Source organism: Halomonas sp. CSM-2, assembly GCF_002119345.1.
Classification (GTDB): Bacteria; Pseudomonadota; Gammaproteobacteria; order Pseudomonadales; family Halomonadaceae; genus Vreelandella; species Vreelandella janggokensis.
Genome location: NZ_NBYR01000007.1, coordinates 56,070 through 113,740 on the forward strand (window position 1 = coordinate 56,070; position 57,671 = coordinate 113,740).

The 57,671-nt window shown below is 59.3% G+C and carries 51 protein-coding genes (2 of these 51 cut by a window edge); 30 read left to right on the forward strand and 21 right to left on the reverse strand.

Features of this window, described 5'->3' with window-relative positions; genetic code table 11:
* From dapD to map, 5 genes are all read right to left on the reverse strand, one after another.
* Positions 1-449: the 5' end (the start) of a 2,3,4,5-tetrahydropyridine-2,6-dicarboxylate N-succinyltransferase gene (dapD, locus tag B7L15_RS07295; RefSeq protein WP_085918333.1), read on the reverse strand. 577 nt of this gene lie to the left of the window's left edge; the window shows 449 of its 1,026 coding nt (coding positions 1-449); the start codon lies at positions 447-449; its stop codon lies off the left edge, out of view.
* A gap of 30 nt (positions 450-479) precedes the next feature.
* A complete protein-coding gene (locus B7L15_RS07300; protein WP_085918334.1) occupies positions 480-818 on the reverse strand; it encodes a Spx/MgsR family RNA polymerase-binding regulatory protein in 339 nt (112 codons plus the stop codon).
* Positions 819-859: 41 nt separating this feature from the next.
* Positions 860-2,056, reverse strand: a complete 1,197-nt coding sequence (gene dapC / locus B7L15_RS07305; RefSeq protein WP_085918335.1) for a succinyldiaminopimelate transaminase — start codon at positions 2,054-2,056, stop codon at positions 860-862.
* 112 nt (positions 2,057-2,168) lie between these two features.
* Positions 2,169-4,844 (reverse strand): [protein-PII] uridylyltransferase, encoded by a 2,676-nt coding sequence (locus B7L15_RS07310; protein ID WP_085918336.1) that lies wholly within the window; start codon positions 4,842-4,844, stop codon positions 2,169-2,171.
* Positions 4,844-5,635 (reverse strand): type I methionyl aminopeptidase, encoded by a 792-nt coding sequence (gene map, locus B7L15_RS07315; RefSeq protein ID WP_085918337.1) that lies wholly within the window; start codon positions 5,633-5,635, stop codon positions 4,844-4,846. The genes B7L15_RS07310 and map overlap by 1 nt, the downstream gene beginning before the upstream one ends.
* 351 nt (positions 5,636-5,986) lie before the next feature.
* Here map and rpsB point away from each other — a divergent pair, with 351 nt between their 5' ends.
* From rpsB to tilS, 18 genes are all read left to right on the forward strand, one after another.
* Positions 5,987-6,742: a 30S ribosomal protein S2 gene (gene rpsB / locus B7L15_RS07320; RefSeq protein ID WP_085918338.1), complete on the forward strand. Its 756-nt coding sequence runs from the start codon at positions 5,987-5,989 to the stop codon at positions 6,740-6,742.
* Positions 6,743-6,965: 223 nt separating this feature from the next.
* Positions 6,966-7,835 (forward strand): translation elongation factor Ts, encoded by an 870-nt coding sequence (gene tsf / locus B7L15_RS07325; protein WP_085918339.1) that lies wholly within the window; start codon positions 6,966-6,968, stop codon positions 7,833-7,835.
* A 123-nt stretch (positions 7,836-7,958) separates the two neighbouring features.
* Positions 7,959-8,747, forward strand: a complete 789-nt coding sequence (gene pyrH, locus B7L15_RS07330; RefSeq protein ID WP_085918340.1) for a UMP kinase — start codon at positions 7,959-7,961, stop codon at positions 8,745-8,747.
* The gene (frr, locus tag B7L15_RS07335) at positions 8,740-9,297 is read left to right on the forward strand and encodes a ribosome recycling factor (protein WP_085918341.1); all 558 of its coding nucleotides are present in this window, start codon (positions 8,740-8,742) and stop codon (positions 9,295-9,297) included. The genes pyrH and frr overlap by 8 nt, the downstream gene beginning before the upstream one ends.
* A 90-nt stretch (positions 9,298-9,387) precedes the next feature.
* Positions 9,388-10,179, forward strand: coding sequence for a polyprenyl diphosphate synthase (gene uppS / locus B7L15_RS07340; protein ID WP_085918342.1), 792 nt, complete (start codon positions 9,388-9,390; stop codon positions 10,177-10,179).
* Entirely contained in the window at positions 10,172-10,978 is an 807-nt protein-coding gene (locus tag B7L15_RS07345; RefSeq protein ID WP_085918343.1) for a phosphatidate cytidylyltransferase, read from the forward strand. Before uppS ends, B7L15_RS07345 begins: the two co-directional genes overlap by 8 nt.
* Positions 10,975-12,171 carry a 1-deoxy-D-xylulose-5-phosphate reductoisomerase gene (ispC, locus tag B7L15_RS07350; protein ID WP_085918344.1) on the forward strand — a complete coding sequence of 399 codons (1,197 nt, stop codon included), beginning with the start codon at positions 10,975-10,977 and terminating at the stop codon, positions 12,169-12,171. The genes B7L15_RS07345 and ispC overlap by 4 nt, the downstream gene beginning before the upstream one ends.
* 37 nt (positions 12,172-12,208) lie before the next feature.
* The gene (gene rseP, locus B7L15_RS07355) at positions 12,209-13,567 is read left to right on the forward strand and encodes a sigma E protease regulator RseP (RefSeq protein ID WP_085918345.1); all 1,359 of its coding nucleotides are present in this window, start codon (positions 12,209-12,211) and stop codon (positions 13,565-13,567) included.
* A 100-nt stretch (positions 13,568-13,667) separates the two neighbouring features.
* Positions 13,668-16,010, forward strand: coding sequence for an outer membrane protein assembly factor BamA (bamA, locus tag B7L15_RS07360; RefSeq protein ID WP_369596851.1), 2,343 nt, complete (start codon positions 13,668-13,670; stop codon positions 16,008-16,010).
* Between the two features lie 53 nt (positions 16,011-16,063).
* Complete coding sequence (locus B7L15_RS07365) at positions 16,064-16,570, forward strand: OmpH family outer membrane protein (protein WP_085918346.1); 507 nt, start codon at positions 16,064-16,066, stop codon at positions 16,568-16,570.
* 54 nt (positions 16,571-16,624) lie between these two features.
* Complete coding sequence (gene lpxD / locus B7L15_RS07370) at positions 16,625-17,665, forward strand: UDP-3-O-(3-hydroxymyristoyl)glucosamine N-acyltransferase (protein ID WP_085918347.1); 1,041 nt, start codon at positions 16,625-16,627, stop codon at positions 17,663-17,665.
* A gap of 130 nt (positions 17,666-17,795) precedes the next feature.
* Positions 17,796-18,239 carry a 3-hydroxyacyl-ACP dehydratase FabZ gene (gene fabZ / locus B7L15_RS07375; protein ID WP_085918348.1) on the forward strand — a complete coding sequence of 148 codons (444 nt, stop codon included), beginning with the start codon at positions 17,796-17,798 and terminating at the stop codon, positions 18,237-18,239.
* On the forward strand, positions 18,236-19,003 hold the full coding sequence (lpxA, locus tag B7L15_RS07380; RefSeq protein WP_085918349.1) for an acyl-ACP--UDP-N-acetylglucosamine O-acyltransferase: 768 nt from the start codon (positions 18,236-18,238) through the stop codon (positions 19,001-19,003). Before fabZ ends, lpxA begins: the two co-directional genes overlap by 4 nt.
* Before the next feature lie 12 nt (positions 19,004-19,015).
* Positions 19,016-20,200, forward strand: a complete 1,185-nt coding sequence (lpxB, locus tag B7L15_RS07385) for a lipid-A-disaccharide synthase (RefSeq protein ID WP_085918350.1) — start codon at positions 19,016-19,018, stop codon at positions 20,198-20,200.
* Complete coding sequence (rnhB, locus tag B7L15_RS07390) at positions 20,190-20,807, forward strand: ribonuclease HII (protein WP_085918351.1); 618 nt, start codon at positions 20,190-20,192, stop codon at positions 20,805-20,807. The genes lpxB and rnhB overlap by 11 nt, the downstream gene beginning before the upstream one ends.
* A 36-nt stretch (positions 20,808-20,843) precedes the next feature.
* Entirely contained in the window at positions 20,844-24,347 is a 3,504-nt protein-coding gene (gene dnaE, locus B7L15_RS07395; RefSeq protein WP_085918352.1) for a DNA polymerase III subunit alpha, read from the forward strand.
* 99 nt (positions 24,348-24,446) lie between these two features.
* The gene (gene accA, locus B7L15_RS07400; RefSeq protein WP_085918353.1) at positions 24,447-25,403 is read left to right on the forward strand and encodes an acetyl-CoA carboxylase carboxyl transferase subunit alpha; all 957 of its coding nucleotides are present in this window, start codon (positions 24,447-24,449) and stop codon (positions 25,401-25,403) included.
* Positions 25,384-26,649 carry a tRNA lysidine(34) synthetase TilS gene (gene tilS / locus B7L15_RS07405; protein WP_085918354.1) on the forward strand — a complete coding sequence of 422 codons (1,266 nt, stop codon included), beginning with the start codon at positions 25,384-25,386 and terminating at the stop codon, positions 26,647-26,649. Before accA ends, tilS begins: the two co-directional genes overlap by 20 nt.
* Here tilS and ppx read toward each other — a convergent pair.
* On the reverse strand, positions 26,636-28,192 hold the full coding sequence (ppx, locus tag B7L15_RS07410; RefSeq protein ID WP_085918355.1) for an exopolyphosphatase: 1,557 nt from the start codon (positions 28,190-28,192) through the stop codon (positions 26,636-26,638). The two genes, tilS and ppx, sit on opposite strands and share 14 nt — an antisense overlap.
* A 483-nt stretch (positions 28,193-28,675) precedes the next feature.
* Between ppx and rho the strand changes: the two genes are divergently transcribed.
* From rho to B7L15_RS07440, 8 genes are all read left to right on the forward strand, one after another.
* The gene (rho, locus tag B7L15_RS07415; protein WP_066322024.1) at positions 28,676-29,935 is read left to right on the forward strand and encodes a transcription termination factor Rho; all 1,260 of its coding nucleotides are present in this window, start codon (positions 28,676-28,678) and stop codon (positions 29,933-29,935) included.
* Positions 29,936-29,985: 50 nt separating this feature from the next.
* Complete coding sequence (gene ubiD / locus B7L15_RS07420; protein WP_085918356.1) at positions 29,986-31,488, forward strand: 4-hydroxy-3-polyprenylbenzoate decarboxylase; 1,503 nt, start codon at positions 29,986-29,988, stop codon at positions 31,486-31,488.
* A gap of 37 nt (positions 31,489-31,525) precedes the next feature.
* Entirely contained in the window at positions 31,526-32,266 is a 741-nt protein-coding gene (locus B7L15_RS07425) for an NAD(P)H-flavin reductase (RefSeq protein WP_085918357.1), read from the forward strand.
* A 102-nt stretch (positions 32,267-32,368) separates the two neighbouring features.
* A complete protein-coding gene (locus B7L15_RS19750) occupies positions 32,369-32,494 on the forward strand; it encodes a hypothetical protein (RefSeq protein ID WP_254902877.1) in 126 nt (41 codons plus the stop codon).
* 132 nt (positions 32,495-32,626) lie between these two features.
* The gene (locus tag B7L15_RS19540; protein ID WP_176243656.1) at positions 32,627-32,800 is read left to right on the forward strand and encodes a hypothetical protein; all 174 of its coding nucleotides are present in this window, start codon (positions 32,627-32,629) and stop codon (positions 32,798-32,800) included.
* 4 nt (positions 32,801-32,804) lie between these two features.
* Positions 32,805-33,872: a 3-deoxy-7-phosphoheptulonate synthase gene (locus tag B7L15_RS07430; RefSeq protein WP_085918358.1), complete on the forward strand. Its 1,068-nt coding sequence runs from the start codon at positions 32,805-32,807 to the stop codon at positions 33,870-33,872.
* A gap of 83 nt (positions 33,873-33,955) precedes the next feature.
* Entirely contained in the window at positions 33,956-34,456 is a 501-nt protein-coding gene (locus B7L15_RS07435; protein WP_085918359.1) for a DUF3087 family protein, read from the forward strand.
* Between the two features lie 33 nt (positions 34,457-34,489).
* Entirely contained in the window at positions 34,490-35,224 is a 735-nt protein-coding gene (locus tag B7L15_RS07440; protein WP_085918360.1) for an MliC family protein, read from the forward strand.
* Here B7L15_RS07440 and B7L15_RS07445 read toward each other — a convergent pair.
* On the reverse strand, positions 35,221-36,309 hold the full coding sequence (locus B7L15_RS07445; protein ID WP_085918361.1) for a metal-dependent hydrolase: 1,089 nt from the start codon (positions 36,307-36,309) through the stop codon (positions 35,221-35,223). The two genes, B7L15_RS07440 and B7L15_RS07445, sit on opposite strands and share 4 nt — an antisense overlap.
* A 195-nt stretch (positions 36,310-36,504) precedes the next feature.
* On the opposite strand from B7L15_RS07445, the gene gloA reads away from it, so the two are divergent.
* Positions 36,505-36,945: a lactoylglutathione lyase gene (gene gloA, locus B7L15_RS07450; RefSeq protein ID WP_085918362.1), complete on the forward strand. Its 441-nt coding sequence runs from the start codon at positions 36,505-36,507 to the stop codon at positions 36,943-36,945.
* Positions 36,946-36,968: 23 nt separating this feature from the next.
* On the forward strand, positions 36,969-37,430 hold the full coding sequence (locus B7L15_RS07455) for an META domain-containing protein (RefSeq protein WP_085918363.1): 462 nt from the start codon (positions 36,969-36,971) through the stop codon (positions 37,428-37,430).
* A 5-nt stretch (positions 37,431-37,435) separates the two neighbouring features.
* Here B7L15_RS07455 and B7L15_RS07460 read toward each other — a convergent pair whose 3' ends face one another.
* Entirely contained in the window at positions 37,436-38,569 is a 1,134-nt protein-coding gene (locus B7L15_RS07460; RefSeq protein ID WP_085918364.1) for an FAD-dependent oxidoreductase, read from the reverse strand.
* A 45-nt stretch (positions 38,570-38,614) separates the two neighbouring features.
* A complete protein-coding gene (locus B7L15_RS07465; RefSeq protein WP_254902878.1) occupies positions 38,615-39,793 on the reverse strand; it encodes a GGDEF domain-containing protein in 1,179 nt (392 codons plus the stop codon).
* Positions 39,794-40,163: 370 nt separating this feature from the next.
* Between B7L15_RS07465 and B7L15_RS07470 the strand changes: the two genes are divergently transcribed.
* A complete protein-coding gene (locus tag B7L15_RS07470; RefSeq protein WP_085918366.1) occupies positions 40,164-40,574 on the forward strand; it encodes a transcriptional regulator in 411 nt (136 codons plus the stop codon).
* A gap of 23 nt (positions 40,575-40,597) precedes the next feature.
* Here B7L15_RS07470 and B7L15_RS07475 read toward each other — a convergent pair whose 3' ends face one another.
* The 12 genes from B7L15_RS07475 to B7L15_RS07530 form a co-directional block, all read right to left on the reverse strand.
* Positions 40,598-42,739 carry an FAD-dependent oxidoreductase gene (locus B7L15_RS07475; RefSeq protein WP_085918461.1) on the reverse strand — a complete coding sequence of 714 codons (2,142 nt, stop codon included), beginning with the start codon at positions 42,737-42,739 and terminating at the stop codon, positions 40,598-40,600.
* A gap of 57 nt (positions 42,740-42,796) precedes the next feature.
* Positions 42,797-43,411, reverse strand: a complete 615-nt coding sequence (locus tag B7L15_RS07480) for a TIGR04282 family arsenosugar biosynthesis glycosyltransferase (protein ID WP_085918367.1) — start codon at positions 43,409-43,411, stop codon at positions 42,797-42,799.
* Entirely contained in the window at positions 43,401-44,099 is a 699-nt protein-coding gene (locus tag B7L15_RS07485; protein WP_254902879.1) for a TIGR04283 family arsenosugar biosynthesis glycosyltransferase, read from the reverse strand. The genes B7L15_RS07480 and B7L15_RS07485 overlap by 11 nt, the downstream gene beginning before the upstream one ends.
* Positions 44,086-44,718 (reverse strand): ATP-binding cassette domain-containing protein, encoded by a 633-nt coding sequence (locus B7L15_RS07490; protein WP_085918369.1) that lies wholly within the window; start codon positions 44,716-44,718, stop codon positions 44,086-44,088. Before B7L15_RS07490 ends, B7L15_RS07485 begins: the two co-directional genes overlap by 14 nt.
* Positions 44,715-46,394: an ABC transporter permease gene (locus tag B7L15_RS07495; protein WP_085918370.1), complete on the reverse strand. Its 1,680-nt coding sequence runs from the start codon at positions 46,392-46,394 to the stop codon at positions 44,715-44,717. The genes B7L15_RS07490 and B7L15_RS07495 overlap by 4 nt, the downstream gene beginning before the upstream one ends.
* 3 nt (positions 46,395-46,397) lie before the next feature.
* Positions 46,398-47,606 carry an ABC transporter substrate-binding protein gene (locus tag B7L15_RS07500; protein WP_085918371.1) on the reverse strand — a complete coding sequence of 403 codons (1,209 nt, stop codon included), beginning with the start codon at positions 47,604-47,606 and terminating at the stop codon, positions 46,398-46,400.
* A 46-nt stretch (positions 47,607-47,652) separates the two neighbouring features.
* Positions 47,653-48,687, reverse strand: a complete 1,035-nt coding sequence (locus tag B7L15_RS07505) for a phosphotransferase family protein (RefSeq protein ID WP_085918372.1) — start codon at positions 48,685-48,687, stop codon at positions 47,653-47,655.
* Between the two features lie 138 nt (positions 48,688-48,825).
* Positions 48,826-49,902: a TauD/TfdA dioxygenase family protein gene (locus tag B7L15_RS07510; protein WP_085918373.1), complete on the reverse strand. Its 1,077-nt coding sequence runs from the start codon at positions 49,900-49,902 to the stop codon at positions 48,826-48,828.
* Positions 49,903-50,126: 224 nt separating this feature from the next.
* A complete protein-coding gene (locus B7L15_RS07515) occupies positions 50,127-51,230 on the reverse strand; it encodes an extracellular solute-binding protein (RefSeq protein WP_233337335.1) in 1,104 nt (367 codons plus the stop codon).
* The gene (locus tag B7L15_RS07520; RefSeq protein WP_085918375.1) at positions 51,220-52,971 is read right to left on the reverse strand and encodes a chloride channel protein; all 1,752 of its coding nucleotides are present in this window, start codon (positions 52,969-52,971) and stop codon (positions 51,220-51,222) included. Before B7L15_RS07520 ends, B7L15_RS07515 begins: the two co-directional genes overlap by 11 nt.
* Positions 52,972-53,052: 81 nt before the next feature.
* Complete coding sequence (locus B7L15_RS07525; protein WP_085918376.1) at positions 53,053-55,914, reverse strand: valine--tRNA ligase; 2,862 nt, start codon at positions 55,912-55,914, stop codon at positions 53,053-53,055.
* 100 nt (positions 55,915-56,014) lie between these two features.
* Entirely contained in the window at positions 56,015-57,190 is a 1,176-nt protein-coding gene (locus tag B7L15_RS07530; RefSeq protein WP_254902880.1) for an MFS transporter, read from the reverse strand.
* Between the two features lie 171 nt (positions 57,191-57,361).
* Here B7L15_RS07530 and B7L15_RS07535 point away from each other — a divergent pair, with 171 nt between their 5' ends.
* A protein-coding gene (locus B7L15_RS07535) for a Spy/CpxP family protein refolding chaperone (protein ID WP_085918378.1) crosses the window boundary here: on the forward strand, positions 57,362-57,671 show its 5' portion. 146 nt of this gene lie beyond the right edge of the window; only the first 310 of its 456 coding nucleotides appear in the window; its start codon is at positions 57,362-57,364; its stop codon lies off the right edge, out of view.

The window sequence follows — 57,671 nt, forward strand, 5'->3', positions numbered from 1 at the left end:
AGGCGGCGGGCGGCAAGCTCTTCAATGTCGATCGGGCCTTCGTTGGTCCAGGCAATGTTGCGCAGCAGACCGAACATGCCGGTCAGATCCAGTCCGTGGGGTTTTACCAGGCGATGGGAGAGCAGGTGCAGCTTGAGGTAGACCTCAGGTGCGGTTTGCGGCGGCTGGTCGGTTTCCAGGAACATGGCGACCAGGGGGCGCTGGCTGGACGCGAAAGATTCAGCAAGCTCCGCCTGTTCGGGATGGCCCGCTTCCTGAAGGGCCTTGGCCAGGCGCGTGCAGTCTTCCGGCAGGAAGCTGATGGCCGCATTACCCTGGGGCGCGTCGACAACGTCCTTGGCAGCACTCACCAGGCTTTCCGGTGGGTTGATCAGCGGTGCCGGGTAGTAGATTTCCAGCCAGTCGCCCTGGGTATTTTGGGTGCCGATTCCAAGCGCAAAGCTCAGCATAACTGCGTTCCTTTAGGTCAGTGTTTCGTCTTAAAGTTTGTCGTAGTCGCCATCTTTGTAGCCGACCAGGATGGTTTCGTCGTCGACTTCCAGTAGAGGGCGCTTTAACAATGTGGGGTGTTTCAAGAGCAGCTCGCGGCCCGAGTTGGCATCAAAATCTTTTTCTTCATCCGATAGCTCGCGCCAGGTTTTGCTTTGCTTGTTGATCGCCTTGACCAACGGGACGCGGTGCAGAATATGCTCCAGCAGTGGTGCTGACAGACCGTCCTTGCGCAGGTCGTAGGTTTTAAAGGGAATGCCCTTTTCGTCCAGTGCCTTGGCCGCTTTGCGGCAGGTGTCGCAGTTGCTGATGATATAAAGCGTTAGCATGTATGACCTCCTACAATGTCGTCATGCCGTCAACGTTTGCGTTAGCCGCGCTCGATAAGTTGGCGTAGCCGCTCGGCGGCTTCAAGCGTGGGGGCAAGCTCTGCCACCAATGCCAAGCGTAGTCGACCACTTCCTGGGTTACGGCCTTCGCGCCCGGGACGGCCCATCAAACTACCGGGCAGCACGCTGACATGCTGCTCGACAAATAGCCGCTGGGTAAAAGCGATATCGTCGCCACCAGGCACGGCGGGCCACAGGTAAAAACTCGCCTCGGGCGTGGGGAAATCCATTACCGGGGCGAGTAGCTCTGTCACGGCGCCAAACTTTTTACGATAAGCCTCGCGATTGGCGAAGACGTGGTTTTCATCCTGCCAGGCGGCAATGGAAGCGTGCTGCATGGGCAGTGACATGGCGCAGCCGTGGTAGGTGCGATAGCGCTTGAAGGGCATTATCAGGTCAGCATCGCCTGCGATAAACCCTGAACGTAGCCCTGGCAAATTGGAGCGCTTGGAGAGCGAGTGAAACACCACGCAGCGCCGATAATCATCGCGGCCCAGCTCGGCGCAGGCTTGCAGGAGCCCAGGCGGCGGTGCAGCTTCGTCGAGGTAGAGCTCCGAGTAACACTCATCGGAGGCAATGATGAAATCGTGTTCATCAGCGAGCGCAATCAGTTGCTTGAAGTCGGCGAGGGGCGTGACCGCGCCGGTGGGGTTACCCGGCGAGCAGATAAAGACGATTTGCACATCACGCCAGGTGTCGGCGCTTACGGCGGAGAAATCCGGACGAAAGCCGTTGTCGGCGGTGCAGTCGAGATACAGTGGTTCCCCGCCGGCAAGCAGAGCGGCGCCTTCATAGATCTGGTAGAAGGGATTGGGCACCGCCACTTTGGACGGGCGGCTCCGGTCAAGGGCGGCTTGAACGAAGGCAAAAATGGCTTCGCGCGTGCCGTTGACCGGCAGGACCTGACGCTCGATATCGAGGCCTGCTAGCGCGAAACGCTGGCAGGCCCAGGCGGCAATAGTCTCGCGCAGGGCGGGCAGCCCGTTGGTGGCTGGGTAACGGGCCATCTCAGCCTGATGCGCCACCAGTGCGGCCAGTGCCCCAGGGTAGGGCGCATGCTGGGGTTCGCCGATAGTCAGCGGGATGTGCGCAAGCGATTCGGGCGGGGTCAGGTCCGCCTTGAGCGCCGCGAGCTTTTCGAACGGATACGGATGCAGGGCGTCGAGATCAGGGTTCATGAGTATCCAGAACGCCGTGCTGGCGTCGTTGTAGGCGTCGTGTCGCGAAAAGTAGCCGACGATTATAGGCAAGCCCCGCTGTCGGCTCAAATCCACCGGGGCGATAAGACAATTAAACCCCCAGCACCTCAATCAGGCGTTCACGCAGCTGTTGTTGGCGGTCCGGATCGGTCAGCGGCTCGCCAGCCTTGGTGGTGATAAAGAACACGTCTTCAACGCGTTCACCCAGGGTGGCGATTTTCGCCGCGGAGAGCGCAATGTCCTGCTCCATGAAGATGCGCCCGACGCGGGCCAGAAGCCCCGGCCGGTCAGGGGCGCTGAGCTCCAGCAGTGTGCGGTCGTTGGCGGGATCCTGTTCGATCAGCACCTCGGTGGCGACCCGGAAGTGCTTGAGCTGGCGCGGCGTGTGCCGCGTGACGATGTCGGGATAGTCGTCGGGATCGTCGAGTTCTTCCACCAGGTGCTGGCGCATTTCTTCGATACGCGCTGAGTCGCGGATTGGCTGGCCCTGATTGTCCAGCACGATGAAGGTATTGAGTGTCCAGTCGTTGTTGGACGTCGCGATACGTGCGTCGTGGATCGACAGTCCCAGCTGTTCCATGGCGGCGGCAGTGGCGGCGAACAGGTCGTCCACCGAGCGGGTGTGGATGAACACCTTGGTGCCCCCTTCGGCCATGTCAGCCGTGGGCGCGCTGATTAATACCAGCGGCAACGGCGATGGTTGATGGGCAAGAATTCCCTGGGTCTGCCAGACGATTTCGCTGGGCGCGTACTGCAGGAAATAGTCTTCGCCCAGCGATTCCCATAACCGGTCGATATCGGTTTCATCAACGCCAATCGTTTGCAGTAGTGAACGGGCTTCGGTGCGCGTTTCGCGTACCCAGTCGTCGCGGTCGGGCGGGTTGTTCAGCCCGCGCCGCAGGGCGCGCTTGGTTTCGGCATGCAACTGGCGCAACAGCGACGCCCGCCAGCCGTTCCATAGCGTCGGATTGGTCGCATTGATGTCCGCAACGGTCAGCACATAAAGATAGTCCAGCCGCGTCTCGTTGCGCACTTCCATGGCAAAATCGCGAATCACATCCGGGTCGCTGATGTCGCGCTTTTGCGCGGTCATGGACATCAGTAGATGGTGCTCGACCAACCAGCTGACCAGGTTGGTGTCGTGTTGTGGCACATGATGGCGCTGGCAGAACTGTTCGACGTCCCGGGCGCCGATTTCCGAGTGATCACCACCGCGTCCCTTGCCGATATCGTGAAACAGGCCAGCGATCCAGAGCAGGTCCAGCTTGGGTAACTGCTGCATCAGGGTGGCGGCGACCGGGAAATCGTCCTTGGCCTCCGGCTTGCGGAAGCCGTGCAGGAACTTGAGTAGCCGCAGCGTGTGAGCATCCACGGTATAAATATGAAACAGGTCATGCTGCATCAGACCCACCGCGCGGCCAAATTCGGGCAGGTACTTGCCCAGAATGCCGTAGCGGTTCATGCGCCGCAGTTGGCGTGGAACATTGCCAGGCGCGCGCATGATGGCCATGAAAAGCCGTTGGTGGCGAGGGTCTTCGCGGTAGTGATCGTCGATCTGGTGGCGATGGTCGCGGATCAGGCGGATGGTGTCGGCGCGGACGCCTTCTATTTCAGGGTGCTTGGCCATCAGCAAAAACAGCTCCAGCATGGCCGAAGGCTGTTCCCGGAACAGGTTGCGCGAACGCACCTGAATATAACCGCCCTTGGTTTCAAAACGTTCGTTGAGCTTGACCGTCTCCAGTGCTTCCTTGCCGCGCAGGATGACTTCATCGAAGTGCTGCAGCAGCATGTCGTTAAGCCCGGCCAGGGCGGTTACGTGCCGATAATAGCGTTTCATGAACTGCTCGACCGCCAGGCCTTCGGGGGTGTCGCGAAAGCCGAACATCTCGGCAATGGTGCGCTGATGGTCAAACAGCAGGCGGTCTTCGGCACGGTCGGTGAGCATGTGCAAGGCGTAGCGGACCTGCCACAGAAACGCCTGCCCCTGGCTCAAGATGCGCAGTTCGGCATCGTTCATGAAGCCGTTGGCGACGATATCAGCGTACTGCTCGGTTCCGAAATGGCGCTTGGCGACCCAGCCGATCATCTGGATATCGCGCAGCCCACCGGGCGAGCTTTTGAGGTTCGGTTCGAGATGGTACTCGGAGTTGTTGTAACGGTAGTGACGGGCAATCTGCTCCTGCCACTTGGCTTCGAAAAAGCGGTCGGCCGGCCATACATGCTCGGCGCTGAGCCGTTCGCGCATCTTGTGGCGTAGCGACTCAGGGCCGGCAACCAGGCGGGACTCAAGCAGGTTGGTGATCACCGTGACATCGGCGGCCGCTTCGCGCTCGCAGTCGTTGAGCGAGCGCACGCTATGGCCGATTTCCAGACCGATGTCCCACAAGAAAGTGATGAAGGCGGTCAGCGGCTCCCGGTAGGGGCTGTCGTCGTCGTGTTCCAGCAACAACAGCAGGTCGATGTCCGAATGCGGGTGCAGTTCACCGCGCCCGTAGCCGCCCACGGCCACAAGGGCAACGCCGTCGTCGGGCCAGGCATGCTGTTCCCAGGCGATAGCCAGCAGTTGATCCAGATACCACGCGCGGCCCCGGACCAGATCGCGGATATCGGCGCCGGCTCGAAAGCGTTCGTCCAGGCGCGTCTGGATTTCACCAAGCGCTGCCTTGAACGGCGCGATGGGGGAGCGTGACCCCGCAAGCTCGGTGCGGAACAACTCAAGATCGAACAGCGTGGTGTCGGGTTCGAACCGGTAGTGGTGTAAAAGCATCAATGATTCAAGAAGCTGAAGTCTTCGTCGCCGCGTGCGGTCAGCACGTCAACGCCGGTGTCGGTGACCAGCAGGGTGTGCTCCCATTGCGCCGACAGGCTGCGGTCCTTGGTGATTGCCGTCCAGCCGTCGCGTAACACCTTGGTTTTGTAGCCCCCGACATTGATCATGGGCTCGATGGTGAAACACATGCCCGCTTCCAGGCTGATGTCAGCGCTGGGTGCATAGCCATCGTAATGCAGGAACTGGGGGTCTTCGTGAAATTCAGCGCCGATGCCGTGACCGCAAAAGTCGCGAACAACCGAGTAGCCATTGGCTTCAGCGTGTTTCTGAATCACGCGGGCGAGTTCAGAAAGGCGCACACCGGGTTTGACCTGCTCAATACTTTTATACAGGCATTCCTGGGTAATGCGGCACAGGCGCTCGCCCTGGATGGTCTCGCCGACCACGAACATCACGCTGGAATCGCCGTGGTAGCCAGCGGCTGTGCGCACGGTGATATCCAGGTTCATGATGTCGCCGTTCTTGAGCTTTTTGGCGTCGTCGGGAATCCCGTGGCAGACCACATGGTTGATCGAGGTGCAGGTCGCCTTGGGGAAGCCGTGGTAATTGAGTGGCGCAGGCGTCGACCCCAGCTCGTTGACGATGTACTCGTGGCACAGGCGGTCGATTTCACCGGTGCTGATGCCCGCCTGGACGTGAGGGGTGATCATCTCGATGACGCTGGCTGCCTGGCGTCCAGCTTCGCGCATGTTGTCGATTTCAGAAGGCGTTTTAATGGGAACGTTCATGGATTCTCGATGTTGACTCAGAATGGCAAGTTGAGCGGCAATAAAAGGCCCGCTGAACGGATGACGGCTTCATCTTAACGATGATCTATGGTATAAAGCCGCGCGCTTTCCTGCAATCGTCATCCGCTGCAAACTTTCTGCTGTCGGGGACAATGGAGCATCAAAGCGTTATCACGGCATCGCAGGTTTCGTCGCTTACGGGCGGTTGAACGATGCGGTATTGAACAGCAAGCCTTGAAAACACACATGCACCGGCACATGGTCCCGGGTGCCGCTGGCAGCGTCTGACGATGCCAATGGTCGGATCCATGGGGTGCGTGGAGGCCTAACCCGAGTTTCAGGAGTTTTACCATGTCTCACGTCAATATGCGTGACCTGCTTAAAGCAGGCGCTCACTTCGGTCACCAGACCAAGTACTGGAATCCGAAGATGAGCAAATTCATCTTCGGCGCGCGCAACAAGATTCACATCATCAACCTCGAGCATACACTGCCGGCGCTGAACGAAGCGATCGACGTGGTCGAGAAGATGGCGGCATCCAACAACAAGATTTTGTTTGTTGGCACCAAGCGCAGCGCCAGCAAGATCATTAAGGAAGAAGCCAACCGCGTAAGCCAGCCGTTCGTCAACCATCGCTGGTTGGGCGGCATGCTGACCAACTTCAAGACCATTCGCGTGTCCATCAAGCGTCTGCGCGAACTTGAAGCGATGCACGAAGACGGCACGTTCGAGAAGTTGACCAAGAAAGAAGTTCTGATGGCGACCCGCGAGCAGGACAAGCTCGAGCGCTCCGTAGGCGGTATCAAGAACATGGGCGGCCTTCCGGACGCACTGTTCGTGATTGACGTTGACCACGAGCGTATCGCGATCAATGAAGCCAATAAGCTGGGCATCCCGGTCATCGGTGTGGTGGATACCAACTCCAACCCTGATGGCGTGGACTACGTGATTCCGGGCAACGATGATTCCATCCGCGCTATCCAGATTTACGTAAAAGCGATTGCCGATGCTTGCGCGCGTTCCAAGGAAGGTCGCCCCGACGAGTTCGTCGAAGTGACTGACACCGAAGAAGCCGCTGACGCCGACAGCAGCGCTGCCGCCGAGTAAACCGGTGGTCGATGCGGCGTCGTCACGGGTGCCGCATCATGTTAAGAGGGGGCCTGAGCCCCCTTTTTCCCGCTTTGGGTTAAGGCTTGGAGTGGGCAGTCTTGAGCCGACATCAATGTTGGCAGCGCCATGCAGAGTGAGATCATTCGGTCATGAACCGTTGCGACACTCGGCAAGGCGTTTAACTAACTCTCAGCTAGAACCATTTCAGAGGTGAAATCTCATGGCCGCTATCAGCGCCTCTCAGGTTAAAGATCTTCGCGAACGCACCGGCTTGGGCATGATGGAGTGTAAAAAAGCACTCACCGAAGCGGGTGGCGACATCGACGTTGCCATCGAGAACCTGCGTAAAAGCTCCGGCTTGAAAGCCGCGAAAAAAGCCGGCCGCACCGCTGCGGAAGGCGCCGTTGTAACCCGCGTTGCCGACGATGGCAGCTATGGCGTTATGGTGGAAATCAACTCCGAAACCGATTTTGTGGCTCGCGATGACAACTTCATCGACTTCACCAACAAAATTGCTGACGCCTTCTTTGCCGCGAAAAGCGAAGACGTTGCCGCCGTGATGGACGGTGAGCTGGAAACCGCTCGTGAGCAGTTGGTGCAGAAAATCGGCGAAAACATTGGCGTGCGCCGTGCCGTTGTTGTCGACGCTGTTGACGGTGGCGTGGTCGGTGAATACGTTCACGGTGGCCGTATTGGTGTGCTGACCGTCCTTAAAGGCGGCAATGCCCAGGTGGCGAAAGACGTGGCGATGCACGTTGCCGCCATCAACCCGTCGGTTGCGCATCCGGAGAACATGCCTCAGGAAGAGCTGGACGCCGAAAAAGCGATTATCCTTGCTCAGCCTGATATGGCCGGTAAACCGGAACAGATCGCTGAAAAAATGGTGCAAGGTCGCTTGAAGAAGTACCTGGCAGAAAACAGCCTGACCGAGCAGCCGTTTGTGAAAGACCAGAACCAGACGGTGGCTGAGTATGTCAAAGCGGCAGGCGGTGAAGTGATTGGCTTTACCCGCTTTGGCGTAGGCGAAGGCATCGAGAAAGAAGAAGTCGACTTCGCGAAAGAAGTTATGGAACAGGCTGGCCGTCGCTAAGGTCTGATGTTCCAGCTGTAGGTTGGCGTGCGCGCGAGCGCACGCCTTCGCGTATCCGGCCCCTGCATAATACAAGGGGTGATGCCGCTTGTCGGCGCCAAGGTCTGCCCTAGGAGAATTGCCATGTCGCGTGATGTTCAAGAACCGCTTACCTCCCTGTCTAGCAAATCGAAAACCGACGGTTCCAAGTCGAAATACAAACGTATTTTGCTCAAGCTGTCGGGTGAAGCGCTGATGGGAGAGCATGATTTTGGCATTGACCCGAAGGTGCTGGATCGAATGGCACTGGAAATTGGCCAGCTAGTGGGTATTGGCGTTCAAGTGGGTATCGTCATCGGTGGTGGCAATTTGTTTCGCGGTGCGGCGCTGAATGAAGCCGGTATGGATCGCGTCACCGGTGATCATATGGGCATGCTGGCAACGGTTATGAATGCCCTGGCGATGCGTGATGCGCTGGAACGTTCCAATATTCGCTCGCGAGTGATGTCGGCGATCCCCATGAGCGGGGTGGTCGAGCACTATGATCGGCGTACGGCGATTCGCTATTTGACGTCCGGTGACGTGGTGTTGTTTTCAGCCGGGACCGGCAACCCTTTCTTTACCACTGACTCGGCTGCTTGCCTGCGGGGTATTGAGGTCGATGTCGATGTGGTGATCAAAGCGACCAAGGTCGACGGTGTCTACGATAAAGACCCGGTGAAGCACCCCGATGCCGTCAAATATGAACAACTCACCTACGATGATGCGCTTGATCAAAAGCTCGGCGTCATGGATTTGACCGCTATCTGCCTGGTACGTGACCATGACATGCCAGTGCGGGTGTTTGATATGAACAAGCCTGGTGCCCTGCTAAATTTAGTAGTTGGGGGCAGGGAAGGTACGCTGATAGACAGAGGTTATCCACGTGATTAATGACATTCAGAAAGATGCCGCGGCGCGCATGAAAAAAAGTGTCGAGGCACTGCACAGCAACTTTAACAAGATTCGTACCGGGCGTGCCCATCCGAGCATTCTGGATGCGGTGACCGTGGAATACTACGGTAGTCAGGTGCCGCTGAACCAAGTGGCCTCGGTCAACGTTGAAGACGCGCGTACACTGACGATCTCCCCCTGGGAGCAGAGCATGGTGCAGAAAATCGAGAAGGCCATCATGACCGCCGATCTGGGTCTCAACCCGGCCAGTGCGGGCAACGTGATTCGCGTGCCGATGCCGATGCTCACCGAAGAGACGCGCAAGGGCTATATCAAGCAGGCTCGCAGCGAGGCGGAGCATGCCCGTGTTGCGGTGCGCAACGTACGCCGCGATGCCAACGGTGATTTCAAGTCATTGCTAAAAGATAAAGAAATTACCGAAGACGATCAACGTGAAGGCGAAGATGCGATTCAAAAGCTGACCGACAAGTATATCGCTGAGATCGACCAGGCACTTGCTGCGAAAGAGCACGACCTGATGCAGGTGTAAGAAGCGGATGTTCACGCCGCGGGCAGCAGGGCTGCCCGCTCAGCCATCTTTGAGTGGCTTTTCTATGATTGATCTTTGGTGCAAGCATTCATGACGTCACCGCAGCTCCCCGGACAACGACCGGACGATGCCAACGCGATGGAGGTGGAGCAGGATTCGTTGCCGTCCCATGTGGCGATTATTATGGACGGTAATAATCGCTGGGCGCGTGCGCGAGGTCTGTCAGGCGCGCGCGGGCATCGCGCAGGCGTAGAGGCCGTCAGGGCGGTTATTCAGCGTGCCGCCGAGCGTGGGGTGCAAACGCTTAGCCTGTTCGCTTTCTCGAGCGAGAACTGGAAGCGGCCAGCAACGGAAGTCAATGCGCTGATGGAGCTTTTTCTGATGGCCCTCAAGCGAGAGGTCAAGAAGCTGCATGAGCGTAATATCCGCCTGTCGATTATCGGCGAGCAGCGTGGTTTTTCCCATGCGATTCAGAAGCATATTCAGCGTGCCGAATCGTTGACCGCCAACAATACCGGTATGCATCTGGTGATTGCCGCGAATTATGGCGGCCAATGGGATATTGCTCAGGCGGCCCGCCGACTGGCTGAACAGGCGGTTGCAGGGGAGATTTCCCCATCCGCTATCGACGAAGTCCAGGTGGACCAGGCGATGGGTGAGGGTGCTTATGTTCCACCTATCGACTTGTGTATTCGAACCAGCGGTGAACAACGGCTTTCGAATTTCATGCTCTGGCAACTGGCTTACGCCGAGCTGCACTTTTCGCCGTTACTCTGGCCCGATTTCCATGCCCAGGCCTTTGATGATGCCCTGGCTGATTTCTGTCGCCGGCAGCGTCGCTTCGGCATGACCGACGAGCAGTTAGAGGCCCAGGGTGCTTAAGCAACGAGTGATAACCGCGGTCTGGCTAGCACCTGTGGTGCTGGTCGGCCTGTTCGGTCTGCAGGGTGAAAGCTATGCCCTTTTCACGGCCTTCGTCATGCTGCTGGGTGCATGGGAGTGGACCAATCTCGCCGGCGTGATTCAACCGTTGAGGCGTGCCGCACTGGTCGCCGGTTGTGCCGTCCTGATGCTGGTGATGTGGACCAGTGGCGCCACCCATGCCCAATGGCCGCTATGGCTTGCCGCGGCAGGCTGGCTTCTCAATCTGGTATGGGTCACCCGCTACCCAGGCCTGGCGGCACAGTGGCATTCTACTCCAGGCCGTTTATTGATGGGGCTTTGGGTGCTGTTGCCGTGTTGGGTAGGGTTCAATATTCTGCGCGAGACCGGGGCCGTGTGGCTGCTGTTCGTACTGCTGCTTGTCTGGTCGGCGGATATTGGCGCTTACTTCGCGGGGCGCCGATGGGGAAAGCGCAAGCTGGCACCCCGGGTCAGCCCCGGTAAATCGTGGGAAGGCGTGATGGGCGGTATGGCGGCCACGGCCCTTTTGGCGATTGGATTCGCGTTCACGCTGTCGCTGGGATTGGCCGAAGGTGTGGCCCTGGTGGCGGTTACGCTGCTGGTCACGTTAATCTCTGTGTTGGGCGATTTACTGGAGAGCATGCTCAAGCGCTACCGCGACGTGAAAGATTCAAGCCAGCTGCTGCCGGGACATGGCGGCGTGCTGGACCGCATTGACAGCCTGACGGCGGCGATTCCGCTGTTTGCGCTGCTCTATCTACAGGTGCTGGGCCTATGACCTCGATAACCACACGGCGTGTAACGGTGCTGGGCTCCACCGGCTCCATCGGTACCAGTACGCTCGATGTCATCGCCCGTCACCCTGATCGTTATCAGGTGCATGCGTTAACCGCACATACCTCAAAAGAAACGCTGCTCAGCCAGTGCCTTCGCTTTCGCCCTGCCGTTGCGGTACTTGCCAATGAGGCGGATGCTCGTTGGCTGCGCGCTGAGTTGCGCCGGGCAAGCCAATCCACCGAGGTCATGGTGGGGCCGGAAGCGCTATGCGATGTGGCTCGTGATGCCAGTGTCGATATTGTCATGGCAGCGATTGTTGGTGCGGCAGGCTTGTTGCCCTCGCTTGCGGCGGCAGAAGCGGGTAAGCGGGTGCTACTGGCCAATAAGGAAGCGTTGGTGATGAGTGGAGCGCTCTTCATGAAGGCGGTCGCTCGCTCCGGGGCCACGCTATTACCCATTGATTCCGAACATAATGCGATCTATCAGTGTCTACCTCCAGAGCATCGTGGAGGCCTTTCGCGCCACGGTGTATCGCAATTGCTGCTGACGGCCTCAGGTGGGCCTTTCCGGACCTGGAGTGAGGCGGCAATTGCTCAGGTCACGCCCGAACAGGCCTGTGCGCATCCCAACTGGTCGATGGGGCGTAAGATATCGGTGGACAGCGCCACCTTGATGAATAAAGGGCTGGAGCTGATTGAGGCCTGCTGGCTGTTTGATGCCCGCCCTGACCAAATTCAGGTTGTCGTGCACCCGCAAAGTGTCATTCATTCGATGGCGGCTTATCAGGACGGCTCCGTGCTTGCGCAGTTGGGCAATCCCGATATGCGTACCCCCATCGCGTATGGACTGGCGTGGCCAGACAGAATCGAGGCGGGCGTTGAAGCGCTGGACCTTTTTCAGGTGGCGCGGCTCGATTTTGAAACAGCGGATGAAGCGCGCTTTCCGTGCCTGCCACTGGCCCGCGAAGCGATGCGCAGTGGTGGTTTGGCGCCTGTCGTGCTTAATGCCGCCAATGAAGTGGCGGTCGAAGCTTTCTTGAATCACCGATTGGGTTTTCTGGGCATCGGTCAGCTGGTCGAAGAGGCGTTGTCCTCGCCTATCGATGGGTCTGCCGATTGCCTTGAGAGTATTTTATGGGCCGATCAACGCGCACGTCAGCGTGCAGCTGGATGGTTGGCGCGTTGGTCCGCCTAGTCTTAGCCCGGCTGAGGCGCATATCGAGGAGTACCCTGTGGGCCTGATACAAAACATTTTAGCGGTGATCGTGGTATTGGGGCTGCTGGTGACCTTCCACGAATTTGGTCACTTTTGGGTGGCGCGTCGCTGCGGGGTCAAAGTACTGCGCTTTTCGGTTGGGTTTGGCAAGCCTCTGTGGTCGCGGGTTGACCGCCACGGTACCGAGTTTGCGATTGCCGCCATCCCGCTTGGCGGGTACGTCAAGATGCTCGACGAACGCGAGGCACCGGTACCTGACGAACAGCTCGATCAGGCATTTAACCGTAAAAGTGTCTGGCAGCGTATTGCAGTAGTGGCGGCGGGGCCTGTTGCCAACTTCCTGCTGGCGATTGTCGCCTATTGGGCGTTGTTTGTGGCGGGCACAACCGCCGTTGCGCCGATGGTCGGGGAAACCGTGCCGAACTCCCCTGCCGCCGAAGCGGGGCTGGCCCACGGGGACGAGATTACCGCGATTCAGGGTGAAGCCGTCAGCAACTGGGAGGCGGTCAACCTGAAACTGGTGTCGATGATCGGCTTCACTGGAGAGCTAACCATTGAAGCTCGGCCTCAGGGTGAGAGCAACGCGGTGGCTTACCAACTTTCGCTACGCGATTACATGACCCGTCAGGATCCGCCGCAACCACTGGAAACACTGGGTTTGACCCCCTGGCAGCCCGATGTCCCGGCCACGCTTGGCCAGGTAATTGAGGGCGAGGCGGCCGCCGAGGCGGGTTTACAGGTGGGTGACCGCATTATCGCGGTGGATGAACAGCCCATTGCGGACTGGATGGATTTCGTCAACGTCATCCGTGGTAGCCCCGATGAGGCATTGACGGTTGCCGTTGAACGAGACGGCCAACGGCTAACCACCACTTTGACCCCCAGTCGCAACAGTCTGGAGACCGGCGTTGAAATTGGGTACATTGGTGCGGGTGCCGAGCCTGTCGAATGGCCTGAAGAGTATCAGCGCGAGATACGCTATGGCCCATTGGAAGCTGTAGGGCAGTCACTGTCGCGCACAGCAGACATGACATTGTTGACCGTTGATGCCATTCGCAAGATGCTGGTAGGGCTGATATCGCCGTCCAATCTGTCTGGTCCTGTGACAATTGCCCAGATTTCAGGGGATTCCGCACGGGCGGGGCTGGAAGCATTTGTCAGCTTTCTGGCGTATCTTTCCATCAGCCTCGGGGTATTGAACTTGCTGCCTATCCCTGTGCTGGATGGGGGGCATCTGCTTTATTATTTTCTGGAGATCGTGCGCGGGCGGCCGGTCTCCGAGCAAACCCAAGCCATCGGCTTACGTATCGGGCTTGCCATGGTGGGCACCCTGATGCTGATGGCTCTGTACTTTGATCTGATGCGCCTTTGGTAACGACGCGTGTAGTGCCTAGGATGCCTTGTCATCTGCCTGCACAAATGTATATGGTGCCTGTTTGAATGCATAGGCAGACCAACGCGAGCGAAATGACTGCATGAAAATCAAGACCTTTGGAATGGCGGTACTCTTGCTGGCGGGCGCCAGCGGTGCCCAGGCACAATCCTTTGATGTTTCGGACATTCGTGTGGAAGGACTGCAGCGGGTTTCCGCCGCCTCGGTCTTTAATGCGTTTCCTGTCAGCGCCAATGACCAGGTGAGCGAAAGCGAACTGGCAGCGGCGGCGCGGCAACTTTTCGAAACCGGGTTGTTTGAAGACGTATCGCTCGCCCGGGAAGGCGATGTGCTCGTGATACAGGTTGTCGAGCGCCCCACCATTACCCAGTTGAACATCAGCGGTAACGAGCAAATCTCGGAAGATGACCTGCGGCGTGGGCTGACGGAAGCAGGTCTGGCGGAAGGCGAGGTGCTTCAACTCTCGACGCTCGAGGAAATGGAGCGTGAGCTGGAAGGTGTTTACCAATCCCAGGGCCGTTATAGTGCAGGTATCGACACTGAGGTCGAGGAAATCGATGAAGGGCGCGTGCGTGTCAATATCAATATCAACGAAGGCGAAGTCGCCAAGATCCGCCAGATAAACATCGTCGGCAACGAGGCTTTCGACGATGAAACGCTGCTGGATCTTTTCGAGCTCGAAGATCGCCCTGGCTTCTGGTTTGGCTGGTTTTCCAGCGATGAGTACTCCCGTGAAGCGTTGTCAGGCGATATCGAACGTCTGCGGTCTTATTACCTGGATCGCGGCTATGTCAACTTCGACGTGACCTCTACGCAAGTATCGATCGGGGCCGACAAGTCAGAGATATTCATAACGCTCAATGTCAACGAAGGCCAACAGTACCGCGTCGGCGATGTGCGTTTCAGAGGTGACCTGGAAATCAGTGAGCAGGAGGCCCGGGACCTGCTCACCATTGAGCGTGGCGAGATATTCTCGCGTCAGGACCTCAATGCCTCGACCGAGGCGCTACGTCAACGCCTTGGCGCAGAAGGTTTTGCCTTTGCTGATGTTCAGGGCGTGCCTGAGGTGGCCGGTGACGGTGAGACGGTCGATCTGGTGATTAACGTCGATCCGGGGCAGCGTGCCTATGTACGACGTATCGAGTTTGTCGGTAATACGACCACCGATGATGAAGTGTTGCGCCGGGAAATGATCCAGATGGAAGGCGCTCCTGCTTCCACGGAGTCGATTACCCAGTCACGTCAACGCCTCGAGCGATTAGGCTTTTTCAGTCAGGTTGAAGTCGATACCGAGCGGGTCCCGGGCGAGCCCGACAAGCTGGACGTCACCTACAACGTTGAAGAGCAACCGTCGGGCTCTGTGTCAGCCAGCGTCGGCTTTTCGCAAAGCGCTGGGGTGATATACGGGGCGTCGCTGTCGCAGAATAATTTCCTGGGTACCGGTAACCGAGTCAACATTGGCGCTCAGCGGAGTGACACCTTCACCAGCGTGAACTTCGGTTTCACCGACCCTTACTGGACGCTTGACGGTATTTCACGAGGCTATAACGTCTTCTACCGTGAAACCGACTACGAAGATTCCGATATCTCGACCTACTCCACGGATGCGTATGGTGCCGGTATCAACTTCGGCTATCCGGTCAGTGAGCTATCGCGGCTGAACTTTGGCGCCAGCGCCGAAGACTTAACGGTAAAAACCTACTTTGATACCGCCTCTGAAATTCGTCGTTATGTTCAGGATGAGGGAAAGGATGCGCAAACCCTGAAGCTGAACGCCAACTGGACGCGCAATAACCTTAATCGCGGTATCATGCCCACGGCGGGAAGCTACCAGCGTGTCGCCATCGAAACCGGTGCACCTGGCAGCGACACGCAATACTACAAAGCCAGTGCCCGAGCACAGCAGTTATTCGCGCTCAACGATGCATGGTCGTTGAAATTTACCGGTGATCTTGGCTACGCCGATACGATAGGCGATGACCCGTATCCGTTCTACGAAAACTTCTACGCCGGGGGTCTGGGGTCCGTGCGCGGGTTTACCTCCAACACCCTCGGGCAGCGGACGACGCCGGCGCGAGAAGGTGGGCGAGATCGTACCCTGGGCGGTAACGTGCTCGTCGAAGGTAGCGCCGAAATTATTTTCCCGCTTCCGTTTGTGGAAAATCAGAACTCTTTGCAGACATCGCTGTTCTTAGATGCGGGTAATACGTTTCTGTCATCCTGCTATGACGTGCTCGATGAAGATGCCAGCCGCCAACGCTGTAATTCAGGGGTTGATCTTGGCGATCTACGCTACAGCGCCGGGGTGGGGCTATCCTGGCTGACGCCGGTAGGTCCGTTGACCTTTGCGGTGGCTGAGCCTCTCAATGAAGAGAGTGGCGATGACACCCAGTTCTTCCAGTTCTCGTTAGGCCAGTCATTCTAACGTGTTGAGATGCGCCGTCAGGCGCATCCGTTTTACAAAAAGGAGTTATGACCATGCTTAAGCTCACTAGGGTCGTTTGTCTATTGGGTGCCATGGTGTTATCTGCTCAGGCTCAGGCAGACGAAGTGGCTGTTCTTGACTGGCGTGCGGCATTGATGAACAGCGATTCCGCTCAATCATCGATCAGCCGACTGGAAAGCGAGATTGGTAACCAGCAGCGTGAAGCTGAAAGCCTGGGCAGCGAATTGCAGGGCTTACAGGAACGCTTGCAGACCGAGGGCGAGACGATGTCCGAGGCACAACGCGAGTCGCTGATTGCTGAATTGCAGGAAAAAGGTCGTCGATTTGAGCAGTTACGCCAGCAAATTGGTCAGGCGCAGCAACGCTCAGAGCAACAGTTTCTTGAGGGCGCCGAAGCCAAACTGGAACAGGCGGTTGAACAAGTGATTGATCGACATGGTATTGAAGTCTTGGTTGAGCCCCAAGGCGTGCTGCATTCATCCAGAGATTTACCCAACGTGACGGATGAAGTCACGCAGATTTTTAACTCGCTCAACTAAAATACCCATAATGCTCGGTGCGGCTCAGCCGCACCAAAGGTTCCTTGGCCGCCCATGACCCACGCTTCTCACGACCTGACCCTTGCGGATATTGCCCGCCATTTGAATGTTACCTTCGAGGGTGACGGGAGCCAGCCCATCAGAGGCTTGGCGACGCTTAAAGACGCCCAGGCAGATCAGGTGGCTTTTCTGGCTAATCGCGCCTACCTGAAAGATCTGGCCATGACGCAGGCAGGGGCGGTTCTGCTCCACCCTGAGCATGGCAAAAGCTGCCCGGTGCCACGCCTGGAAATCGATAATCCATATTTGGGTTATGCCACACTCTCCCAGCTTTTTGACCCGTTACCTGCCCGTGATGTGCCGGGAATACACCCAAGTGCGGTTGTTGCTGAAAGCGTTTCGCTCGGGGATGGCGTCAGTGTGCAGGCCAATGCGGTCATCGAGGAAGGGGTGGTGCTGGGTGACGACGTGGTCATTGGCGCGGGCAGTCTAGTGGGCGCCGACAGTATTATCGGCGAGGGGACGCGTTTACATGCCAACGTCACCGTGTGTCATGGCGTCGTGATAGGCAAGCGTGTCATCCTGCAGAGCGGCTGTGTGATTGGCGGAGATGGGTTTGGCTTTGCCCACGATGGCGGCAAGTGGCACAAGATTGCTCAATTGGGCGGTGTGGTGCTCGGCGATGACGTCGAGGTCGGTAGTTGCTCAAGCATTGACCGGGGGGCGCTGGGCAATACCGTGATCGGTAATGATGTGAAGATCGACAGCCAAGTGCAGATTGCCCATAACGTCACGGTCGGCGATCACAGCGCACTAGCTGGCTGCGTGGGTATCGCCGGTTCAACCCATGTGGGGCGGCACTGCATGCTGGGTGGAGGCGTTGGCCTTTCAGGCCACCTGACGATCTGCGATGGTGTCCAGGTGACCGGAATGAGTCTGGTGACCAACTCTATCCACGAACCCGGCGTTTATTCTTCCGGCACCGGCGCCATGGGCAATGCCCAATGGCGAAAAAATGCCGTCCGTTTCAAACAGCTTGATGAGATTGCCAAGCGTTTGTCTCGTTTGGAAAAAAATCATCGCGGCCAATCGTGACTGTGTGAATATGGCAGTGGGCCGGTTGAGGCTCATCCGCAGCGCGTTATAATCCACTGCCTTTTGATCGGCCTGTGTGCCGATGTTTGCCTGATGTACCAGGTGTTTTGTCTTTTTAGAGGTCGCTACGATGGTTATGGATATTAACGAAATTCGCGAGTACTTGCCGCACCGCTACCCGTTTTTGCTGGTTGACCGGGTAACGCAGTTGACCAAGGGCGAATCCATCGTTGCGTATAAAAACGTCAGCATTAACGAGCCGTTTTTTAACGGTCATTTTCCCCACCATCCCATCATGCCGGGTGTCCTGGTGATAGAAGCGTTGGCTCAGGCCTGCGGTATTCTAGGGTTTAAAACGGTTAACAAACTTCCCGCCGATGGCTATGTGTATTACCTGGTGGGTAGTGATAAAGTACGTTTCAAGCGCCCGGTAATGCCTGGCGACCAGATGATGCTCGAAGCCGATGTTATCCGTGGCAAACGGGGCATCTGGAAATTCGCCTGCCGTGCAACGGTGGATGGTGAACTGGCCTGCGAAGCAGAGATTATTTGTGCTGAGAGGAAAGTAGCTTGATACATCCTACCGCCCTTGTTGATCCCGCCGCGCAGCTTGCTGACGACGTTGAGGTTGGCCCTTTTAGTGTGATTGGCCCGGATGTCACCATTGGTGCGGGGTCGGTTGTCGGTCCCCATGTGGTGATCAAGGGACCGACTAGCCTCGGTGAGCGCACGCGCATTTTCCAGTTTGCCTCTGTGGGCGAGGATTGTCAGGATAAAAAGTACGCAGGCGAGCCAACGCGCCTGGTGATGGGTGATGATAACGTCATTCGCGAAGGTGCCACGCTGCACCGCGGCACGGTTCAGGACCGTGGTGAAACTACCATCGGGTCGCGCAACCTGATCATGGCGTATGTGCATGTGGGCCACGATTGCGTGATTGGCGATGACTGTATTCTGGCCAACCAGGTCACATTGGCCGGTCACGTGACAGTCGGCAATTTTGCCATTCTGGGCGGATTGGCGGCGATCCATCAGTTTTGCTATTTCGGCGACCATGCCATGGCAGGCGGGGGCTCAATCATCACCAAGGATACGCCCGCGTATGTGATGATCAACGGCAATCCTGCTGAAGCCCGCGGTCTCAACCTTGTGGGTTTGAAACGACGTGGTTTCAGCAGCGAAGCCATCAACGCCCTGAGTGCTTCCTACAAATTGGTGTACCGGCAAGGCTTGACCGTTGAGCAGGCACTTGCCGAAATGCGTAGCCGCTTCCCAATTCCTGAAGTGTCCCACTTCGCTGATTCCATTGAGCGTTCAACACGCGGCATTACCCGCTAACCGGCGGTTTTCATGCAACCACAGCGCATTTACCTGGTAGCAGGCGAGCTTTCCGGCGATATCCTCGGCGCGGGGCTGATGCGCGAACTCAATGCACGCCACCCGGGTGTTGAGTTTCGCGGCATCGGCGGCCCGCGCATGGAGGCTCAGGGACTCACTAGTCGCTTCCCCCTCGAAACCCTGTCAGTGATGGGGCTGGTGGAAGTCATCAAGCACTTGCCTGAGCTTCTTCGCGTACGCCGGACGCTACGTGAAGAAGCCATCGCCTGGCAGCCCGATATCATGATCGGCATCGACGCCCCCGACTTCAATATCGGCCTTGAGAAGCAGCTTCGCGAAACGGGCATAACGACGGCGCATTATGTCAGTCCGTCGGTATGGGCGTGGCGGCAACGCCGGGTAAAAAAGATTGCCAGAGCCGTGGACGGCATGCTGACGCTGTTGCCCTTTGAAGCGGCTTTCTATCGCCGTCATCAGGTGCCGGTTGCTTTCGTGGGTCACCCGCTAGCCGATGAACTGCCGCTCGAGAACGATCGGTCAAGCATCCGTCAATCACTTGGTCTGGACGAGCAGGCGCCGGTACTGGCGCTGCTACCCGGGTCAAGGGGCAATGAGATACGCTTTTTAGGCGCGACCTTCTTGCAAGCGGCCGAGACGCTCTGCCAACAGCATCGCACACTCCAGGTGGTGATTCCGGCGGCCAGCGCACAGCGACGTGACGAAATTGATCAGCTCTTGGACGTCTATCCAGCGCTTGGCGAACGCGTGGTGTTACTCGATGGTCAGGCCCGCGAGGCGATGGTAGCAAGTGATGCCGTACTGTTGGCGTCAGGCACCGCTGCGCTGGAGGCCATGCTGTGCCACCGCGCCATGGTGGTGGCCTACAAAATGGCTCCGGTGACGCACTGGCTGGCCAAGCGGCTGGTCAAGACATCCTGGGTGTCATTACCCAACCTGATTGCTCAGCAGTCGATTGTGCCTGAACTGATACAGGACGATGCCTCACCCGAGGCGATTGCCGAGCAGCTCAGCGCGTTATTGACCGACGATGCGGGTCGGCACGCATTGGAAGCCCGCTTTGCCTCAATGCACCAGGCGCTTCAGCGGAATGCCAGCCGCCGAGCGGCAGATGCCATCGACGCGCTGGTCGCCGGTCAGCCATTAGCCGTACAGGATGACAGCATCGATGGGTGTTAAAGCAATCGATTTTCCACCACTGCAGATTGACTATGCCGGTGAGCGCCTGGCGGGGGTCGATGAAGTGGGCAGGGGGCCGCTGGTAGGCAGTGTGGTAGCCGCCGCCGTGATCCTTGATCCTGCCAGGCCCATCGATGGTCTGACCGACTCCAAAAAGCTGACGGCGCGCAGGCGGGAAGCACTGGATAACTTGATTCGCGAGCATGCACTGGCGTTTACGGTGGCCGAGGCCAGCGCCGCCGAGGTGGACCAGCTCAATATTTATCATGCCACGCACCTGGCCATGCGACGAGCCATCGATGGTCTCGCTCCGGCGGCTGAGTACTTGCTGGTGGACGGAAATCGGCTGCCGGGTCATGTGCTACCCGGTCAGGCGGTCGTCAAAGGCGATGCCCGGCATCCGGCAATAGCGGCGGCGTCTATTTTGGCCAAGGTTGCCCGGGATGCCCAGATGGTTGCCCTGGATATGCGCTATCCTGAGTATGGGTTTGCGCGCCACAAGGGCTATCCAACCCGAGAGCATCTATCAGCGCTTGCGGTTCATGGACCATTAGCCGACCATCGACGAAGCTTTGCGCCGGTGCAGCGCCAGTTAGCACTGCTGTAGCCTTTCTATTTACTCAGCGTTTTTACCGAGAGTCTCATGACGGTTCCGTTCGTTCATCTACGTTTGCACAGTGAATATTCCCTGGTCGATGGCTTGGTCAAGCTCAAGTCCCTGGTCAGCACGACCGCTGAGCGCGAGATGCCAGCGCTGGCGCTGACCGACGAAGCCAACCTGTTTGGTCTGGTAAAGTTTTATAAGGCTGCCCAGGGCGCTGGTCTGAAGCCTATTATCGGCAGCGACTTGTGGCTGCATAATCCCCACGACGAGGCGCACCCCTACCGGCTGACGCTGCTGGCGATGAACGATATCGGTTATCGCAATTTGACCGAACTGATTTCCAGAGGCTGGACCGACGGCCAGCGGCAGGGCCGCGCCATTCTGGATAAACAGTGGGTGCTTTCACAAAGTGAAGGACTGATTGCGCTGTCTGGGGCGCGCGATGGTGAAATAGGCCGCCACCTGCTTTCCGACCACGAGCGCGAAGCACGTGGGTTGCTGGAGGAGTGGCAGCAGGCGTTCCCCGACCGTTTCTACCTTGAGCTCATCCGCACCGGGCGGCCCCTGGAAGAAGACTGTGTGCATGCCAGCGTGAAACTGGCGATTGACACCCAGACACCGGTGGTGGCGACCAACGATGTGCGTTTCCTGGAGCGCGATGACTATTGGGCCCATGAAACACGCGTGGCGATCGGTGAAGGCAAGGCGCTTGATGACCCGCGGCGCGAGCGTCGCTATACCGAAGAGCAGTATCTCAAAAGCCCTGCCGAGATGGCCGAGCTGTTTGCCGACATTCCCGAGGCGCTGGAAAACAGCGTGATGATCGCCGAGCGCTGCAGCGTCGACGTGCGGCTCGGTGAGATATTCCTGCCCGAGTTCGAAATTCCCGAGGGCATGACCCAGGACGAGTTTTTCCGCAAGATTTCCCACGATGGTCTCACGGACCGGCTGGATTTTTTGTACCCCGCCGAGCGTTACCCGCGCGACGGTGATGAGTACAAGGCAATCGACCAGCGCTATCGTGAGCGGCTCGATTTCGAGTTGAACATCATCATCCAGATGGGCTTTCCCGGTTACTTCCTGATCGTGATGGACTTTATCCAGTGGGCCAAGGACAACAATGTTCCGGTAGGGCCCGGTCGCGGTTCCGGTGCGGGTTCACTGGTGGCCTACGCGCAGAAGATCACCGACCTTGATCCCATCGGTTACGATCTGCTTTTCGAGCGGTTCCTGAACCCCGAGCGGGTTTCCATGCCCGACTTTGACGTCGACTTCTGCATGGAGAAGCGCGACCGCGTCATCGAGTACGTGGCCGACCGCTATGGGCGTGATGCGGTATCGCAGATTGTCACCTTTGGCACCATGGCCGCCAAGGCGGTGGTGCGCGACGTCGCTCGCGCCCAGGGCAAGCCCTATTCGCTGGGCGACAAACTCTCCAAGCTGATTCCCTTTGAAGTGGGCATGACGCTCGATAAGGCGATCGAGCAGGAAGCGGCGCTGAAAGAATTTATCGACAGCGATGAAGAAGCTGAAGAAATCTGGGAAATGGCCCTCAAGCTGGAGGGCACCACCCGGGGCACCGGCAAGCACGCCGGGGGCGTGGTGATCGCGCCTACCAAGCTCACCGACTTTTCGCCGTTGCTCTGCGATGAGGACGGTTCGGGCCTGATGGTGCAGTTCGATAAAAACGATATCGAAGACGCCGGGCTGGTGAAGTTCGACTTTCTGGGGCTGCGCACGCTGACCATTATCGACTGGGCGCTGGAAATGGTCGACAAGGTGCGCGAAGCCAACGACCAGGGGCCGCTCAATATCGACGCCATTCCCCTGGACGATGGCAAGACCTTCGAGATGCTCAAGCGTGCCGAGACCACGGCGGTGTTCCAGCTGGAATCCCGCGGCATGAAGGAACTGATCAAGCGCCTGTTGCCCGATTCACTCGACGACATGATCGCCCTGGTGGCGCTGTTCCGCCCCGGCCCGCTGCAGTCGGGCATGGTGGACGACTTTATCAACCGCAAGCACGGCCGCGCGGAAGTATCTTATCCACACCCTGATTACCAGCACGAGCTGTTGAAAACGGTGCTGGCTCCCACCTATGGCATCATCCTGTACCAGGAACAGGTCATGCAGATCGCCCAGGTGATGGCGGGCTACACGCTCGGCCAGGCCGACATGCTGCGCCGGGCGATGGGCAAGAAAAAGCCCGAGGAAATGGCCAAGCAGCGCGCCGGCTTCATGGAAGGCTGCGCCGCCAACGGCATTGATAAAGACCTGGCGGGCAATATCTTTGATCTGGTAGAGAAGTTTGCTGGTTACGGCTTCAACAAGTCGCACTCGGCCGCCTACGCACTGGTCTCGTACCAGACCGCCTGGCTCAAGGCGCACTACCCGGGGCCCTTCATGGCGGCGGTGATGTCCACGGAAATGGACAATCTGGATAAGGTTGTGCCGCTGATTGAAGAGTGCCGAAACCTCAAGCTGACAGTGACCCCACCGGACGTCAATGTGGGCGGCTACAAGTTCACCGTCGACATTGAGGGCCGCGTGGTATACGGACTGGGGGCGATTCGTGGCGTTGGTGAGGGTCCGATTGGCGCCATCGTTGACGCTCGTGAGGCAGGCGGCGCATTCAGCGACCTCTTCGATTTCTGCAAGCGTATTGACCCCAAACGCATGAACAAGCGCACGCTGGAAGCGCTGATCCGCTCCGGCGCGCTGGATAATCTGGGGCCGAATCGCGCCGTGCTAGCCGCTGCCATGGAAGACGCTCTCAAGGCCGCCGCGCAAAATCACACCAACCAGAATCTGGGTATGCTGGATATGTTCGGCGAGGCGTTTGCCGCTGAAGAAGAGGCGGTAGATGTCTACGCTGAATACCGCCACGTCCGTGAATGGACCGACCGCGAACGGCTGTCCGGTGAGAAAGATACCCTCGGCCTTTATCTGACAGGCCACCCGATTGACGAGTACGAGCGTGAATTAAAGCGCTTTGTATCGACGCGGATCAGCGATTTAAAAGCGTCCTGGGAGCCCCAGCGTATCGCTGGTTTGGTGGTGGCCATGCGCACCATGAAATCAAAGCGCGGCGATACCATGGCGTTTATCACCCTGGATGACCGCACCGGGCGCATCGAGGCCTCGCTATTTGGCGAGCTGTTCGAACAATTGCGTGGGCAAATCGCCGCCGATGAAGTGGTGATTATCGAAGGTGAGGTGTCCAACGATGACTTCTCCGGTGGGCTCAAGCTGCGCGGCAAGGATGTCACGCCCATGGTGGCGGCTCGCGCCCGCTTTGGTCAGGCAGTGGAGTTGGCACTGGATGCCCAGCAGCTCAACGGCCGTCTGGTCGAGAGCTTGCGCGCCAGCCTGTCACCATTTCGCGACGAGGCCGGGTTGCCTGTCCGCCTGCAGTATCGACACCCCGATGCCGTGGGCTGGCTGGAACTGGCGGATGAATGGAAGGTCGCCCCCAGCGATGATTTGCTGCTCACCCTGCGCGATGTCCAGGGGCAGGTGGGTGTCCAGCTACGGTACAAGTAATGCGCGTTCTTCGTGGTGCCTTGCGTGATAGGGTCAGGGTGCGATAATGGCGTCATACATGCGCGTTTCGACAAGGCTTATTTTTAACAGGCAGAGCCGATGAATCCTAATTATCTCGATTTTGAACAGCCCATTGCCGAGCTTCAGGCAAAAATTGAAGAGCTGCGTCTGGTCAGTTCCGATAGCCAGGTCAATCTTTCCGACGAAATCGCCCGGCTGGAAGAGAAAAGCCGCAAGCTGACGGAGTCGATTTTCAAGGATTTGACCCCTTGGCAGGTGTCCCAGCTGTCGCGCCACCCCCAGCGCCCCTACACGCTTGATTACCTTGAGCATATCTTCAGCGACTTTGACGAGCTGCACGGCGATCGCAATTTCGGCGATGATGCCGCCCTCGTCGGCGGTGTGGCGCGCCTGGATGATAAGCCTGTCATGGTGATCGGCCACCAGAAGGGCCGCGACGTGAAGGAAAAGGTGCGGCGCAATTTTGGTATGCCGCGTCCCGAAGGCTACCGCAAGGCCTGCCGACTGATGGAAATGGCCGAGCGCTTCAAGATGCCGGTGCTGACCTTTATCGACACGCCGGGGGCCTACCCGGGGATCGACGCCGAAGAGCGCGGTCAGTCCGAGGCGATTGCCTACAACCTGGCGGTCATGTCGCGCCTGAAGACGCCAATTATCTCCACGGTGGTCGGTGAGGGCGGTTCCGGCGGCGCACTGGCGATTGGTGTGTGCGATGAACTGCAGATGCTGCAGTACTCGACCTATTCGGTGATCTCGCCGGAAGGCTGCGCGTCGATTCTGTGGAAGAGCGCCGACAAGGCTTCAGACGCTGCTCAGGCGATGGGCATTACCGCCGAGCGCTTGAAAGAGCTGGGTTTTGTCGACTCGCTGATCAAGGAGCCGTTGGGTGGCGCGCACCGGCATCCGGTGACGACGTCCGAACGCATCAAGGAAGCATTGACGGCGAGCATCGACCGGCTGCAACAGATGGATACCGAGGCGCTACTGGCGCGTCGCTATGACCGCCTGATGAGTTATGGCGCCCCAGCCGCCTGAATCGCTGGCTGGCCTGCTCAATGACGCCCTGGTGGAAACCCCACCGGGGCGATCTATTTGGGTGGCCGTCTCCGGCGGACTGGATTCGTCGCTACTTTTGACACTGGCCGCGGACGCCTGCCGAAAGGTCCGACGTCGCCTACGAGCGCTGCACGTCAATCATGCGTTGCAACCCGCCGCCGACGCGTTTGAAGCGCACTGCCAGGCGTTGTGTGCCAGGCTCGGCGTGCCCCTCACGGTGGCCAGGGTAACGGTCGAACGCCAGGGCGAAGGGCTTGAAGGTGCTGCTCGCCGGGCGCGCCTGGCCGCCTTTCGACAGCATATCCCGCCTGGCGATACACTCTGGCTGGCCCAGCATCAGGACGATCAGGCTGAAACGCTGCTGCTGGCCGCGATGCGTGGTAGCGGGGTTCGCGGACTCGCCGCTATGCCCTATCGCCGTGACTGGCAGGGCATCACCCTGTTGCGTCCCTGGCTTGATATAGGTCGTGATCAGCTCGCCGAAACGGCCAGGGCCATGCAGCTAGCCTGGTGCGACGACCCGACCAACGACGACGTTGCCCTGGACCGCAACCTGCTGCGCCACCAGGTAGTGCCGCGACTTGAAGCGCGCTGGCCTGCAGCACGCCGGGCGCTATCGCAAAGCGCCCGCCTCGCGGGAGAAGCCGACGCCTTGTTGGCCGCCTACGCCGGTGAAGAACTGCAAACCCTGCAAGAGGGTGATGGCCTGAACGTGACCGCGTTGCGCTCACGCGACCGCCCTCGCCAGCGCCTGCTGGTGCGCACATTGTGTCAGCAGGCGGGCTTGCCCACGCCGCCGCGAGAGCGTCTGGAAACCCTGCTTGATCAACTGATGGCCGGGCGCGACGCTCAGGTGCGCGTCACTTGGCCGGGGGCCGATGCCCGGGTGTGGCGAGAGAGATTGTTTGTGATGCCGCCGTTAGAGAGCCCGCTACCCTGGCAAATCACCTGGAACGGTCAGCCGGGCATCGACACGCCGCTGGGTCCGCTTGCGCTGACGCTCGATACCGACCAGCCGGTGACGCTGCGCTGGCGCCAGGGAGGCGAGGTGATTCGACTGCCAAAGCGAGGCCGCCGGGCGGTAAAGCGGCTGTTGCAAGAAGCCCACTTGCCGCCCTGGCAGCGCGAGTGGATAGTCATGGTGATGCAAGAAGATGAATGTCTGGGCGTGATTCAGCCGCCCGCCACCATCTTGTGGCGGGCGGACGGCGTCAGGTTGGGCTAATGGGTTGCTCAACAAGATGCAGGCTGAACCCCGCCGTCTCCATGTAGCCTTGTTCCTGTTCCAGATCTGTGCTCAACAGTGTTGGCTCGTCGCTTTCAGGCAGCGTGATCGTCAATTGATCACCGTTGGCGCTTACCTCGGGGAGCGGCGGGGCGTGTTCAGGCCGTGAATGGTTGAACAACACCGCCAGCCGCAGTAGGCGCGCCAGCTTGGCGCTTTGTGCCTGCTGGCTTTTAGGCATCGCCTGCCACTCTTTTAGGGGGAATTTGCGCCGGTGGGCGCGGACTAAAAACGCCAGCAGTTGCTGTTCCGGGCGGGAAAAGCCGGCCAGATCCGAATGTTCAATCAGGTAAGCGCCGTGGCGGTGAAACTGGCTGTGGGAAATGGCCAGGCCAATTTCGTGTACGTGACTCGCCCAGCGTAAATAACGCCTGAGTGAGTTGTTCAGCGACCAGTCACCTTGGAGGGCATCAAATAATCGACTGGCGGTATCCGCCACGTTGTCTGCCTGCCGGTTATCCACGTCATAGGTGCGCTTTAGCACGTCGAGGCTTTTCGAACGGGTATCTTCGGCGCTATTACGCCCCGCCATGTCATACAGCACTCCCTCGCGCAGGGCGCCGTCGGCAAAGCGCATCTGCTCAAGGTCGAAGGCTTCGAAAATAGCGCTCAATATGGCGATCCCGGCAGGAAACACCTTGGCGCGGTCAGACTTCAAACCGTCGAGCTCGACCTTATCGAGCCGTTTGCACTTGATAAGCCGTTCGCGCAGCTTTTTCAGGCCGCTGCGGGTAATCAGGCCCTCCTGGGTCGTGTCGCCATAGGCGAAGAGCACGCTGGCCGCTGCCTTGATCGTGCCGCTGGAGCCCACCGGGTCGTCCCAGCCCAGGCGCTGATAAGGTCGCTGAATATTGGCCAGCTCCGAAAGTGCCGCCAGCTCGGCACGGCGCATGCGCTTTTCGCTGAGCTCGCCTTCGGGGAAAAAGCGCCGCGAAAAGGTCACGCAGCCCATGCGCAGACTCTCCAGCGCTCTGGGCTCAAAGGCCTCGCCGATGATGAACTCGGTGGACCCACCGCCGATATCGACAATCAAGCGACGACCGTTTTCCGCCAGGGCATGGGCAGCACCCAGGTAGATCAGGCGGGCTTCTTCGCGGCCGGCAATTATCTCGATGTGGTGACCAAGCTGGGCCTCGGCGCGTTCGATAAAGGCCTGGCTGTTATGCGCATCGCGCAGCGCATTGGTTCCCACAATACGCAAATGTTGCTGGGTAATACCGGTAAGGAACGGTGCAAACCGTCCCAAACAATCCAACGCTCGTTGAATGGCGGCCTCACTGAGCTGGCCCTCCTCATCCAAACCGGCGGCAAGCTGGACCTTTTCGCCGAGGCGTGCCACGACTTGAAGGCGCTCATTCTGGTAGTTGGCCACCAGCAGATGAAAGCTGTTCGACCCCATGTCGATGGCCGCTAAACGTTGTGGTGCCCCGTTGTCGGCCGCTGCGTCAGCGGCATCAGTGGGGAGCGAAATGTCCTTGGGCATGAGCTATCCTTCGTGTTGACTGACCCAAGGTTGCGGTGGGCTTTATTTATTGTCAATTGCCAAAAGCTTGCGTTTGACGCGGGGGTTGACTAACATCGAGCTACTGGCTTGATACGACCGGATTTACCCATATATTACCCAGGTCGCCCCAGGCATCATTTAGCGCTGTAACTGGCGCAATTGCGCGGTGAAGCTTTTGACTATCGCGTCCAATGATGTCGGCCAGATGTCCAAGTCGTCAGATAGCCCGCTGGCCCAGCCGTTCCTGTGCTGACCAGACTTATCAGCACTAGCACCCTCGAACTGAGCCACCATTGATCATGTGGTTAACAAGTCTCAGTCTAGCCCCTTTATTCGAGTGAGTGCCTTCTTCGGGGTCTGAACGCATCACACGGCGCCTAGCCATATAATCAAGAGCTACGCCTCCTGTCCTATTTAGGCGCTTAGCGCCCAGCTTTCATGAGCAACTTTCTAATCACACCGATGAATCTCACTGAACTCAAGCAAAAAACCGTTCCCGAGCTGCTCGATATCGCCCGTGAAATGGGTATCGATAACTTGGCCCGTTCGCGCAAGCAGGACATCATCTTCGCCATCCTCAAGAAGCACGCCAAAAGCGGCGAGGATATCTACGGCGATGGGGTGCTGGAAATTCTTCAGGATGGCTTTGGCTTTTTGCGCAGCGCCGACAGCTCTTATCTCGCCGGGCCGGACGATATCTATGTCTCGCCCTCGCAAATCCGTCGCTTTAATCTGCGTAAAGGCGACTCCATCTCGGGCAAGATCCGGCCGCCCAAAGAGGGCGAGCGTTATTTTGCGCTGCTCAAGGTCAGCCAGATCAACTTTGACCGCCCGGAAAACGCCAAGCACAAGATTCTCTTCGAGAACCTGACGCCGCTGTTTCCGGACGATCGCCTGCGCATGGAAATCGGTAATGGTTCCACCGAGGATCTGACCTCGCGGATCATCGACCTGACAGCGCCGATCGGCAAAGGTCAGCGTGGCCTGCTGGTGTCACCCCCCAAAGCGGGTAAGACACTGATGTTGCAGAACATCGCCACCTCGATCACGCGCAATAACCCCGAATGTCATTTGATCGTCCTGTTGATCGATGAGCGCCCCGAGGAAGTGACCGAGATGTCGCGCACCGTGCGTGGCGAAGTGGTCGCCTCAACCTTCGATGAGCCGCCCGCCCGACATGTGCAGGTGGCCGAGATGGTCATCGAGAAAGCCAAGCGGCTGGTCGAGCACAAAAAGGACGTGGTGATTCTGCTTGATTCCATCACCCGCCTGGCGCGTGCTTACAACACCGTGGTGCCAAGCTCGGGTAAAGTGCTGACCGGCGGTGTGGATGCTCACGCGCTCGAGAAGCCCAAACGCTTCTTCGGTGCGGCGCGTAATATCGAAGAGGGCGGCAGCCTGACGATTATTGCCACGGCCCTGGTAGATACCGGTTCGAAAATGGACGAAGTCATTTTCGAGGAATTCAAGGGCACCGGTAACATGGAAGCGCACCTGGACCGTAAACTGGCTGAAAAACGCGTCTTCCCGGCGATCAATATCCGTCGCAGCGGCACGCGTCGTGAAGACCTGCTGGCCTCCGAAGAAGAGATGCAGCGCATGTGGATATTGCGCAAGCTGTTGAATCCTATGGAGGACACCGCTGCCACCGAGTTCCTGATTGACCGCTTGAAAGATACCAAGACCAATCTGGAGTTTTTTGACGCGATGAAGCGCCGCTAAGGTTTCCTCAAACAGGCCTAGCGGCATGATGGCCAGCCAGGGAGTGTGCATTGAAGTACCATGATTTGCGCGAGTTCATCACGGCTCTTGAGGCCCAAGGCGAACTGAAGCGAATTACCGCTGAAGTTGATCCCTATCTGGAAATTACCGAAATCTGCGACCGCACGCTGCGTGCCGGTGGCCCGGCGCTGCTGTTCGAAAACGTCAAGGGTCACGACATGCCGCTGCTGGGCAACTTGTTCGGCACGCCCAAACGGGTAGCGCTGGGCATGGGGCAGGAGTCGGTCGAGGCGCTGCGCGAAGTTGGCAAGCTGCTGGCCTTTTTGAAAGAGCCCGACCCACCCAAGGGACTTAAAGACGCCTGGAGCAAGCTGCCCATCTTCAAGCAGGTGCTCAGCATGGGCCCCAAGCAGGTCAAGCGCGCGCCGGTGCAGGAGATTGTGTTCGAGGGAGATGAGGTCGACCTGGGTCGTCTGCCCATCCAGCACTGCTGGCCTGGCGACGCAGCGCCGCTGGTGACCTGGCCGTTGGTGATCACCCAGGGGCCGCATAAAAAGCGCCAGAACCTGGGGATCTACCGCCAGCAGAAGATCGCCAAAAATCGCCTGATCATGCGCTGGCTATCCCATCGCGGCGGAGCGCTGGATTTTCAGGAATTTCAAAAGGCGCACCCGGGCGAGCCGTTCCCTGTGGCGGTCGCCCTCGGCGCCGACCCGGCGACCATCCTGGGCGCAGTGACCCCGGTACCCGATACACTGTCCGAGTATGCCTTTGCCGGGTTGTTGCGTGGTTCGCGCACCGAGCTGGTGAAATGTGGTCACGCCGAACTGGACGTGCCTGCCTCGGCGGAAATTATCCTCGAAGGCTTCATCTATCCCGACGATATGGCGCCTGAAGGCCCCTACGGGGATCACACCGGGTATTATAACGAGGTCGACCACTTCCCGGTGTTTACCGTGACGCGCATGACCATGCGCCGTGACGCAATCTATCATTCGACCTACACCGGCAGGCCACCGGACGAGCCCGCCATCCTGGGCGTGGCGCTCAACGAAGTGTTTGTGCCCATTCTGCACAAGCAATTCCCTGAAATTATCGACTTCTACCTGCCCCCTGAAGGCTGTTCCTATCGCATGGCGGTGGTCACCATGAAGAAACAGTACCCCGGCCACGCCAAGCGCGTGATGATGGGGGTATGGAGTTTTTTACGCCAGTTCATGTACACCAAGTTTGTTATCGTGCTGGATGATGATGTGGACGCGCGTAATTGGGAAGATGTCATGTGGGCCATCACCACGCGTATGGATCCGGCCCGTGATACCGTCATGGTGGAAAACACCCCGATCGATTATCTCGATTTTGCGTCTCCCGTGTCGGGGCTGGGGTCGAAAATGGGCCTGGACGCCACCAACAAGTGGCCGGGGGAAACCGATCGTGAGTGGGGCACGCCCATCGTGATGGATGAAGATATCAAGGCCCGGGTCGATGCGCGTTGGGAAAGCCTGGGTATCGATATTCCCTTGCCGTCACCGCGCAAAGGCAGCGGCGCTTAGCCAGTATCCCGACTGATTTTTAACCAAAGAGGCTTTCATGAGTGCAAGGATGTTGACTTGCCAGGTCACGGCCGTCGAGGACCTCAATCCCGACGTATTCGGTGTCACCCTTGAAGGGCGCGCCGAGGCCATGCAGCACGCGCCAGGACAATATTTAGAGCTCAAGCTCGATGAGTCGACCTGGGTACCCTTTTCGATCGCCAGCGCCGAGCGTGGCGACGGTATCCTGGAGTTGCACATTCAGCACTGGCCTGAGCGAGAAAACTCGGCGCGTCTGCGGGAGCTTTTGCAGGTCGCCAATCAACTGACCGTGCGGCTCCCCGGTGGGGATTGCGTTCTGGATGCCCAAAGCACGCGCCCGCTATGGTTGATTGCGGCAGGTACCGGCTTCGCGCAAATGAAGGCAATCATTGAAGCATCGCTGAAAACCCAGCCTGAGCGCCGGATCTCTCTGTGGTGGGCGGTGCGTGAGCATCGCGATCTTTACGCCGAGGTGCTGGCCTGCGACTGGGCACAGCGTTATCCCAATGTCGACTTTCAGGCCGTCACCGAGTTTCCGCTGACGGAACCGATGGCCCCCGGCGAGCGCATTAGCCACCATCAGGGGCGTATAGACCTGGCGCTTGAACAGGCATCCATGACGCCCAGCGAATGGGACGTTTATATTTCCGGCTCGCCCGGTATGGTGTATGCCTGCATGGACGTGCTGGAGCGCAAGGGACTCGCTGAGGACCGGGTGTTCTCAGACGTGTTCTCCTACGCACCGCGCAACCAATAGCCCTTGGCGACGAGTTGCTATTCGCGGCGCATGCAGGCAAGATAAGTTCATAGATTGCAACATTCGGCCCGCATCCGGCCAATATTTCCATCGGGACGCTTTATGTCATCATCACGCGCTACATTAACGACTGATCGCCTGCCAGGAATGGCGGGTGGAAGCTGCGTGCAAGGCGTCCTTGGTTTTGGCTATTGGTTTAGCGACGGTGTGCCGATGGCCGACGCCTAACGTCGCGCCTGCAGGCACACCCCAAGGGTTGCCTGCCGACTGCAAAGAAGCCCCGGCTGGTAACCCCACCGGGGCTTCTTGCGTTTCGAGCGTTCTTTCTTGTTCACAGGTATTTCATTAAGGAGCTGACCCATGACCTATCGCGATTTTGTCCACACCATGGTGAACCGCTATCCCGGCTACCGCTATGGCTGGCGATTTAGCGACGCGCGGTCGGTGACAGCTGCCACCTCCGACTGTGCCCTGGCAGGTGGCGCGCTGGATACACGATGTCATGGTCGATGTCAGACCCCTACGGAGAGTTAACCCAATGAACGCCACTGCAAGCTCGATGCTCAATACTGCTGCTACCTCTACTGCCATAAGCGAGTCCGCCGCGATGCTGCCGACGCCTCTCGAATTACGTCGCGACCTGCCACTCGATGGCGCCCTTGACGAACAAATTGCCGACCAGCGCCGCGCTGTGCAGCGTATTCTTACCGGTCAGGACGACCGTCTGCTGGTGGTTGTCGGCCCCTGCTCGGTGCATGACCCCGCTGCCGCGCTCGAGTACGCTGACCGCCTGGCCGCCTTGAGTGACGAGGTAAGCGACTACCTCCTGCCGGTGATGCGGGTGTATGTCGAAAAACCGCGTACTACCGTCGGCTGGAAAGGGCTGGCGTACGACCCGCATCTGGATGGCCGAGGCGATATGGCACAGGGGCTAGCGCTTTCCCGTGAGCTGATGCAGGGCGTGGCAAGGCGGGGCTTACCCGTCGCGACGGAACTGCTCCAGCCCATGCTGGCACCTTATCTACAGGATGTCCTCAGTTGGGTTGCCATCGGCGCGCGTACCACGGAATCGCAGCTGCACCGTGAGCTTGCCAGTGACCTGGCAGCGGCAGTCGGCTTCAAGAACGCCACGAGTGGCGATGTCCAGGTAGCGATCGACGCCATGCAGGCGGCAGCGCATTCGCATCAGCGGTTTGCCCTTGATGACGAGGGCCGTCCGGTCATGCAGCAAACGGCAGGCAACCCGCATACCCATGTGGTGCTGCGAGGCGGCCATGGCGAACCCAATTACCAGGCCCACCATGTACGTAAGGCGGTTAACACACTGCGTGAAGCCGGGCAGAACCCGCGTTTGATGGTTGACTGCAGCCACGCCAATGCGCGTAAGGACCACCGTCGCCAAAGCGAAGTCATGCTTGATGTGCTCGCCCAGCGCCAAGCGGGTGAGGCCAATCTGGTCGCGCTCATGCTGGAAAGCCATCTGTTTGAAGGCAAGCAGCCGTTAAAGCCTGGTGCCATGCGTTACGGCGTATCGGTTACCGATGCCTGTGTGGGCTGGGAAACCACCGAGCACCTGCTGAAAACCGCCGCGGAGCGGTTGGCATAGGTCCCTAACACAATGACTTGTTTGCCCTGGCCAGCCCCGTATCATGGGTGGATGTCACTCTTTTCCCGTTTGTGAGGTTGGCCATGGTGTTTACCCTAGAGCCCTACGATTCCCATACCTATCGCCGCAAGGCGCGTATGATCACTTTCATCATGGTCGGGCAACTGCTGATTTTTGGCCTGCTGTTTGCCATGCTGCTGACCGCCACCTTTGGTCAGAGTTTAGGGCTGAACGTATTAGGCGGCATACTGGGGCTGCTGGCCACCAGTGCCATGTTTGCAGCGCTGCGCGACCGGCCGTGGATGCAGGAAGTAGGCTATGTATGGCAGCTCAAGCAGCACCTGTCGCGGATCAACAGCCATCTGCCGGCACTACGTCAGGCGATGCAGGAAGATAACCGCACGGCGCTGGATATTCTGGCGTTTTATCATCAAGGGTTGGCGCAACTGGCCGAGTTCAATGGTCGTGCGCCCAGTGATGACGACGAACGCCAGCGAGTTAACGAGCGGCGCGAGGCACTTGCCTTGCCACTCCAGGTCGAGCAGTTTGATCCTCAGGATTTACATGCCTTTAAACGCGGCTAATTTATCTATCCGTTACGTCAGGAGTGTACCGTCATGATGACACCGTCACGGTTTTTTGTATTAGGTTGTGCTTTTGTAGCGATCAGCGGTTGTGCTGCCATGGAGTCGCCTACGAGCGCCGAAAGGACGAAAGACAATGCTGGCGGGGATGCCAAAGCCCCCTTGTTCCCGTCAGCCCTGTTTTCCGGTCAGGCCGAACAGTTCGACGCCTGGCACTGTCGCCCGGCGAATCAGCATTTAATCACGGCGGTCGATGGTGACGTGCTACGGCTCTGGTCCTTGCACGGGGCTTGGCGCTTGCCGCAAGCGGTTGTCGCCAGTGGCGCCCGGTACCAGGATGGCGAGATCAGCTTCTGGAACCGCGGTGAACAGGCGCTGGTAGAAACGCCGCGCGGTCAACTCAAGTGTGACCTGGCCGCCCGACGGGAGGCTTCGACCCGTAGGGACCACCCCGGTGTCATGTTCCGTGGTCAGGGCAACGAGCCCGGCTGGACGGTCGAACTTGCCCATGACGCGCCCAAACTTACACTATCGACCGACTACGGCGAGAACGTTGAAACGCTGCCCTACATGGTCAGCGTGATGGATAACGACGCTGGGCGTGTAGTGCTTGAGAACGCCAATGCCGACGACTTTTTCCGGGTGCGTATTGAAGCCGGTGCCTGCTTCGACGGCATGAGCGGTCATCCTTTCCCGGCGCGGGTAACGCTCACCATGGATGGTGAGCAGTACAGTGGGTGTGGTCAGGGGATCGCACCGTCAGCCTAAGGGTTGTTGGATGACGCGCAAGGCAGTGCAAGAGGCTCGGGCTGCCATTTGGGCATGACAAAGGTAGTGGCGCAGAGCGCATCGCGATTGCCCACTGCGCGAGCTGCCAGGCGTGACAGCGTTGTGGCGTCTAGGTCTCGCTCGCTGGCAATTTCCACGCTGATGGCGACCGGCTGCCAGGCATTGTTCTGGCGGGTGGCGAGGCTGAAGTTGAACGGATGATACCCGGGAAAACCCAACCGAAGATCGGTGGCCAGCAGGGTGAGCTGACCATCTATGGAGCGCATCTCGTAGCGTAAAAACGGTCCGGCAAACCACGCCAGGCGCTGACCCGCCCGGCTATCAAGCGCAACGCTTTCCAGCGTCGCGCCCCGGCGCAGCGGTTCAAGTGTCGGGGGCGCGGCGCGATCAAAAACGCTCACCAGACTTTCATGGTAGCGATCACCGTCAACCACAGTGGCACGCCACAACAGAATATTGAACGGTGTCGGCTGTACCAGGATCGGCGCATCCTCAAGCCCCTGCTCAGCGAGTACGGGGGCAAGCCGATGCTCAACGGTCAGCTTTGCGCTGAAAGCCAGTAACAGGTAAACGCAGGATATTCCCAGTCCCCAGGCGCACCAGTGCCGTACCCGGCGGGTAAGCAGGGCGATGACAAGGCAGGCGAGCAGAGTGAGCGAGTAAAAGGGGTCAATAATGAAGACAATCGGCCAGGCCACCGGTGGGGACTCAAGTGGCCACAAAAGCTGCGTACCATAGGTGGTCAAGGCATCCAGAAGCGGGTGAGTGATCAGGACCAGACCGAAGAAAGCGCTCCATCGAGCAAGCGGTATATCGCTAGCGGGCGCAACGCGAGCACTGACGAGTGCCAGTAAACCGGCAAGTCCCGTGAGTACAAAAAGCGAATGACTGAAGCCGCGGTGCTCGGTGACGTTGGCGACTGCATCGCCGTAGTCGATCATCACATCGAGGTCGGGCAGGGTGCCTAGCAGAGCGCCGAGGATAACCGCTTTGCAGCCTAGCCGACGCCCTAAAACGGCGCCCCCAACGGTTGCACCCAGCGCTGCCTGTGTGACTGAATCCAAGGGTGTTTCTCCGTTATCATGTTGGTGTTACAAGCGTACTGTTAAAAGCAATATCTGTATAGATATTGTATAATTCATGGCGCTGATTCGTGGATTATGCCTAGCTCACATTGGCAGCCGCAAAAATGCGGTTGGAATGCTAAGCTGGGTGCGTTTGCATTAATTTCGTCACACGACGCAACAAGGAGAGATGGCATGCAATACCTGCACACAATGGTACGCGTCAGTGATCTTGACGCATCGCTGCACTTCTACTGTGAGCTGCTGGGACTCAAGGAAGTCCGTCGTAAAGAAAACGATAAGGGCCGTTTTACGCTGGTGTTTCTTGCCGCGCCGGAGGATGAAGCACGCTCTTCACGCCTCACCGCGCCGGAAATTGAACTGACTTACAACTGGGACCCCGAAGAATATACCGGCGGCCGCAACTTTGGTCACCTGGCCTACCGTGTGGACGATATCTATGCGCTTTGTCAGAAGCTCCAGGACAATGGGGTGACCATCAATCGCCCGCCCCGCGATGGCCACATGGCGTTCGTCAAGTCGCCGGACGGTATCTCGGTTGAGCTGTTGCAAAAAGGCGATGCGCTGGCACCGCAAGAGCCTTGGGCCTCCATGGAAAATACCGGCAGCTGGTAATTGAGCGATAAGGACAGATCATCATGACCATCAATAACTGGCGGTTACTGCCATGGCTTGCTTCGGCAGCGCTATTGCTGAGTGCCTGTAGCAGCGCGCCGGGGCCAAGTTCCGCGCCAGACCCGGAACCAGGCGGAGACTCACTTTCCGGACCGGTCATCGAGCAGCGCTGGAACCTGCTACTGGTTGGCACCAACGAGCGGTTGTCGATGCCTGACACCCCGTTCTTTGAAATTAGCCGTGACGGTAGCGTGCGTGGCCACGATGGCTGCAATCGTTTTACCGGTGAAGCCACACTGGGTGGCAACCAGCGTATCGAGTTCAGCGAGCTGGCCACTACCCGTATGGCCTGTCCGCAAATGGGCGATGCAGAGAAGGTGACCGATATGCTGGAGACCGCTTATCGTTACCTGATCGACCATGACCGGCTGGTATTTTTCGGTCCGGACAGTCGCGTGCTGGGCGGCTGGCGCGAATCGAACTGATTTAATCAGTCCTCAAAAGGCGGGTTGAAGCGGGCGATAAAGCGCGCATCAATCCGCTTCTTCCAGTGCCATACCCACCTCCCGGAAACGCCCATGGCGCCCCGGCTGGCAATGGCCCGGCCACCACCGGTGCCGATCAGCGCCAGCACACGTTTGGGTGGCTGCCAGGCTGACAAGGTTTCTCCGCGGCATGCCGCACGCAGGTTACCTGCCAGGCGTGATCCCATACGTACTGCATAAACGCCCGCGTTGGGTAACGGCGGATCAAAGGCGGTGCAGTCGCCGGCCGCCAAGATGGTCGGGTGGCCGACCACTGCCAGGGTCTTTTCCACCTGAATAAACCCCTGCGTATCCAGCGGCAGTCGGGTATCAGAAAGCCAGCGGTGGCCGACAGCCCCGGTGGCCCAGAGCACGATATCCGCCTCGATGTGTTTGCCTTCGTGAGTCACTACGCCGCCGTCCACCAGCGCTTCGCCGCGTACGCGGGAGTGAATCCGAATGCCTGTCTTGGCTAACGCCCGTTGCATCAGCCAGCGTGGCAAGCGCCCGGCCTCGGGGAGCAGCTTTGGCGACGCGCTGAGCAGATGACCCTGCCAGCTAACGTCCGGGCGCTGATGGCGGAGTTGTTCCATCACGCTCATCAAGGTTTCGCAGCCCGCCGCGCCGCCGCCTACGCCTACCACCCGCTGGCTTGCGCCGGGGGGCAGCTGTTCGACATCATCGCGCAATGCCTGCCAGCGGTAATGGAGTGAGCTGAGCGGGCGCATGGCCAGCAGCTGGGGTAGGTGTTGGCCATGCTGCTCGGGGAGTGTCAGCGTCGACCCCACATTGAGCGAGGCCACGTCAAAGTGCAGTACATCGCCGTTGGCCAGGGTGACCTGACGTGCCGACGTGTCCAACGTCACCGCAGGAGAGTCGATAAAACGTGCCCCGGCCCGCTGGCAAAGTGCTGCCACGTCAATCTGTGTCTCGCGCAGTGTACATTCGCCAGCCAGCCAGGCCGGTACGCTACCGGAATAGGCCGCCAGCGGACTGTCGCTGACCACGGTGATGGCGAGCTCGGCTTCTGGCTGTTTGGCAAAGGCTTCCAGCACAAAGGCGTGGGCATGCCCCGCACCGATCAGTAAAAGATGCTGCATGCCAATGGCCCTCAAAACGCGAGTGTATTGAAACGATATGTTGTCTTAACAGATCATAACCTGATTTTTACCCGCTGTTTTAGCAAGATACATGCCCTTATCCACTCGCTCTAACAATTGACGGGGGCTCTCATCTGTTCGAATGGTCGTAAGCCCTGCACTGATGGTCACGGAATCCGGAATCGCAAACGAGTGTTGTTCGATATGACGGCGGAGTCGTTTGGCGATGCAAACCCCTTCGTTCAGTGTCACGTCAGCAATGATCACGATAAACTCTTCTCCGCCCCATCGGCCCAGGTGGTCGTTGCTGCGCAACGTTTGAGTCGCTAAACGTGCGATTTCTCGAAGTATGTCGTCTCCCGTGGGGTGGCCATAGGTATCGTTGATACGTTTGAAGTCATCAATATCAAACATCAACACCGCACAGGTCGCGTTGGAAGCGCACAATTCGTCAATAACGAACTCGGTATAGTAGCGATTCCAGCATCGAGTGAGGAGGTCGGTGTGAGCAAGGCTTTCCAGTCGCTGATTGGTTTTGCGCAACTGGCGGTTAACGTGTACGACGTCCAGGGCCGTAATCGCAACGGCCAGGTCATCGGCGAGCTCCAGCACCATGGACGCTTCAATCGGCAACCAGAAAGTGAGCTGGGCGATAGAGGTGACGTCACCGGGCGTCACCATGGCGTGTTGTCGGAAAATCAACAACCAACCCAGGTGGTTACTGGCCAGGTTTAAAGGGGCGGCAAGCCCTCCCTGGCAATCACCGTCTAATTCGATCGTGCTGTCCTGATCGGTTGTCGTATCCAGGTACCCCAGTTGCTGAAAAATCTGCTGGCGATCTGGGCATTCCCCGAAATAATAAAGCTCGCCCTTGTGGGTCAAGGCGATACCGTTTGCTTGAAAGATGTCACACCAGCCGTGACCATGACGCTGTAAAAAATCGGCAAGGCTCGTTAGCCGTTTTATGTCACGAGACAGTAGACGGCGGCGAGCTTTGAGCCTAAGCTGACGCTCGGCCATGTGTTTTGCCTTCAGCAGGTGCAGCCGCTGAGCGGCGATATCGATAAGGACGGTTACCCACTGCAAGGCGTCTTCCGGTGGGGCAGTCGGGAGTCCTATGTAACCCCAGACGTCATGCTCGCCTTTTAATTCATAATGGTGATAGTGGGACGTCCGTAATTCATCCTGTGAGCGAAAGGTAAGCAGTTGCCCGTGAGACGTCATGGTACTGGCTGCGGGGTAACAATAGGTCAGGCGAAGCTCTCCTGAATCTAATCGTCGGTAAAGCGCGATGGGTTGGTGGTCCGCCAACTCATGGAGCGTTTTTGTCAGCCTTTCAAAAAGCTCCTGAGGCGTTTTCGATGAGCTGATGAGGTCTAATGCGAGACACAGATCATCGAATGTACTGCCTGGTTTATTGGCTGGTGTAGAAGGTACGCCACTCATACGGAATGACTCCTAAAGCACGGTGCCCCCTAACCGCCAGGTCGTGCCTTGGTATGGGTGAAACGATGGGCTGGAATTGAAGTAACGATTCAATCAAAAGGTTAACCGTTATTCAACTATTATTGAATAATCGCTTCACATTGGCGGCATGAATGAAAAACAGATGTTCGCCGAGCGATTGAAAAACGCCATGCAAGCTGCCGGGTACGATGTACGCTCCTCTGTTCTGGAGCGTGAATTCAACCTGCGCTATTGGGGAAAGCCGATTACGTATCAGGCGGTCAGACGCTGGCTGCGCGGCGATTCCATTCCCAGCCAGGAAAAACTTCAGGTATTGGCGCATTGGCTGGCCATTGATCCTCACCAATTACGCTATGGAGCTGGGGGACAAGCGTCCATCAAGGAGCCGTCTGGTGTTTGGGAGACTTCTTCCAGCAACGAAGAGCGGCGCTTATTAGCGTTATATCGCCGCTTGCCCTCCGAGCAACGTAAGGTCGTTCTAGAAGTGATGGATACGTTTGCGAAAGCCTATTCAACGACAGATAGCCCGACTAAATAGGTGGTGTCTTGAGCGACCATTCGCTATGACTCACCGCGTCGCCAGTTGAAGTAGCGCTTTAAAAAATTGAGCACCCGTTCGGGTTTGTGGGCGTTCTTCCACACGCCCGCCGTCGCCTTGGCGGCTTCGCCCAGGGTCGGGTAAGGATGGATGGTGCCCAACAGCTTGTTTAGACCCAGGCCGTGTTTCATGGCGAGGGTGAACTCACCCAGCCATTCGCCGGCATTTTCGGCCACGATGGTCGCGCCAAGAATCCTGTCTCTGCCCGGCACGGTGAGCACCTTGATAAACCCCTGGGTGGCGCCTTCGGCAATCGCCCGGTCACTGTCTGCCATGGCGTAGCGGGTTACCTCGAAGGCGATGTTTTTCTCCCTGGCTTCCTTCTCGTTGAGGCCGACTCGCGCCACTTCGGGCTGGACGTAGGTGACGGCGGGCATAAAGCGGTAATCCACGGCAAAGCTTTTCAACTCGCCAAACAGCGCGTTCACCGCTGCGTGCCAGGCCTGGTGAGCGGCCGCGTGAGTCAACTGGTAGGGCCCGGCGAGATCCCCGCAGGCCCAGATATTCGGCAGTCGGGTTTGCAGTCGCTCGTTAAGCTCCAGTGTACCGGTAGGGGTTGTGGAGACGCCCAGTGCCTCAAGGCCCAGCCCTTCAATGTTGGCTTGGCGGCCGACACTCACCAGCAGATAGTCAAAGGCCAGTATCGAGCGCTCTCCCTGATGCTCCACGGCAAGCTGGTAGCCTGACGTGTCGTTGAGAACTTCCAGTGCCTTGGTGTCGGTCATCACCGTCACCCCTTCGTCCGTCAGGGTGTTTTCGACGGCTTCGCCGACCTCCTGGTCCTCCCGACCCAGCAACTGGTGCATGCCTTCTACCAGCGTGACCTGGCTGCCCAGGCGGGCGAAGCTCTGGCTAAGTTCACAGCCGATAGCGCCGCCACCGAGTACCACCAGGCGTTTAGGCAGTTCTGTCAGTGACCATAGGTTTTCAGAGGTGAGTACGGGCGCGTGCTCAATGCCCGGTAGCGGCGGCACCTTGGGGCGGGCGCCGGTGGCCAGCACGATATGGCGGGCAGTAACGGTTTGAGCACCGATTTGAACTTCCCAGGGCGACGTCAGAGTGGCGTGGTCCTGATACACCTCAACGCCCAGATCGGTGTAGCGCTCGACGCTGTCGTGGGGTTCGATATCGCGAATCGCTTGATGTACATGCCCCATGACCTTGGCGAAATCAATCTGCGGTTCGCTTGACGTCACGCCAAAGCGTGGTGCGGTGCGAATCTCGTGGGCGGCGCGGGCGGCCCGAATCAGTGCATTGGACGGTACGCAGCCAGTATTCAGGCAGTCGCCACCCATCTTGTGTTTTTCAACCAATGCCACCCTGGCGTTGACGGCGCTGGCGATATAGCTGGTCACCAGGCCGGCCGAGCCGCCGCCAATCACGACAATGTCGTAGTCAAAATGCGCTGGCCGATTGAACTCTTTGTAGGCTTTTCGCTTCTGTACCAGCAGGACAATGCGCCGCGCGATCCAGGGAAAAATCGCCAGGAGCGCAAAGGACGCCAGCAGCGTTGGTGAAATAATGCCGCCGAGGCTCTCAAGCTCCCCCAACTGGCCGCCGGCATTGACGTAAATGGCAGTGCCGGGAAGCATGGCGACCTGGCTCACCCAATAAAACGTCACGGTCTTGATGCGCGTCAGGCCCATCACCAGGTTGATCATGAAAAACGGGAACACTGGCACCAGACGCAGGGTGAAAAGGTACAGGGCACCGTCCCGCTCGACCCCGCGGTTCACCGATTCGAACTGACGCGGAAAGCGCTTTTCAATCGCCTGGCGGAATAAAAAGCGCGACAGCAAAAACGCCAGCGTAGCGCCCAATGTGCTGGCAAAGGAGATGATCAATAGCCCCCAGCCGAGCCCGAACAGCGTGCCACCCAGTAGTGTCAGCAGGGTTGCCCCGGGCAGCGACAGCGCGGTCATCACCACATACACGGCGAAAAAGATGCCCGCTACCTGCCAGGGGGATTGACTGAACGCCGCCTGAAAGTCGCTCTGGTAGGCTTTGAGGGTATCGAGGGTGAACCACTGGTGGGCACCGGTCAGAAAGAAAGCCCCGATGGCCACGATCAGTAAGGCTGCCATCAGTATACGTTGTCGGGTCACGGTCATCTCCAGGAAAGCGTTTCAGGGTAGAGGTCAGTGGGCGTGCAGCGTGTTTCCTTACACTGGCGCGCGGGTAGCTTGCCAGCGCTGCCAGTCTTCCGGTCGGTCAACGTCCCATACGGTGGCGGGGTAACTGGCGTGAAGGCCGAGTGCTTCAATCCGTTGCCGGGTCGCGCTAAGCACCCTGTCATTGCCCCAGGGAATCAACTCAAACAGCCCCGGATAGTCGCGGTGGGTGCCGATCAGCCCATAGCCGCCGTCCTCGGCGGGCAGCATGACCACGTCATGCGTGTGGAGCTGCTGCGCACAGGCCGTGATCAGATCGCTGGTGATGCTCGGGCAGTCACTGCCCATCACCATGGCGGGGCCTGACGCGCTGTTCAGTGCGTGACGGATGCGTGTCCCTAAATTGCCCTCCGGCTGGGGGGCGAGCGTCACGCCAAAGTGTTCGTAAAGCTCGCCAAACAGTGGGTGAGTATGGTCGAGTGCCGTCCACAGCGTGATGTGGTCAGCAGATAGTGCTTTGCAGGCATTGGCCACACAGTGGCGGACCAGTTGCGCATGGGCATCCGCGGCACCCTCTGGGCCGAGCAACGGCGCCAGGCGTGTTTTAGCCCGCCCTGGCAGCGGCGCCTTGGCCAGCAGGTGCAGGTGGAGCGTTTCACCGGGCATCGCGATACTCCCTGGCCAGTTGGGTGGCGCTAACGCCGCGCCAGTAGCGATAGCGCAGCCGCCACATCAGGCGGATGGTCGACCAGGCACCGTGTTGGTCCCAGCGCCTGCCTGAGCTTATCACTTTGCTGCGTAGACAGGCAGGATGCGACAGCTGTTTGAGCCGTTTAGACAGCTCAATGTCTTCCATCAGCGGTTGATCGGGAAAACCGCCGACTGCCGTGAAGGTGCTCGCGCGCACAAAAATGCCTTGGTCGCCGGTGGCGATGCCAGTGAGCCGAGAACGCAGATTCATCATCGTGCTTACCACGGGCAGCCAGCGGCTGCGGCCTGAGAGGTTGATGGCGAAGTGTCCCCAGGCATGGCGGCCAAGCGCCTGGGTTATCTGCTCAACGGCGTTCCCGGGCAGTTGAGTATCTGCATGCAGGAACAGTAACGCCGGGGCGCTGGCATGCTGTGCGCCGAGATTCATTTGCCGCGCCCGCCCCGGTTGACTGGCTATCACTCTATTCGCCAGCGGCCGGGCGATGTGAACGCTTGCGTCGCTACTGCCGCCATCGACGACGATGACTTCAACACCTTGGTCGCCAAGCGATGACAGTGCCGTTAAATGGTCCGCCAAAGAGGCTCCCTCGTTGAGCACCGGGATGACGATGCTGAGGCGAGCGGTTGGGTCAGCCGAGTTCAATGATCGGCCCTCCCGCGGCGTCGGCATCGGCGTGGTCGTGGGTGACCAGCAGCGCGGGGAGGCCTGCGTCGCGCAACTGGCGGAATACCAACGAGCGCATTTCCTGGCGCAGGGCCATATCCAGCTTGGAAAATGGTTCGTCGAGCAGCACCGCGTGTGGCTGTGAGAGCAGCAGGCGCATCAAGGCCACGCGGGCTTGCTGACCGCCGGAAAGCGTTGCCGGGTCGCGCTCCTCATAGCCTGCGAGCCCCACCTGGTGAAGCGCCTGGGCCACCTTCGGCTGTTTGTTGGCGGTGTGTTGGGGAATGCCAAAGTGCAGATTGCCGCCCACGCTGAGGTGAGGAAACAGCAGTGGATCCTGAAATAACAGCCCGAGTCCGCGTTTTTCGGCAGGCAGGGTGTCCAGCCTTGTGTCGGCCAGAAAGATTTGCCCCTGGGCTTTGAAGGCAGGCGATATGAATCCTGCCAGGTAGGCCAGCAGGGTTGATTTACCCGAGCCGGAGGGGCCCATGACGGTGAGCACCTCGCCGGGGGCAATGGTCCGATCGATGGCCAGCAGCCTTTCGCCATTCAGGGTGATCTGTACCTGCTGAATGTGCAGCGTCGGGTTCAGTGTCATGCAACTCCTCGCATCTGGCGACGTTTGGCCCAGGCCAGGCGCGGTATCAGCAGCGCCAGACTAAAGCCGATAAAGGGGAGTAGTGCCTGGAGCAGCGCGAGGACGGCGATCAGCCGTCGGTTGCCCCCGGATGCCATGGCCACCGCTTCGGTGGTAATGGTGGGGACACGCCCGCCGCCGAGTAGCAGTGTGGGTAAGTATTGGCCGATACTCACGGCCAAACTGACCGCGCAGGCGGTGAGCAGTGGCGCCAGCAGCAGCGGCAGGCGTACCTGCCAAAAAGCCCGCCAAGGCGAGGCCCCCAGCGAATGGGCAACCTGCAGCCAGCGAGGGTCCAGGCGTCGATAGGCTTCGGAGAGTGACAGGTAGAGATAAGGCGCTACAAAAAGTAAATGGGCGGCCACCACTAGCGTTCGTTGCGGGCGAACGTTAATGCTTTCCGCCGCGACCACCAAGCCAAACAGAAAGGCGACCTGGGGAATGATCAGCGGTAGATACAGCAGCCACTGGGAGCGGCTGGCCGGACGACGCTGGCGCACCTCATTCTCAAGGACAGCCACCACCAGCGCAGCGGCAATCAGTGTCGCCGCCAGCCCCACGCTTAAGGTATTCAACAGTGGCGTTGCCAGGCTGGGGAGAAGACGTTGCCAATGATCGAGCGTAAAGGTGCCGGGCAAGGCATCAGGAAAACGCCAGAAACCGGCCACTGAAAAGATCACCAGCCCCCCGATCGCGCTGATGGCCAAGAGTGTCGTGGTCGCCAGCAATAGTCGGCCACCCATGGCGATCACTACCGACCCCGTACTTCTTGCGCCATTGACCAGCCAGCCTTGACTAACCCGCTTGACACACTGCTCGCCGAGCCACCAGGTCAACAGCGCGGCCAGGGTGACGCCAAGCTGAAGCACGGCGCCGGCAGACGCCATGAAACGACGGTTCAGATCGGGGTCATTGAACCAGCTCAGAATCGAGACGCTCAGTGTAGGCGGTAAGGTCGGGCCAAGAATCATGGCCATATCAACCACCGACGTGGCGTAGGCAATCACCGCGTAAACGGGCAACCGAATCAGCGGGTAGAGCGCCGGGAAGACACTTTTCAGCCAGGCAATACTCGGGGCGTAACCCAGTGAGCGCGACAGCATGACACGCTGATCGGGTTGAAGCTGAGGCAGTGCGGCAAGACACATCAGCAGTAGAAAGGGGACTTCCTTGAGCACCAGCCCGGCCATCAATGTAAGCCCTATGGCGTCGTTGACGATGAGCCAGTCGGGAGGCCGCTCCCAGCCCGTCAGCCCGGGAGAGAGAAAACGTGCCAATAACCCGGAGGGCGCGATAAGGAAGGCAAGGCCAAACGCCACGGCCGCATGAGGGATCGCCAGCAAGGGTGAAACCAGCCGCCGGATGCCGCGATCAAGCCAGGTGCCGCGGCTGGCAGCCAGAAAAAGCCCCACCACCACCAGTGCCATGAGGGTGCTCAGCAATCCGCTGGCAAAGCTCACCGCTATCGAACGACCAAGCCCGGGTTGGGCGAACAGGCTTTGCCAGGGGGCCATGCTCACGGTGTTGCCGCCCAATGCAGGCAGATAGCCAAAGGCGGGCAGCAATACCATCAACAGGCCTGCCCCAACGGGCAGGACCAGTAGGGCAATAAGCAGCGTCGGGGCCAGGCGCAGCATCGCCTAGTTCACGCCATAACGCTCAAGCCAAGCGTCCTGCAGCGCGGTCATCCAGCTTGGGTGCGGCTCGGGCAGCGTCTTGGACAGCGCATCGGCCGGCAGTTCTGAAGGATGCCGCTCGCCCTGTTCAAACAGCGCCTGGGCATCGGCCTCCAAGCGGTCGATATCCAGCACGCTACGGTCGCCCCACATCGAAAGCGACTGCTTCTGCGCCTGGGCTTCCGGCGATAGCAGGAAGTTGGCGAGTACCATGGCGCCGGCCTTGTGCGGCGAGTTGTAGGGAATGGCAACAAAGTGGACGTTGCCCAGAGTGCCGCCTTCCAGCACGTAACTGCGCACACTCTCCGGCAGTTCGTACTCCATGACCGCGACGGCCGCATCGGTGGGGTAGAAGGAAAATGCCAGACTCAACTCGCCATCGCTCATCAGGGTGCGCAGGTTGGGGCCAGAGTCCGGGAAAGTACGTCCGCTGCGCCACAGGTGCGGGTGCAGCTCATCCAGGTAGGCCCACAACGGAGCCGTCACACGCTCGAAATCGGCGTCTTCCACGGGCTGGTAGAGGGCATCATCCTGGTCTGTGAGCTCGATCAGTGCCTGTTTCAAAAAGGTGCTGCCGGTGAAGTCAGGGATGCGTGGATAGCTGAACTGGCCAGGGTTGGCTTTAGCCCACTCAAGCAGTGCCGACATGTTCTGAGGCGGGGTATCGGTTAGGGCGCTGTCGTAATAGAAGGTGATCTGCGCCTTGCCCCAGGGCGACTCATACCCCTCGGTGGGCAGGGTGAAATCGGTCACCACTTCGGGGTTGTCGTTGGCGTTGGTGAGCGCAAAATTCGGCAGTGCCTCGGCAAAGGGACCGAACAGCAGATCGTTCTCGCGCATTGCGGCAAAGTTTTCGCCATTAATCCAGATCAGGTCGATGCTGCCCTCGTCATCGTTGCCCGCCTGCTTTTCAGCCAGCACCCGCGACACCGCACTGCTGGTGTCATCCAGTTTTACGTGAGCCACTTCAACATTGAACTGCGCCTGCATTTGCTCGGCCACCCAGTCGATATAGCGGTTGGTGCGTGAATCACCGCCCCAGGCGTTCCAGTAAACCGTTTGGCCTTCAGCTTCATCCAGCACGGCTGGCCAGTCGCTGGGGGGTGGCGCCGCCACCGCGGGAAGTGTCAGCGCCAGCAAGGGGGCGATCAGGGAGTATCGGCGTTTTAGCATGGGGTACCTCTGTCAAAATGAGCGGGCATTACTCAATCGCTGTCAATTAAAGTGTTGCGCGCAGGCGCTGCAGTTCGTCCTGAACGTGATCGATGATCGGCGGTGACAGGTAGTGTTCGACTCGATCGCGTACGTGATCAATGACCGCGCTGTCGGTAAGCTCCGCCGACCAGTCTTCGCCGCGCTGCTGGGCGTCCTTGGCGCGCAGGTGCTGGGCTCGCCACTTGGCGCACCAGGTCAGCGACCACAGCCAGGTCGCTCGCCGGCAGGCAACTAAGGTTTCGGCGCTGGGTGATGTGCCCATGGCGGCCTGCCAGCGACGGTAAAACCCGACGACCTCATCCAATGACAGCACCGCCTGGCTATTCAGGTCCCAGGTAGTGGAGGTGTAGAGGCTGGTATGGGCCAGATCGATGCCCGGCAGACCATAGCGGCACTTCTCTACATCCACCAGTACCGCGCGCCCCTGAGCATCGATCAGAAAGTTGCCCGGATGGGTATCAAAGCTGATCAGGCAGCGTTCGGCATCGGGAAGCGCCACCGGCAGAGCCGCCAGTTCATCTCGAATGCGCGCAACGACTTCAGCGCTCAAGTCGGCCTGTTCGAGCCATTCAGACTGGCGAGCCACTTCCTCGCGCATGGCTCGCCACGGGTCTGCTGGCGCTAGCAGTGGGGCAGGCGGGTCCGGCAGTGGCAGTCTGTGCAGGCTGGCAAGGGTTTCAGCGATGCGGGGTAAATCCTGCGGCAGTTGGGCCAGCTGACCTGCGATAGCATCCACCAGCAGGCCGCCGCGCGGCAAGCGATCGCTTACTTCCAGAAGGCCATGTAAACCGGGTACATGGCCACCCTGGCTGGCTCGCTGGTAGCAGGCGGCTTCGTAAGCCAGATTGTCGGCAGGGCCAAGGTTCATCTGGCTTTGCTTGGGAAGCCGTGCCACCCAGTCCGCCCCCTCACGGTGTAGCCACACGTGATCATGGGCAAGCCCCGTATCCGCCATCGGGGATAGCGATTGATAGCTGATATTGGCCTCTTGCAGCACTGCTTCCAGGGACTGCAGGCGCGCCTGTAAAGGTGTCGGCATGGCGTCATCCGTGTTGAGCAAGTCATCGTTGCCACTAAGTGGTTGTTCTAACGCCAACCTTACACGGTTTATGGTTAAAAATGATGCAGGCACGGCGGAAAGGCGCGGTCATGCCGCCCGGGTGGAATATCAGCAGCCCTAGTTTTGCATGGGAATATCATCTTTCCAGCGAAAGCCGACGCCACCAGCTTTCCATACGCCGTCGCGATTGAAGGGGTGCGGGCCGGATAAGTTGATGTACTGCGGCAATTCGAAGTGCGGCGCCAGATTCTGCCTGGCCTTGATCGTCACGCGGTCCATGATTCTCAGCCCCTGCTCTTCTGCCGACATATGCGCTTCAGGCGCTGCCCGATGGGCCAGCGCCCAGTTATCAATATACAGAAGGTCGCCTGTGTCGTAGTGGTAGCGTATGCCGTAACCCTTTTCGAATGACGCATTCAGCAGATCGTTATAGTCGTTGAAAAGCTGCTTCATCTCGTCTTCGTTGAGCAAGCGAAGTTGCTCGGTGGAGGCGGGTGTCTGCTGCAGCTCATCAATGGCGACACCGTCTTCCGGTAGCCGCTCCAGCACCGCGCCGGTCATTCCCAGATGCAGCCATACGCTCTTGCGCCCAGAAATAGGATGTTTGTGGACGACGGGGTGACTCACACCTGATGCCGAGTTGACAGACACCAGCCGTTCCCAGAAGGCCTGCTTGTCCTCGGGCAGAACATCAAAGGCGGCCCCTTGGTGGGCAAAGTGCGTGCCGCCGCCCTGCTCTGGGGCGCGCGCCATGTAGTAGGCGGAGTGGGAAAACGTCGCGGCTTCGAAACTACCATCGTTATGCCACTGTGGGCCTACGCCCAGGATGCCGTAGCGGTTGTCATTGGAGCAGCGGAAGATATCCCGGTTCATGCCAGGCGTCGCCGGGTGGACGCCATGAGTGGAGTGGATTTCACCCGCGCCCCACCATTTGCTCGCGTTGACCAACTCATCGGCCGAGAGATCTGCCTGGTGCTTAAACACGATGAAGCCACGGTTCGCCATTTCCACTTCCAGCGCCTCGATGACAGACGCTGGGAGTCGGTGACGTACGTCAGCACCGTAAATTTCGACGCCAAGCGGCTCCAGCTGTTTGACCGTCAGGCCGGCTTCTTCAAACAGCGCGACACGGTCAGGGTCGAGCGGTGGTATGGTCGGTGGCGTGTTGCTGAACTTGTCGGAGGGTGTTCGCATGATGACGTGACCTCAATGGGTGAATTTTCTTCACTCAGCGAATGTCCGTGACAGGGTCCTGAGCGGCAGGAACAAACGGTCCAATGATATTGGTCAGGTTATGCTGCGTTTTGTTCCTGGTCCAATCTGTGTGCTACCGGTAGGGAAAAGCCCAACCGCTCCCTTTTCGGTGCCGCCAAGGGGGCGGGCGTTATAACCACCCATTTTGCAATCGCATATCACCTTCATTCCTGTGTCATCAGGGCCTCATGAAACAGGGCTTCGACGCGCTTCTGGGTACGCGCATACCAAGCCTCGTCCTTGGTCACTGCCCTTTGGGCGTTGATGGGGTGGGTGGGAATATGCAGGCGCATGTCCAGTCCAGTGTCGCGGTGGGTAGTGACCTGCATCGCGGCAGAGTGTCGCGCTGGGCCATAGGGAATATGCCGGGCCAGCGCCACTTGGCGCTCGCTGGTGGTGGCGAAACGGATAAACGCTCGGGCCGTCTCGGGGTTCGGGGCGCCGCGGGGGATCACCCATGTCTCGTGCTCCTGGAGCTGGCCGTCCCAGAGAATCTCGATAGGCAGATCGCGCTCCACCATGGCCGCGAAGAAGCGGCCATTGTAGCCTGACGCCATGACCACCTTGCCCTCTTCGAGCAGGCGCACCGGGGTGTCGCCGGCTTCCCACCAGTGGATATTGTCGATGCCTTGCAGCCGGGCGAAGGCCAGATCCAGGCCACGGCGGGTACTGAGCAGGCGGTAAAGTTCTTCCCGGGGGACCCGGTAGGAGAGCAGCGCCCACTCCAGATTAGCCGCCGGCGTGCGTTGCAAGGCCCGAGGGCCAGGGAAGCGCTGTTGATCGAAGAGATCGGCGATGCGAGTGGGGCGCTCTCCGGGGAACGCATCACGGCGATAGGCCACGACAGTGGCAAAAATTGAATGGCTAATAAAACAGTGCCCCAGGGCACCAGAGAAGAAATCCTGGGGTGCCGGGGTACCGTCCGGCGCGGGGGCCGCCAGTTCGGTGGGTAGCGGCTCCAGCAGCCCTTCCTCGCAGGCTGCCATGGCCTCGCTGCGGGTCATATCGATGACGTCCCAGGGGACATCGTTGTCCGCAACGGCTTGGCGCAGTTTCGTCAGGCCGCCGTTATAGCTATCCACGGCCACCGGTACGTCGTGAGCCTCCGTGAAAGGGGTGAAGAGGGCGCGGCGCTGGGCTTGCTCGTAGGCACCGCCCCAGCTCAGAACGGTCAGCGGGTTAGCGGCGTCAGGTACGTCCGCCCGGATGGGAGATGTCAGGGCAAGCAGCCCGGTCAGGAGTCCTGGGATCCATCGTCTAGCCAGCACCGTGTTCCTCCCGTCGCAGGGCGTCGCTGTGATGCAAGAAGGCTCGAGCAATACTCGACTCATAGGCCACCCCAAGGAAGCGCCGTTCGTTATCGACAACGGCGATGGCCTCACCGGTGACCTTCTCCAATTGATGCATTGCGTCCCAAAGTGATGCGTGAGGATCCAGCACGGGGCGAGGCGTCTCGGGACAGTCGGCCAGGGTTGTCGCCTCGCTGCCTGCGCGGAGGGTCTCCAGGCTCGCCAACGTCACGCAGCCTTGGTACCGCCCTCGGTCGTCCACCCGGTAGGCTTCGCCATGACCTGCTGTGCTCAGGCACGAGATAGCCGCGTCCAGTGGGGTCGCAGGGGCCAGGGTGACGGCATCGTGGCTGATCAACTCGGTCAATCGGGTTTCCTGGAGCACGGCGCGACTGCGCCCCGCGGAGAGGTCCAGGCCACGGCGGGCCAGTTGAATATCGAAGAGCGAGCGGCCGAACAACTGGGCGGCCAGTGGATTGGCGAGCGTGACGCTGGCCAGGGCGGCGGTGGTCAAGGCATAGCTGCCGGTAAGTTCGAAGACGATCAGCAGAGTGGTAAGAGGCGCGCCGAGTACCGGAGCGGTGACCGCGACCATGCAGCACACGGCATAGAAGATGAACGTCTCCTGGCCGCCGCCCAGCTCGGCGACCAGGGTTCCGACCAGGGCGCCAAAAAGAGTACCGATCACCAGCGCTGGGCTGAAGACGCCACCGGCGAAGCCCAGCCCCAGACACAAAGCCGTCGCGGCCAGCTTGAGCAGCAGGACCATCAGCAGCTCGCCGCCGCCGTAGGCCCCCGGCAAGGTGGCGAAGCGCAGGGTTTCCTGGCCCATGCCCAGGATATCGGGTACCCACAGCGCGGTTAAGCCGAGCAAAGCCCCGGCCAGTGCGGGATGCAGGCTGGCAGGTAACGGTAGCCGCTTAGCTAGCTGCCCCATGGCAAGAATGGCATGCATATAGGCGCCCGCCACCAGAGCGCCCAGGCCACCCAGGCCCAGGAAAAGAGCGAATTCCCAGGGTTGGGGTACGCCAGGCTCGGTGATATGGAACAGCGCCCCTTGATCCAGCAACTGGGTGGCCAGCACATAGCCGACGATGGCGGCGGCGGCCACGGGAGCGAAGGCGCGCAGGGCATAGTGGCGAAGTACGACTTCGTGGGCGAAGACAATGCCTGCCAGGGGCGCATTGAAGGCGGCCGCAATGGCAGCAGCCACCCCGCAAGCGATCGTGATATTGTCTTCTGAGCGCCCCAGGTGCAGCAAGCGTGTGATCAGCGAGCCGAGCGTCGCGCCGAGATGGACCAGCGGCCCGTACTGACCCACCGAAGCACCGGCGCCCAACGACACCAGGCTGCTTAACCCCGATAGCGCACCCGCCTTGGCAGGCAGGCGACCCCGGCGGGTCTGGACAGCAGCGATGGCGTCAGTAGGTGTGTGGGGACGGCCCCCGGGAAGACCGCGATGTAGTTGACCAACGAGCAGCCCGCCCAGGGTCGGTATCAGCAGGGTGGCCAGGATCACAAGCGTGGTGTTAGCCGCCATCATCTGGCCCCGCGGGGAGATCAACAACAGGTCGTTGAGCCATAACACCGCATTGACAAAACCGACGGCGACCAGCGCCGCCACGCCCCCGACGATACTGCCCAATAGTACCAGACCAAGAAAACGCAACACCGCCAGGGGGTGTCGGGCCGAAACGCTGTCTTTGCTGGGCGAGTCCATCTCCCATTTATAGGCGCTATTGGGTCGCCGGGCAAGGTAGCACGGGCGCCATGCGGTAAGAGCTGCCTGGCGCCGCGTGGCTTACAGCGCTGAGATTTTAGCCCGCTGCTCTTCCAGCAGCTGCTTGGCGGCCTGGAAGTCGGCGAGCTTGCCGCGTTCTTTTTCCACCACTGATTCCGGGGCTTTGGCGATAAAGCCTTCGTTGTCGAGTTTCTTCTCGATGCCGCCGATCAGCTTGTCCTGTTTTTCAATTTCCTTGGCCAGGCGTTTGAGCTCAGCGTCTTTGTCGATCAAGTCCGCCATTGGCACGAGTACTTCCATGTCGCCGACCAGCTGTGTGGCCGATAGCGGCGCATCATCGGGATTTTCAAGCCAGGTGGCGCTTTCCAGCTTGGCAAGCTTGGCGAGGAAGTGGCGGTAGTCTTCAAGCCGCTCGGCATCTTCCGGCTTGCCCTTGGTGAGTAGTACGTCGAGCGGCTTGCCGGGGGCGATGTTCATCTCGGCGCGGATGTTGCGCACGGCGATGATCACGCCTTTCAGCCATTCGATGTCGCGGGTCGCCTGCTCGTCGATTTTGCTGTCGTCGGCTTGCGGCCAGGCCTGCAGCATTAAGGACGCGTCGTCGCCGACGTAAGTGCCTGCCAGCGGTGCGACACGTTGCCAGATCTCTTCGGTGATGTAGGGCATCATCGGGTGGGCGAGGCGCAGAACGGTTTCCAGCACCCGCACCAAGGTACGGCGTGTACCTCGCTTTGCCTCGGCACTGGCATTTTCGTCCCACAGTACCGGCTTGGATAGCTCCAGGTACCAGTCGCAGTATTCGTTCCAGACGAACTCGTACAACGCCTGGGAGGCGTGGTCAAAGCGGTATTCCTCCATCGCCCTGGTGACCTGGGCCTCGGTTTTCTGCAGTTGGGAAATAATCCAGCGGTCGGCCAGAGAAAGCTCGACATCGTTGACGCCTTCTCCTTCAAGTGAGGTGCCGCAGTCTTCGTCTTCGGCGTTCATCAGCACGTAGCGCGAGGCGTTCCACAACTTGTTGCAGAAGTTGCGGTAGCCGTCCAGGCGGTTCATGTCGAACTTGATATCCCGCCCGGTAGTGGCCTGGGAGAGGAACGTAAAGCGCAGCGCATCGGTACCGTGGGCTTCAATGCCGTCCTTGAATTCGTCGCGGGTCGCCTTGGCAATCGCCTTGGCTTTTTGCGGCTGCATCATGTTGCCGGTACGTTTTTCGAGTAGCGCGTCCAGGCTGATCCCGTCGATCAGGTCGATGGGATCCAGCACGTTGCCCTTGGATTTGGACATCTTCTGACCCTGGCCGTCGCGCACCAGGCCGTGTACATAGACTGTCTTGAAGGGGACTTCGCCGGTGAACTTGAGCGTCATCATGATCATCCGGGCGACCCAGAAGAAGATGATGTCAAAGCCCGTGACCAGCACGCTGGTCGGGTGGAAGGTTTCAAGCTCCGGTGTCTGTTCCGGCCACCCCAGGGTGCCGAAGGTCCACAGGCCGGAGCTGAACCAGGTGTCGAGGACGTCTTCGTCCTGGGTGAGCTCAATATCATCGCCCAGGCCGTGCTTCTCGCGGACTTCGGCTTCCGTGCGGGCTACGTAGACATTGCCCGCCTCGTCGTACCAGGCCGGAATGCGGTGACCCCACCACAACTGGCGGGAAATACACCAATCCTGCAGGTCGCGCATCCAGGCAAAGTACATGTTTTCGTAGTTCTTGGGCACGAACTGGATATCGCCGTTTTCCACCGCCTCGATGGCGGGTTTGGCGAGGGACTCGACAGCCACAAACCATTGGTCGGTGAGCAGCGGCTCGATCACGTCACCCGAGCGGTCGCCGTAGGGCATGGTGTTGTTGACGGCTTCCACCTGTTCCAGCAGGCCCAGCGCGTCCATGTCCGCGACGATCAGCTTGCGCGCTTCAAAGCGGTCCAGCCCGGCGTATTTGGCGGGCAGGCTGGCGTCTTCGTCAGGCTGCGGCTGGCCTTTCAGGTCATAGATCTCGGCGCGCTCAAGGATGGTGGCATCCTGGCTGAAGATGTTGATCAGCAGGTGATCCTGGCGCTTGCCGACTTCGTAGTCGTTGAAGTCGTGTGCCGGGGTGATCTTGACGCAGCCCGAGCCTTTTTCCATGTCGGCATGCTCGTCGGCGACGATGGGAATCCGACGGCCGACCAGCGGCAGCTCGATAAACTTGCCGACCAGCGAAGCATAGCGCGTGTCTTCCGGATTCACCGCCACGCCGGTATCCCCCAGCAGGGTCTCCGGGCGGGTGGTGGCGACCACAAGGTAGTCCTTGCCGTCAGCGGTTTTGACGCCGTCGGCCAGCGGGTAGCGGAAGTGCCAGAAGCTGCCCTGCTGCTCCTTGTTTTCCACTTCAAGGTCGGAAATCGCCGTGTGCAGGGTGGGATCCCAGTTGACCAGACGCTTGCCGCGATAAACCAGGCCTTCTTCATGAAGGCGCACGAAGACTTCCTGTACGGCCTTGTAGAAGCCGTCATCCATGGTGAAGCGCTCGCGGGACCAGTCAACGCTGGCGCCCATGCGGCGCAGCTGGCGGGTAATATGGTCGCCGGATTCCTCTTTCCACTCCCAGACCTTATCGATAAACGCCTCGCGGCCCAGGTCGTGGCGGGTTTTTCCTTCTTCGGCGGCAATTTTGCGTTCCACCAGCATTTGCGTGGCAATACCGGCGTGGTCGGTGCCTACCTGCCACAGGGTGTTGTTGCCCTGCATCCGCTTCCAGCGCGTCAGGGTATCCATGATGGTGTCCTGGAACGCGTGGCCCATGTGCAGACTGCCGGTCACATTGGGCGGTGGAATCATGATCGAAAACGGGGTTCCGCGGCCGGTCGGCGCGAAACGGTTGTCGGCTTCCCAACGCTCGTACCAGCGAGTTTCGATCTGTTCAGGTTGGTAGGTCTTTTCCATGGATTGGCTCACCGCAACGATGCTCCCCGCCGGGAAGCATGGAATTCATAAATGGGATCGAAAAAATGGCGTCAAGTATAGCGCGATTAAGGGTAGGGCGTCAGGCCCTGACCGAGTGACGATTCAGTCCGCGCATGGCGATCAACCCAAGTACCGGCCCCGGCAGCAGCCACCAGATCACTGCAAGGCCTTGGTCCGACCATAGGGCGGTGACCAGCGCAATCGAGGGTATTGTCAGCCCAAAGCCAATGGCGTTCATCATGGCGAGCGCCGCGCCTAGCCGCTCGGGTGGCGCGGTAGCGCTGGCCAGGGCGGAAAACTGTGCAGAATCGGCGATCACGCTAAAGCCCCAGAGAAGTAAAAGGGCGATCAGCAAAAGCGGTGGCGCCCCGCCGATCAGCGGATAGAGCAGGCATAAGGCGCCCGACGTGGCAAGTGCCACAAACGCGACTCGAGCGCTACCGTAATGGCGGCTCCAGCGGCCGGCCAGCACGCAGCCGGGCAGGCCGATGGCAATGATCAAAAAGCTGATCCAGGACTGGGCGCTGGTGGCCGCATTAAGGCGTTCCAGCTCGCGTGTGACCAAAAACGGCACCAGCGCCCACAGTGCATACAGTTCCCAGCAGTGGCCGAAGTAGCCCAGCGCCGCGGCCCGGAAGTCTTTGTGCTTAAACGCAGCCAGCCCCGCCCAAGGGCGCCCGCCGGTGGTCTTGGCAGGCAGGTGCGGGCCAACGCCCAGTCGATAAATCAGCAGTGCGGCGGCCAGGGCCAGCAGCGACGCCAGCAGCAGCGGCCATTGCCAGGGCAGGTGCAGGGTCAGCCCACGCAGCAGGTGCGGCGAGGCAATGCCCAGGGTCAACATGCCCACGAGCCAGCCGAGCGCCGCCCCGGCGTGACTGGGCGTCCAGCTAACTACCAGCTTCATGCCCAGCGGGTAGATGCCCGCCAGGCAAAGCCCCGTCGCGAAACGCGCGAACCCGGCGAGTGTGACGTTATCTGCCACGCCGATAAAGGCGGCGTTAACCAGTGCCCCGAGAACCGCCGAGATGGCAAACAGGTGGCTGGCGCGAACGCGGTCGGCCAACCCCGAGGTGGCAATGGCCAGGGTGCCGGTAATAAACCCGGCCTGTACGGCAATGGTGAGGAGTCCGAGATCGCCTTCACTCAGGCCGACGGACTCCTGCAGCGCCAAACCAACGCCGTTAACGCTGAACCACAGCGAGGTGCCGAATAGTTGGGCAATAACGATCGTAACAAGCGGGTAGCGCGTGAGCACGTTTGCGTCTCCAGGAGTGTACAGGGCGTGGCAGGCCCCGCTTATGGTAATCAACAATTCGTTGTTACGACGAATTTTTTGAAAACAGCAGTGTCGGAATGCGAGAGTAGAACAAGGCCCGTCAGGATTGAGTCGGGTAGTCATTCATTTTGTACGCAATTGGAGTTTTTGATGCAGGTAGCCAAGCTTTTCGCGCCGGCAGTCGCCGCACTGGTGTTCAGTGCTCCCGCCATGGCCCAGCAAATGGGTGGTGGTACCCCCAGTATCGATGACCAGGTTAACCAGCTCGATGAAATGCTGGATCTGGATGACGCGCAAAAGGAAGAACTCAGCGGCCTTTTGACCCAGATGCAAGATGAAAGCAGTGCCAAGCAGCAGGAAGCCCGAGAGCTGCAACGGCAACTCAGCGAGCATGTCCAGCCCGATTACGATGAAGCGGCTATTCGCGCGGATGCTGAGCGTCTTGGTGACCTGACGGCCG

What these genes read in the sequence shown, in the direction of transcription:
- rpsB (WP_085918338.1), top strand. Translation starts at nt 5,987, where the DNA reads ATGTCTCACGTCAATATGCGTGACCTGCTTAAAGCAGGCGCTCACTTC.
- rho (WP_066322024.1), top strand. Translation starts at nt 28,676, where the DNA reads ATGAATCTCACTGAACTCAAGCAAAAAACCGTTCCCGAGCTGCTCGAT.
- fabZ (WP_085918348.1), top strand. Translation starts at nt 17,796, where the DNA reads ATGGTTATGGATATTAACGAAATTCGCGAGTACTTGCCGCACCGCTAC.
- B7L15_RS07300 (WP_085918334.1), bottom strand. Translation starts at nt 818, where the DNA reads ATGCTAACGCTTTATATCATCAGCAACTGCGACACCTGCCGCAAAGCG.
- B7L15_RS07500 (WP_085918371.1), bottom strand. Translation starts at nt 47,606, where the DNA reads ATGCTAAAACGCCGATACTCCCTGATCGCCCCCTTGCTGGCGCTGACA.
- B7L15_RS07460 (WP_085918364.1), bottom strand. Translation starts at nt 38,569, where the DNA reads ATGCAGCATCTTTTACTGATCGGTGCGGGGCATGCCCACGCCTTTGTG.
- B7L15_RS07505 (WP_085918372.1), bottom strand. Translation starts at nt 48,687, where the DNA reads ATGCCGACACCTTTACAGGCGCGCCTGCAGTCCCTGGAAGCAGTGCTG.
- B7L15_RS07525 (WP_085918376.1), bottom strand. Translation starts at nt 55,914, where the DNA reads ATGGAAAAGACCTACCAACCTGAACAGATCGAAACTCGCTGGTACGAG.
- B7L15_RS07480 (WP_085918367.1), bottom strand. Translation starts at nt 43,411, where the DNA reads ATGCCCGGTGAAACGCTCCACCTGCACCTGCTGGCCAAGGCGCCGCTG.
- pyrH (WP_085918340.1), top strand. Translation starts at nt 7,959, where the DNA reads ATGTCGCGTGATGTTCAAGAACCGCTTACCTCCCTGTCTAGCAAATCG.
- dnaE (WP_085918352.1), top strand. Translation starts at nt 20,844, where the DNA reads ATGACGGTTCCGTTCGTTCATCTACGTTTGCACAGTGAATATTCCCTG.
- B7L15_RS07310 (WP_085918336.1), bottom strand. Translation starts at nt 4,844, where the DNA reads ATGCTTTTACACCACTACCGGTTCGAACCCGACACCACGCTGTTCGAT.
- B7L15_RS07455 (WP_085918363.1), top strand. Translation starts at nt 36,969, where the DNA reads ATGACCATCAATAACTGGCGGTTACTGCCATGGCTTGCTTCGGCAGCG.
- dapC (WP_085918335.1), bottom strand. Translation starts at nt 2,056, where the DNA reads ATGAACCCTGATCTCGACGCCCTGCATCCGTATCCGTTCGAAAAGCTC.
- B7L15_RS07465 (WP_254902878.1), bottom strand. Translation starts at nt 39,793, where the DNA reads ATGACGTCTCACGGGCAACTGCTTACCTTTCGCTCACAGGATGAATTA.
- B7L15_RS07495 (WP_085918370.1), bottom strand. Translation starts at nt 46,394, where the DNA reads ATGCTGCGCCTGGCCCCGACGCTGCTTATTGCCCTACTGGTCCTGCCC.
- uppS (WP_085918342.1), top strand. Translation starts at nt 9,388, where the DNA reads ATGACGTCACCGCAGCTCCCCGGACAACGACCGGACGATGCCAACGCG.
- lpxB (WP_085918350.1), top strand. Translation starts at nt 19,016, where the DNA reads ATGCAACCACAGCGCATTTACCTGGTAGCAGGCGAGCTTTCCGGCGAT.
- ppx (WP_085918355.1), bottom strand. Translation starts at nt 28,192, where the DNA reads ATGCCCAAGGACATTTCGCTCCCCACTGATGCCGCTGACGCAGCGGCC.
- B7L15_RS07520 (WP_085918375.1), bottom strand. Translation starts at nt 52,971, where the DNA reads ATGGACTCGCCCAGCAAAGACAGCGTTTCGGCCCGACACCCCCTGGCG.
- B7L15_RS19540 (WP_176243656.1), top strand. Translation starts at nt 32,627, where the DNA reads ATGACCTATCGCGATTTTGTCCACACCATGGTGAACCGCTATCCCGGC.
- ispC (WP_085918344.1), top strand. Translation starts at nt 10,975, where the DNA reads ATGACCTCGATAACCACACGGCGTGTAACGGTGCTGGGCTCCACCGGC.
- B7L15_RS07425 (WP_085918357.1), top strand. Translation starts at nt 31,526, where the DNA reads ATGAGTGCAAGGATGTTGACTTGCCAGGTCACGGCCGTCGAGGACCTC.
- B7L15_RS07430 (WP_085918358.1), top strand. Translation starts at nt 32,805, where the DNA reads ATGAACGCCACTGCAAGCTCGATGCTCAATACTGCTGCTACCTCTACT.
- B7L15_RS07470 (WP_085918366.1), top strand. Translation starts at nt 40,164, where the DNA reads ATGAATGAAAAACAGATGTTCGCCGAGCGATTGAAAAACGCCATGCAA.
- lpxD (WP_085918347.1), top strand. Translation starts at nt 16,625, where the DNA reads ATGACCCACGCTTCTCACGACCTGACCCTTGCGGATATTGCCCGCCAT.
- B7L15_RS07490 (WP_085918369.1), bottom strand. Translation starts at nt 44,718, where the DNA reads ATGACACTGAACCCGACGCTGCACATTCAGCAGGTACAGATCACCCTG.
- tsf (WP_085918339.1), top strand. Translation starts at nt 6,966, where the DNA reads ATGGCCGCTATCAGCGCCTCTCAGGTTAAAGATCTTCGCGAACGCACC.
- bamA (WP_369596851.1), top strand. Translation starts at nt 13,668, where the DNA reads ATGAAAATCAAGACCTTTGGAATGGCGGTACTCTTGCTGGCGGGCGCC.
- accA (WP_085918353.1), top strand. Translation starts at nt 24,447, where the DNA reads ATGAATCCTAATTATCTCGATTTTGAACAGCCCATTGCCGAGCTTCAG.
- B7L15_RS19750 (WP_254902877.1), top strand. Translation starts at nt 32,369, where the DNA reads ATGTCATCATCACGCGCTACATTAACGACTGATCGCCTGCCAGGAATG.
- B7L15_RS07365 (WP_085918346.1), top strand. Translation starts at nt 16,064, where the DNA reads ATGCTTAAGCTCACTAGGGTCGTTTGTCTATTGGGTGCCATGGTGTTA.
- map (WP_085918337.1), bottom strand. Translation starts at nt 5,635, where the DNA reads ATGAACGTTCCCATTAAAACGCCTTCTGAAATCGACAACATGCGCGAA.
- gloA (WP_085918362.1), top strand. Translation starts at nt 36,505, where the DNA reads ATGCAATACCTGCACACAATGGTACGCGTCAGTGATCTTGACGCATCG.
- tilS (WP_085918354.1), top strand. Translation starts at nt 25,384, where the DNA reads ATGGCGCCCCAGCCGCCTGAATCGCTGGCTGGCCTGCTCAATGACGCC.
- rnhB (WP_085918351.1), top strand. Translation starts at nt 20,190, where the DNA reads ATGGGTGTTAAAGCAATCGATTTTCCACCACTGCAGATTGACTATGCC.
- B7L15_RS07440 (WP_085918360.1), top strand. Translation starts at nt 34,490, where the DNA reads ATGATGACACCGTCACGGTTTTTTGTATTAGGTTGTGCTTTTGTAGCG.
- B7L15_RS07435 (WP_085918359.1), top strand. Translation starts at nt 33,956, where the DNA reads ATGGTGTTTACCCTAGAGCCCTACGATTCCCATACCTATCGCCGCAAG.
- B7L15_RS07510 (WP_085918373.1), bottom strand. Translation starts at nt 49,902, where the DNA reads ATGCGAACACCCTCCGACAAGTTCAGCAACACGCCACCGACCATACCA.